The sequence below is a fragment of the Streptomyces sp. NPDC088261 genome (assembly GCF_044740805.1).
Taxonomy (GTDB): domain Bacteria; phylum Actinomycetota; class Actinomycetes; order Streptomycetales; family Streptomycetaceae; genus Streptomyces.
Genome location: NZ_JBIURL010000004.1, coordinates 402372 through 459685 on the forward strand (window position 1 = coordinate 402372; position 57314 = coordinate 459685).

General features: G+C 71.7%; 47 protein-coding genes and 5 pseudogenes (2 of these 52 cut by a window edge). 31 read left to right on the plus strand and 21 right to left on the minus strand.

Annotated features, from left to right (window positions below; translation table 11 throughout):
* The 13 genes from ACIODU_RS11455 to ACIODU_RS11515 all read left to right on the plus strand — a co-directional run.
* Positions 1 to 871: the 3' portion of a GAF domain-containing protein gene (locus tag ACIODU_RS11455; protein WP_401766577.1), read on the plus strand. 425 nt of this gene lie to the left of the window's left edge; 871 of the gene's 1296 nt are visible here — the last part of the coding sequence; the start codon falls outside the window, past its left edge; its stop codon occupies positions 869 to 871.
* 143 nt (positions 872 to 1014) lie between these two features.
* Entirely contained in the window at positions 1015 to 1581 is a 567-nt protein-coding gene (locus ACIODU_RS11460) for a GNAT family N-acetyltransferase (protein WP_401766580.1), read from the plus strand.
* 119 nt (positions 1582 to 1700) lie between these two features.
* A complete protein-coding gene (locus tag ACIODU_RS11465; RefSeq protein ID WP_356425652.1) occupies positions 1701 to 1784 on the plus strand; it encodes a putative leader peptide in 84 nt (27 codons plus the stop codon).
* A 127-nt stretch (positions 1785 to 1911) separates the two neighbouring features.
* Positions 1912 to 3609 (plus strand): nitrite/sulfite reductase, encoded by a 1698-nt coding sequence (locus tag ACIODU_RS11470; RefSeq protein ID WP_356425494.1) that lies wholly within the window; start codon positions 1912 to 1914, stop codon positions 3607 to 3609.
* Positions 3606 to 3782, plus strand: a complete 177-nt coding sequence (locus ACIODU_RS11475; RefSeq protein ID WP_202532202.1) for a hypothetical protein — start codon at positions 3606 to 3608, stop codon at positions 3780 to 3782. Before ACIODU_RS11470 ends, ACIODU_RS11475 begins: the two co-directional genes overlap by 4 nt.
* A complete protein-coding gene (locus ACIODU_RS11480; RefSeq protein ID WP_356425491.1) occupies positions 3779 to 4480 on the plus strand; it encodes a phosphoadenylyl-sulfate reductase in 702 nt (233 codons plus the stop codon). Before ACIODU_RS11475 ends, ACIODU_RS11480 begins: the two co-directional genes overlap by 4 nt.
* Before the next feature lie 56 nt (positions 4481 to 4536).
* Positions 4537 to 5118 (plus strand): adenylyl-sulfate kinase, encoded by a 582-nt coding sequence (gene cysC / locus ACIODU_RS11485; protein ID WP_401766583.1) that lies wholly within the window; start codon positions 4537 to 4539, stop codon positions 5116 to 5118.
* Entirely contained in the window at positions 5115 to 6053 is a 939-nt protein-coding gene (gene cysD, locus ACIODU_RS11490) for a sulfate adenylyltransferase subunit CysD (protein WP_356425485.1), read from the plus strand. The genes cysC and cysD overlap by 4 nt, the downstream gene beginning before the upstream one ends.
* A 2-nt stretch (positions 6054 to 6055) precedes the next feature.
* Entirely contained in the window at positions 6056 to 7411 is a 1356-nt protein-coding gene (locus ACIODU_RS11495; protein WP_401766587.1) for a sulfate adenylyltransferase subunit 1, read from the plus strand.
* A 244-nt stretch (positions 7412 to 7655) separates the two neighbouring features.
* Entirely contained in the window at positions 7656 to 8771 is a 1116-nt protein-coding gene (locus tag ACIODU_RS11500) for an aliphatic sulfonate ABC transporter substrate-binding protein (RefSeq protein WP_401766590.1), read from the plus strand.
* Positions 8772 to 8839: 68 nt separating this feature from the next.
* Positions 8840 to 9631: an ABC transporter ATP-binding protein gene (locus ACIODU_RS11505; RefSeq protein WP_401766593.1), complete on the plus strand. Its 792-nt coding sequence runs from the start codon at positions 8840 to 8842 to the stop codon at positions 9629 to 9631.
* The gene (locus ACIODU_RS11510; RefSeq protein ID WP_401766596.1) at positions 9618 to 10586 is read left to right on the plus strand and encodes an ABC transporter permease; all 969 of its coding nucleotides are present in this window, start codon (positions 9618 to 9620) and stop codon (positions 10584 to 10586) included. The genes ACIODU_RS11505 and ACIODU_RS11510 overlap by 14 nt, the downstream gene beginning before the upstream one ends.
* A 32-nt stretch (positions 10587 to 10618) precedes the next feature.
* Entirely contained in the window at positions 10619 to 11407 is a 789-nt protein-coding gene (locus tag ACIODU_RS11515; protein WP_401766598.1) for a sirohydrochlorin chelatase, read from the plus strand.
* A gap of 33 nt (positions 11408 to 11440) precedes the next feature.
* On the opposite strand, the gene ACIODU_RS11520 is transcribed toward ACIODU_RS11515, so the two are convergent.
* The 3 genes from ACIODU_RS11520 to ACIODU_RS11530 form a co-directional block, all read right to left on the minus strand.
* Positions 11441 to 12457 carry a ketopantoate reductase family protein gene (locus tag ACIODU_RS11520; protein WP_401766601.1) on the minus strand — a complete coding sequence of 339 codons (1017 nt, stop codon included), beginning with the start codon at positions 12455 to 12457 and terminating at the stop codon, positions 11441 to 11443.
* Between the two features lie 128 nt (positions 12458 to 12585).
* Entirely contained in the window at positions 12586 to 12984 is a 399-nt protein-coding gene (locus ACIODU_RS11525) for a DUF4440 domain-containing protein (RefSeq protein ID WP_401766604.1), read from the minus strand.
* Positions 12977 to 13525, minus strand: coding sequence for a DUF1697 domain-containing protein (locus tag ACIODU_RS11530; protein ID WP_401766607.1), 549 nt, complete (start codon positions 13523 to 13525; stop codon positions 12977 to 12979). Before ACIODU_RS11530 ends, ACIODU_RS11525 begins: the two co-directional genes overlap by 8 nt.
* Positions 13526 to 13798: 273 nt before the next feature.
* Between ACIODU_RS11530 and ACIODU_RS11535 the strand changes: the two genes are divergently transcribed.
* Positions 13799 to 16114 carry an MMPL family transporter gene (locus ACIODU_RS11535; protein ID WP_401766609.1) on the plus strand — a complete coding sequence of 772 codons (2316 nt, stop codon included), beginning with the start codon at positions 13799 to 13801 and terminating at the stop codon, positions 16112 to 16114.
* A 61-nt stretch (positions 16115 to 16175) separates the two neighbouring features.
* Here the strand turns inward: ACIODU_RS11535 and mgt are convergent.
* The 4 genes and pseudogenes from mgt to ACIODU_RS11555 all read right to left on the minus strand — a co-directional run bounded on the left by mgt (position 16176) and on the right by ACIODU_RS11555 (position 20603).
* A pseudogene (mgt, locus tag ACIODU_RS11540) lies at positions 16176 to 17475 on the minus strand (macrolide-inactivating glycosyltransferase).
* 22 nt (positions 17476 to 17497) lie between these two features.
* The gene (locus ACIODU_RS11545; RefSeq protein ID WP_401766772.1) at positions 17498 to 18799 is read right to left on the minus strand and encodes an ABC transporter substrate-binding protein; all 1302 of its coding nucleotides are present in this window, start codon (positions 18797 to 18799) and stop codon (positions 17498 to 17500) included.
* An 11-nt stretch (positions 18800 to 18810) separates the two neighbouring features.
* A complete protein-coding gene (locus ACIODU_RS11550) occupies positions 18811 to 19650 on the minus strand; it encodes a carbohydrate ABC transporter permease (RefSeq protein WP_401766612.1) in 840 nt (279 codons plus the stop codon).
* Entirely contained in the window at positions 19647 to 20603 is a 957-nt protein-coding gene (locus ACIODU_RS11555) for a carbohydrate ABC transporter permease (protein WP_401766615.1), read from the minus strand. The genes ACIODU_RS11550 and ACIODU_RS11555 overlap by 4 nt, the downstream gene beginning before the upstream one ends.
* A 165-nt stretch (positions 20604 to 20768) precedes the next feature.
* Here ACIODU_RS11555 and ACIODU_RS11560 point away from each other — a divergent pair, with 165 nt between their 5' ends.
* Positions 20769 to 21632 (plus strand): phosphotransferase enzyme family protein, encoded by an 864-nt coding sequence (locus ACIODU_RS11560; RefSeq protein WP_401766617.1) that lies wholly within the window; start codon positions 20769 to 20771, stop codon positions 21630 to 21632.
* A 7-nt stretch (positions 21633 to 21639) separates the two neighbouring features.
* Here ACIODU_RS11560 and ACIODU_RS11565 read toward each other — a convergent pair whose 3' ends face one another.
* Positions 21640 to 22362, minus strand: coding sequence for a 3'-5' exonuclease (locus ACIODU_RS11565; RefSeq protein ID WP_401766620.1), 723 nt, complete (start codon positions 22360 to 22362; stop codon positions 21640 to 21642).
* Positions 22363 to 22867: 505 nt separating this feature from the next.
* Between ACIODU_RS11565 and ACIODU_RS11570 the strand changes: the two genes are divergently transcribed.
* The 4 genes from ACIODU_RS11570 (at position 22868) to ACIODU_RS11585 (ending at position 28227) form a co-directional block, all read left to right on the plus strand.
* Positions 22868 to 23404, plus strand: a complete 537-nt coding sequence (locus ACIODU_RS11570) for a hypothetical protein (RefSeq protein WP_401766622.1) — start codon at positions 22868 to 22870, stop codon at positions 23402 to 23404.
* A gap of 148 nt (positions 23405 to 23552) precedes the next feature.
* Positions 23553 to 26822 carry an RHS repeat-associated core domain-containing protein gene (locus tag ACIODU_RS11575; protein WP_401766624.1) on the plus strand — a complete coding sequence of 1090 codons (3270 nt, stop codon included), beginning with the start codon at positions 23553 to 23555 and terminating at the stop codon, positions 26820 to 26822.
* A 76-nt stretch (positions 26823 to 26898) separates the two neighbouring features.
* Positions 26899 to 27108, plus strand: a complete 210-nt coding sequence (locus ACIODU_RS11580) for a hypothetical protein (protein WP_356425444.1) — start codon at positions 26899 to 26901, stop codon at positions 27106 to 27108.
* Positions 27109 to 27741: 633 nt separating this feature from the next.
* Positions 27742 to 28227: a hypothetical protein gene (locus tag ACIODU_RS11585; RefSeq protein ID WP_356425441.1), complete on the plus strand. Its 486-nt coding sequence runs from the start codon at positions 27742 to 27744 to the stop codon at positions 28225 to 28227.
* A 51-nt stretch (positions 28228 to 28278) separates the two neighbouring features.
* Here ACIODU_RS11585 and ACIODU_RS11590 read toward each other — a convergent pair whose 3' ends face one another.
* Positions 28279 to 29511, minus strand: coding sequence for an SAV2148 family HEPN domain-containing protein (locus ACIODU_RS11590; RefSeq protein WP_401766627.1), 1233 nt, complete (start codon positions 29509 to 29511; stop codon positions 28279 to 28281).
* Positions 29512 to 29876: 365 nt separating this feature from the next.
* Between ACIODU_RS11590 and glgX the strand changes: the two genes are divergently transcribed.
* The 3 genes from glgX to treY all read left to right on the plus strand — a co-directional run bounded on the left by glgX (position 29877) and on the right by treY (position 35413).
* Positions 29877 to 31997 (plus strand): glycogen debranching protein GlgX, encoded by a 2121-nt coding sequence (gene glgX, locus ACIODU_RS11595; RefSeq protein ID WP_356425437.1) that lies wholly within the window; start codon positions 29877 to 29879, stop codon positions 31995 to 31997.
* A 77-nt stretch (positions 31998 to 32074) separates the two neighbouring features.
* Entirely contained in the window at positions 32075 to 32851 is a 777-nt protein-coding gene (locus ACIODU_RS11600) for a GNAT family N-acetyltransferase (protein ID WP_401766629.1), read from the plus strand.
* 114 nt (positions 32852 to 32965) lie between these two features.
* Positions 32966 to 35413, plus strand: coding sequence for a malto-oligosyltrehalose synthase (treY, locus tag ACIODU_RS11605; protein WP_401766632.1), 2448 nt, complete (start codon positions 32966 to 32968; stop codon positions 35411 to 35413).
* Positions 35414 to 35462: 49 nt separating this feature from the next.
* Here the strand turns inward: treY and ACIODU_RS11610 are convergent.
* The 4 genes and pseudogenes from ACIODU_RS11610 to ACIODU_RS11625 form a co-directional block, all read right to left on the minus strand.
* Positions 35463 to 35853: pseudogene (locus ACIODU_RS11610) on the minus strand (SsgA family sporulation/cell division regulator).
* Positions 35854 to 36429: 576 nt separating this feature from the next.
* Positions 36430 to 36963: pseudogene (locus ACIODU_RS11615) on the minus strand (radical SAM protein); the annotation flags it as partial.
* A complete protein-coding gene (locus ACIODU_RS11620; protein ID WP_401766634.1) occupies positions 36960 to 37958 on the minus strand; it encodes a CHAT domain-containing protein in 999 nt (332 codons plus the stop codon). The pseudogene ACIODU_RS11615 and the gene ACIODU_RS11620, both read right to left, overlap by 4 nt.
* Before the next feature lie 83 nt (positions 37959 to 38041).
* Positions 38042 to 39172 carry a cytochrome P450 gene (locus ACIODU_RS11625; RefSeq protein WP_401766637.1) on the minus strand — a complete coding sequence of 377 codons (1131 nt, stop codon included), beginning with the start codon at positions 39170 to 39172 and terminating at the stop codon, positions 38042 to 38044.
* Positions 39173 to 39493: 321 nt separating this feature from the next.
* Here ACIODU_RS11625 and ACIODU_RS11630 point away from each other — a divergent pair, with 321 nt between their 5' ends.
* Entirely contained in the window at positions 39494 to 40030 is a 537-nt protein-coding gene (locus ACIODU_RS11630) for a hypothetical protein (RefSeq protein WP_401766640.1), read from the plus strand.
* Between the two features lie 23 nt (positions 40031 to 40053).
* Positions 40054 to 42954: a M48 family metalloprotease gene (locus ACIODU_RS11635; RefSeq protein WP_401766643.1), complete on the plus strand. Its 2901-nt coding sequence runs from the start codon at positions 40054 to 40056 to the stop codon at positions 42952 to 42954.
* 34 nt (positions 42955 to 42988) lie between these two features.
* Here ACIODU_RS11635 and ACIODU_RS11640 read toward each other — a convergent pair whose 3' ends face one another.
* Positions 42989 to 43552: a DUF1707 and FHA domain-containing protein gene (locus ACIODU_RS11640; protein ID WP_401766646.1), complete on the minus strand. Its 564-nt coding sequence runs from the start codon at positions 43550 to 43552 to the stop codon at positions 42989 to 42991.
* A 216-nt stretch (positions 43553 to 43768) separates the two neighbouring features.
* Here ACIODU_RS11640 and treZ point away from each other — a divergent pair, with 216 nt between their 5' ends.
* Positions 43769 to 45520 (plus strand): malto-oligosyltrehalose trehalohydrolase, encoded by a 1752-nt coding sequence (treZ, locus tag ACIODU_RS11645; protein WP_401766649.1) that lies wholly within the window; start codon positions 43769 to 43771, stop codon positions 45518 to 45520.
* 24 nt (positions 45521 to 45544) lie between these two features.
* On the opposite strand, the gene ACIODU_RS11650 is transcribed toward treZ, so the two are convergent.
* A complete protein-coding gene (locus ACIODU_RS11650; RefSeq protein WP_401766775.1) occupies positions 45545 to 46132 on the minus strand; it encodes an ATP-binding protein in 588 nt (195 codons plus the stop codon).
* The gene (locus ACIODU_RS11655) at positions 46126 to 46446 is read right to left on the minus strand and encodes a recombinase family protein (protein WP_401766652.1); all 321 of its coding nucleotides are present in this window, start codon (positions 46444 to 46446) and stop codon (positions 46126 to 46128) included. Before ACIODU_RS11655 ends, ACIODU_RS11650 begins: the two co-directional genes overlap by 7 nt.
* A gap of 222 nt (positions 46447 to 46668) precedes the next feature.
* Between ACIODU_RS11655 and ACIODU_RS11660 the strand changes: the two genes are divergently transcribed.
* Together ACIODU_RS11660 and ACIODU_RS11665 are read left to right on the plus strand one after the other, a co-directional pair.
* Entirely contained in the window at positions 46669 to 47553 is an 885-nt protein-coding gene (locus ACIODU_RS11660) for a helix-turn-helix transcriptional regulator (RefSeq protein WP_356425640.1), read from the plus strand.
* Positions 47550 to 47762, plus strand: a complete 213-nt coding sequence (locus ACIODU_RS11665; RefSeq protein ID WP_401766655.1) for a DUF397 domain-containing protein — start codon at positions 47550 to 47552, stop codon at positions 47760 to 47762. Before ACIODU_RS11660 ends, ACIODU_RS11665 begins: the two co-directional genes overlap by 4 nt.
* Positions 47763 to 47824: 62 nt before the next feature.
* Here ACIODU_RS11665 and ACIODU_RS11670 read toward each other — a convergent pair whose 3' ends face one another.
* From ACIODU_RS11670 to ACIODU_RS11680, 3 genes and pseudogenes are all read right to left on the minus strand, one after another.
* Positions 47825 to 48964: an aminopeptidase P family protein gene (locus ACIODU_RS11670; protein ID WP_401766658.1), complete on the minus strand. Its 1140-nt coding sequence runs from the start codon at positions 48962 to 48964 to the stop codon at positions 47825 to 47827.
* A 1071-nt stretch (positions 48965 to 50035) separates the two neighbouring features.
* Positions 50036 to 50428, minus strand: a pseudogene (locus ACIODU_RS11675) (lectin); the annotation flags it as partial.
* 48 nt (positions 50429 to 50476) lie between these two features.
* Positions 50477 to 50959: pseudogene (locus ACIODU_RS11680) on the minus strand (septal ring lytic transglycosylase RlpA family protein); the annotation flags it as partial.
* Positions 50960 to 51238: 279 nt separating this feature from the next.
* On the opposite strand from ACIODU_RS11680, the gene ACIODU_RS11685 reads away from it, so the two are divergent.
* Both ACIODU_RS11685 and ACIODU_RS11690 read left to right on the plus strand, forming a co-directional pair.
* Entirely contained in the window at positions 51239 to 53707 is a 2469-nt protein-coding gene (locus ACIODU_RS11685) for a hypothetical protein (RefSeq protein ID WP_401766661.1), read from the plus strand.
* Between the two features lie 50 nt (positions 53708 to 53757).
* Positions 53758 to 53964: a cold shock domain-containing protein gene (locus tag ACIODU_RS11690; protein WP_401766664.1), complete on the plus strand. Its 207-nt coding sequence runs from the start codon at positions 53758 to 53760 to the stop codon at positions 53962 to 53964.
* Positions 53965 to 54015: 51 nt separating this feature from the next.
* Here ACIODU_RS11690 and ACIODU_RS11695 read toward each other — a convergent pair whose 3' ends face one another.
* Positions 54016 to 54972 carry a hypothetical protein gene (locus ACIODU_RS11695; RefSeq protein ID WP_401766667.1) on the minus strand — a complete coding sequence of 319 codons (957 nt, stop codon included), beginning with the start codon at positions 54970 to 54972 and terminating at the stop codon, positions 54016 to 54018.
* Between the two features lie 268 nt (positions 54973 to 55240).
* A complete protein-coding gene (locus ACIODU_RS11700; protein ID WP_401766670.1) occupies positions 55241 to 55873 on the minus strand; it encodes a nucleoside/nucleotide kinase family protein in 633 nt (210 codons plus the stop codon).
* Between the two features lie 55 nt (positions 55874 to 55928).
* On the opposite strand from ACIODU_RS11700, the gene ACIODU_RS11705 reads away from it, so the two are divergent.
* Positions 55929 to 56321 carry a VOC family protein gene (locus tag ACIODU_RS11705; protein ID WP_356425392.1) on the plus strand — a complete coding sequence of 131 codons (393 nt, stop codon included), beginning with the start codon at positions 55929 to 55931 and terminating at the stop codon, positions 56319 to 56321.
* Between the two features lie 413 nt (positions 56322 to 56734).
* Positions 56735 to 57314: the 5' portion of a GTPase-associated protein 1-related protein gene (locus ACIODU_RS11710; RefSeq protein WP_401766674.1), read on the plus strand. The gene runs 1952 nt beyond the window's last position; 580 of the gene's 2532 nt are visible here — the first part of the coding sequence; its start codon is at positions 56735 to 56737; its stop codon lies off the right edge, out of view.

The following is a 57314-nucleotide window of genomic DNA, read 5'->3' on the forward strand; positions in this document are numbered from 1 at the left end:
CACCAACGCGATCGGTACGGCTCTGGCGGTGGGGCGGCCGGTACGGGTCCACTCGGCGGAGCACTTCGTCCGGACGCTGCACTCGTGGACGTGCGCCGCCGCGCCGGTGCACGATCCCCGCGACGGGCGACTGCTGGGGGTGGTCGACGTGAGCGGCCCGGCGGCCGGCTTCCATCCGGCGACCCTGGCGCTGGTCAGGTCGGTGGCCCGGCTCGCCGAGAGCGACATGCGGGAGCGGCACCGGGGGAACGTGGAGCGGCTGCGGTCGGTGGCGGCGCCGATCATGTGCCGGATCAGGGGGCGGGCGCTGGCGGTCGACAGCCACGGCTGGACGGCGGCGGTGACGGGCATGCCTCCCCTGGACCGGCTCCCGCTGCCCAAGTCGTTCGGGGCGGGCCGGGTCTGGCACCCCTCGCTCGGCCTGTGCGCGGTCGAGCCGCTGCCCGGCGGCTGGCTGATCCGGGTGGTGGACGATCCCGACACGGCCTCGGCGGGGACGGTGAGCCGCGTCGTCCTGGACCTGAGCCGGCCCCGGCGCTGGTCGGTGGCGGTGTCGGGGGCAGCGGGCGGCTGGGTGCAGGAGCTGACCCCGCGCCACGCGGAGCTGCTGTACGTGCTGGCCGTGCACCGGGACGGGCGCAGCGCGGCGGAGCTGGCGGCGGACGTGTTCGGGGACGCGACGCGGACGGTGACCGTACGGGCGGAGATGTCGCGGGTGCGGCGGCACCTGTCGGGGGTGCTGGCGCACCGGCCGTACCGCTTCCGCGAGGAGGTCGAGGTGGAGGTGGTCACGCCGGAGGACCCGGAGGAGCTGCTGCCGCACTCGACGGCCCCGGCGGTGCTGAGCACCCGGAGCCTGCCGTGTCCGTGAGGAGCGGCGTCCGGGGCGGGCTTCCCGCGAGGTGACAGGCCCCGAGGTGACAGGTCCCGAGGTCATCGGCTCCGAGGTGGCCGGTCCTGGTGTGACCGGCCCTGGTGTGACCGTACGGACCCCCGCGTGATTCTCTGGCGGGCATGACCCTCACCGTGACCACGTGGTCCCTGGAGCAGACCTCGCCGTCCGATCTGCGCCCCGCCGCCCCGCCGCCGGGCGACGTGCGGATCGTACGGGCCGAGGTGCCGTCCCCCGAGTTCAGCCGGTTCCTGTACACGGCCGTCGGCGGGGACGTCCGCTGGACGGACCGGCTGCCGTACACGTACGGGCAGTGGCGGGAGTACCTGGACCGGCCCGGTGTGGAGACCTGGGTCGCGTACGAGAAGGGCACCCCGGCCGGCTTCCTGGAGCTGGCGGCGCAGGACGGCGGCACGGTCGAGATCGTGTACTTCGGGCTGATCCCTGCCTTCCGCGGCCGCCGGATCGGCGGCCACCTGCTGTCGTACGGCACCGCCAGGGCGTGGGACCTGGCCGAGCGCCACCCCGGGCTCAAGCCGACCGGGCGGGTGTGGCTGCACACGTGCACCAAGGACGGCCAGCACGCGATGGCCAACTACCAGCGGCGCGGCTTCACCCTCTTCGACACGAAGACGTCCGAGGAGGAGGAGACGGCGACCCCGGGACCCTGGCCCGGCGCGCTGGCGTGATCGCCCGTACCGCCTCACCCAGGCGCGTACACCCCACCCCGTCTCATATAGCGAGACACTGTCGTCCACATAGTGGATAGTGGTGGACTGCCCCGAGATCCGCGTGACACGCTTCCGTCATGTCGAGAGCTGGAATTGCCTTGGTAGGTCGGCGGCACGTCGACCTCGGCCGCATGTCCAGCGCCATCTGTCCGACAAACTGAGATCTCGCGCGCCGCCGCGACTCCGCACCACCCGCCCCTGACCTCTGCACCTGCCGCGCACCGCCGCGCCTTCGCGCGGGTGTGCGGCTGAGAGCCGCCCTCACGCAGTCTCGAAGGACGTAACGCCATGGCCGCCACCCCGGACCAGCCGACTCCCGCCACCCCGCGCCGCAAGGTGAGCCGCCACCGCGGCGAGGGCCAGTGGGCCGTCGGCCACTTCACTCCGCTCAACGGCAATGAGCAGTTCAAGAAGGACGACGACGGTCTCAATGTGCGGGCGCGCATCGAGAACATCTACTCCAAGGCGGGCTTCGACTCGATCGACCCGAACGACCTGCGCGGCCGGATGCGCTGGTGGGGGCTGTACACCCAGCGCAAGCCCGGGATCGACGGCGGCAAGACCGCGATCCTGGAGCCGGAGGAGCTGGACGACAAGTACTTCATGCTGCGGGTCCGGATCGACGGCGGGCGGCTGACCACCGAGCAGCTGCGCGTGATCGGCGAGATCTCGCACGAGTTCGGCCGGGACACCGCCGACCTCACCGACCGGCAGAACATCCAGCTGCACTGGATCAGGATCGAGGACGTGCCGGAGATCTGGCGGCGTCTGGAGGCGGTCGGCCTGTCGACCACCGAGGCCTGCGGTGACACGCCCCGCGTGATCCTCGGTTCGCCGGTCGCCGGGGTCGCCGAGAACGAGATCATCGACGGCACCCCGGCCATCGACGCGATCAACGCCCGGTTCATCGGCACCAAGGAGTTCTCGAACCTCCCCCGCAAGTTCAAGACGGCGATCTCCGGGTCGCCGCTGCTGGATGTGGCGCACGAGATCAACGACATCGCCTTCGTCGGCGTCGAACACCCCGAGCACGGCCCCGGCTTCGACCTGTGGGTCGGCGGCGGCCTGTCGACCAACCCGAAGATCGGCCAGCGCCTCGGCGCCTGGGTGCCGCTGGACGAGGTGCCGGACGTGTGGGCGGGGGTCATCGGGATCTTCCGCGACTACGGCTACCGGCGGCTGCGCACCCGCGCCCGCCTGAAGTTCCTGGTCGCGGACTGGGGCGTGGAGAAGTTCCGCCAGATCCTCCAGGACGAGTACCTCAAGCGGGAGTTGACCGACGGCCCGGCGCCCGCGCAGCCCCTCCAGGCGTGGCGCGACCACGTCGGGGTGCACCGGCAGAAGGACGGCCGGTTCTACGTCGGGTTCGCGCCGCGCGTCGGCCGGGTCGACGGCCCCAAGCTCGTCCGCATCGCCGAGGTGGCGGCGGAGCACGGCTCGGGCCGGCTGCGTACCACCGTCGAGCAGAAGATGATCGTGCTCGACGTCGAGGAGGACCGGGTCGACTCGCTGGTGGCCGGGCTCGAAGCGCTGGACCTGCGGGTCAAGCCGTCGCCGTTCCGGCGCGGGACGATGGCGTGCACCGGCATCGAGTACTGCAAGCTGGCGATCGTCGAGACGAAGCAGCGCGGCGCCACGCTGATCGACGAACTGGAGCGCCGTATCCCCGAGTTCGACCAGCCGCTCACCATCAACATCAACGGCTGCCCGAACGCCTGCGCGCGCATCCAGACCGCCGACATCGGCCTCAAGGGGCAGCTGATGCTGGACAAGGACGGTCAGCAGGTCGAGGGCTTCCAGGTGCACCTGGGCGGCGCCCTGGGCCTGGAGGCCGGTTTCGGCCGCAAGGTCCGCGGCCTCAAGGTCACCTCGGACGACCTGCCCGACTACGTCGAGCGGGTGCTCGGCCGCTTCCAGAAGGAGCGCGAGGAGGGCGAGCGGTTCGCCACGTGGGCGGCCCGCGCGTCGGAGGAGGCCCTCTCATGAGCGAGCGCGCCGCCCCCTTCTACTGCCCCTACTGCGGCGACGAGGACCTGCGCCCGAACGAGCAGGGCCACGGCGCCTGGGAATGCGCGGCCTGCAACCGCGCCTTCCAGCTGAAGTTCCTCGGGCTGCTGACCCGGGGGCTCCAGGCACCCGACGGAGGGGAATCGACATGACCACGCTGGCCGGGACGGACGACCCGAAGGCCCTCGCCGAGCACGCGGGCCGCGCGCTCGAGGACGCTTCGGCGACGGAGATCCTGCGGTGGGCCGCCGACACGTTCGGCGACACGTTCTGCGTGACGTCGTCCATGGAGGACGCGGTGGTCGCCCACCTCGCCTCCGCCGTCCTTCCCGGCGTGGACGTGGTCTTCCTCGACACCGGCTACCACTTCCCCGAGACGATCGGCACCCGTGACGCCGTGGAGGCCGTGATGGACGTCCACGTCATCACGCTGACCCCGCGCCAGAGCGTCGCCGAGCAGGACGCCCAGTACGGGCCGAAGCTGCACGACCGCGACCCCGACCTGTGCTGTTCCCTGCGCAAGGTCAAGCCGCTCGAAGAGGGGCTGGCCGGCTACGCGGCCTGGGCCACCGGGCTGCGCCGCGACGAGTCCCCGACCCGGGCGAACACCCCCGTGGTCGGCTGGGACGAGCGGCGCGGCAAGGTCAAGGTCTCGCCGATCGCCCGCTGGTCGCAGGAGGACGTGGACCGGTACGTCGCCGAGCACGGCGTCCTCACCAACCCGCTCCTCATGGACGGTTACGCCTCCGTGGGCTGCGCCCCCTGCACCCGCAGGGTGCTGGGGGGCGAGGACGCCCGCGCGGGCCGCTGGGCGGGCCGGGGCAAGACCGAGTGCGGGCTGCACGGCTGACGGCGGGGCGGCGAACGGCGGGGGCGGCGAACGCCACAGAAGCAACGAGCACATCGGTGACGGGCAGTCAGGAATCTCATGAGGAGGGACAGTTGAGCATGACGGAGCAGGGCGCCACCGTCTGGCTCACCGGTCTGCCCAGCGCGGGCAAGACCACGATCGCGCGGGAGCTGGCCGAGCGGCTGCGCACGGAGGGCCACCGCGTCGAGATCCTGGACGGCGACGAGATCCGCGAATTCCTCTCCGCGGGCCTCGGGTTCAGCCGCGAGGACCGGCACACCAACGTCCAGCGCATCGGCTTCGTCGCCGAACTGCTGGCGTCCCACGGCGTCAAGGCGCTGGTGCCGGTGATCGCGCCGTACGCGGACAGCCGCGAGGCCGTGCGCAAACGCCACCAGGGCGTGGGCACCGCCTACCTGGAGGTGCACGTCGCGACCCCCGTCGAGGTGTGCTCCGTACGGGATGTGAAGGGGCTGTACGCCAAGCAGGCGGCCGGCGAGATATCCGGGCTGACCGGGGTCGACGACCCGTACGAGGCCCCGGAGGCCCCGGACCTGCGGATCGAGTCGCACACCCAGTCCGTACGGGAGTCCGCCGACGCGCTCCACGCGCTCCTCACCGAAAGGGGACTCGCGTGAGCACGACCGTCGCGTCCGTCACCGGGGGCACGGATGCCCCCTACGCCCTGAGCCACCTGGACGCCCTGGAGTCCGAGGCGGTCCACATCTTCCGTGAGGTGGCGGGGGAGTTCGAGCGGCCGGTGATCCTCTTCTCCGGCGGCAAGGACTCGATCGTGATGCTGCACCTGGCGCTCAAGGCGTTCGCGCCCGCGCCGGTGCCGTTCACCCTGCTGCACGTGGATACCGGGCACAACTTCCCCGAGGTGCTGGACTACCGGGACCGTACGGTCGCCGCGCACGGCCTGCGCCTGCACGTCGCCTCCGTACAGGAGTACATCGACGCGGGGAAGCTGCGCGAGCGCCCCGACGGGACCCGCAACCCCCTCCAGACCGTCCCGCTCACCGAGAAGATCCAGGCCGAGCGGTTCGACGCGGTCTTCGGCGGCGGGCGGCGGGACGAGGAGAAGGCCCGGGCCAAGGAGCGGGTGTTCTCGCTGCGGGACGAGTTCTCCCAGTGGGACCCGCGCCGCCAGCGGCCCGAGCTGTGGAACCTGTACAACGGCCGGCACGCCCCCGGGGAGCACGTCCGGGTCTTCCCGCTCTCCAACTGGACGGAGCTGGACGTCTGGCAGTACATCGCCCGCGAGGGCATCGAGCTGCCGGGCATCTACTTCGCCCACGAGCGCGAGGTGTTCCCGCGGGCCGGGATGTGGCTGACGGCGGGCGACTGGGGCGGCCCCAAGGAGAACGAGCGCGTCGAGAAGCGCCTGGTGCGCTACCGCACGGTCGGCGACATGTCCTGCACCGGCGCCGTCGACTCCGACGCCACCACGCTCGACGCGGTGATCGCCGAGATCGCCGCCTCCCGGCTCACCGAGCGCGGCGCGACCCGCGCCGACGACAAGATGTCCGAGGCCGCGATGGAAGACCGCAAGCGCGAAGGGTACTTCTAGCCATGACGAGCGCCACCGAGCCGTACGCCGAGTTCGCCGAGCGGCTGGCCACCACCACCCTGCTGCGCTTCGCGACCGCCGGTTCCGTCGACGACGGCAAGTCCACCCTGGTGGGGCGGCTGCTGCACGACTCGAAGTCGGTGCTCACCGACCAGCTGGAGGCCGTGGAGCGGGTCTCGCTGAGCCGGGGCCAGGACACCCCCGACCTGGCGCTGCTCACCGACGGGCTGCGCGCCGAGCGCGAGCAGGGCATCACCATCGACGTCGCCTACCGCTACTTCGCCACGCCCCGGCGGCGGTTCATCCTCGCCGACACCCCCGGGCACGTGCAGTACACCCGGAACATGGTCACCGGCGCCTCCACCGCCGAGCTGGCGGTCGTCCTGGTCGACGCGCGCAACGGCGTGGTCGAGCAGACCCGCCGCCATGCCGCCGTCGCCGCCCTGCTGCGGGTCCCGCACGTGGTGCTGGCCGTCAACAAGATGGACCTCGTCGCGTACGCGGAGCCCGTATTCGCGGCCATAGCCGAGGAGTTCACGTCGTACGCGGCCTCCCTCGGCGTCCCGGAGATCACCGCGATCCCGATCTCGGCCCTCGCCGGGGACAACGTCGTGGAGCCGTCCGCGCACATGGACTGGTACGGCGGCCCGACGGTGCTGGAGCACCTGGAGACGGTGCCGTCCAGCCACGACCTGGCGCACTGCCCGGCGCGTTTCCCCGTGCAGTACGTGATCCGCCCGCAGTCGGCGAGCCACCCGGACTACCGCGGCTACGCCGGGCAGATCTCGTCCGGTGTGCTGCGGGTCGGCGACGCCGTGACGGTCCTGCCGTCCGGCCGTACGAGCACGATCGAGGGCATCGACGCGCTCGGCGAGAGCGTGGACATCGCCTGGGCCCCGCAGTCCGTGACGCTGCGCCTCGCGGACGACATCGACGTCTCGCGCGGCGACCTGATCGCCCCCAGCGCGCAGCTGCCCGCCTCGACGCAGGACGTGGAGGCGACCGTCTGCCATGTCGCGGACCGGCCGCTGACCGTCGGTCAGCGGGTGCTGCTCAAGCACACGACCCGTACGGTCAAGGCGATCGTGAAGGACATCCCGTCCCGGCTCACCCTGGACGACCTGTCCCAGCACCCGGCCCCCGGGCAGCTCGTCGCCAACGACATCGGACGCGTGAGGATCCGTACGGCCGAACCGCTCGCGCTCGACCCGTACGCCGAGTCCCGCAGGACCGGATCGTTTCTGCTGATCGACCCCGCCGACGGTACGACGCTGAGCGCCGGCATGGCGGGCGACGCCTTCGCCGAGGGCGCGGGCGCGCCGGCCGTACCCGCGCACGAAGAGGGCTGGGACTTCTGATGGCCATCGACATGTACGCGACCTTCGCGAAGGAGGGCGGCCGCGTCGGCAGCGGCCTCCTCGGCGCGGGAACGGGCGGGGTGGCGCGATGTGCGTGATGACGTACGCGCACTGCCTGCGCGCCCGCACCCCCCACCTCCCGCACCACCCGCCCCACCCGCACCGTCGAAGACCTGCCGATCTCCCGGTCACGCCCGCGTTCCCGTAGGGCGTGCGCACCGGGCCGACGAGAGGAACCCCTCCCGTGCCTGCCACGCGCATCCTGTCGCGCCGCCGTATCACCACGCTCGCCGCAGTGCCCCTTCTCGCCGTCGTCGTCACCTCCTGCGGGTACGGCTCCGACGCGAAGAAGGACGACGACAAGAAGCCGGCGGTCGCCGCCGGAGCGAAGAAGCTGTCGGCCGACACCGTGAAGATCGGCTACTTCCCGAACCTCACGCACGCCACGGCCCTGGTGGGTATCCAGGACGGTCTGTTCCAGAAGGAGCTGGGCGGCACGAAGGTCGCCGCCGCCACCTTCAACGCCGGGCCCTCCGAGATCGAGGCGCTCAACGCGGGCAGCATCGACATCGGCTTCATCGGCCCCTCCCCCGCGATCAACGGCTACGTCCAGACCAAGGGCAAGAGCCTGCGGATCATCGGCGGTTCCGCCTCCGGCGGCGTGAAGCTGGTGGTCAACCCGAAGAAGATCAAGACCCTGGACGACCTCAAGGGCAAGAAGATAGCCACCCCGCAGCTGGGCAACACGCAGGACGTGGCGTTCCTCAACTGGATCTCGGAGAAGGGCTGGAAGGTCGACGCCCAGTCCGGCAAGGGTGACGTCTCCGTCGTCCGTACGGACAACAAGATCACCCCCGACGCCTACAAGGCCGGCTCGATCGACGGCGCCTGGGTGCCGGAGCCGACCGCGTCCAAGCTGGTGGCCGAGGGCGCGAAGGTGCTGCTCAACGAGTCGGACCTGTGGCCGGACAAGCAGTTCGTGATCACGAACATCATCGTGTCGCAGAAGTTCCTCTCCGCGCACCCGGACGTCGTCGAGGCCGTGCTGCGCGGCTCGGTGAAGACGAACGCCTGGATCAACGCCAACGAGGACCAGGCGAAGGCGTCGGCCAACGAGGCGCTCAAGACCCTGTCGGGCAAGGCGCTGCCGCCCGAGGTCCTGGACCCGGCGTGGGAGTCCATCAAGGTCACCAACGACCCGCTGGCCTCCACGCTCCAGTCCGAGGCCGACCACGCGGTGAAGGCCGGTCTGCTGGAGAAGCCCGACCTGGCCGGCATCTACGACCTGGGGCCGCTGAACAAGGTGCTCAAGGCCGCCGGTGAGCCCGAGGTCGCCGACGCCGGTCTCGGCGTCAAGTAACCAGCCGCCACGACCGATCTGTTCGCGTCTGTTCGCAGGATTCGCAGGATTCCCAGGAGGTGACGACCATGGCATCGACGCTCACCAAGGCCGCCGACGGCACCACGTCGGTGGACCACGCCGCGCGCATCGCGCACGTCTCCAAGACCTTCGCGACCCCGGCGGGGCGGCAGCTCGTGCTGGACGACATCACGCTCGATGTCGCTCCGGGTGAGTTCGTCACCCTCCTGGGAGCCTCGGGCTGCGGCAAGTCCACCCTGCTCAACCTGGTGGCCGGGCTCGACCGCCCGACCGCCGGGTCCATCGAGACCCCGGGCGGGCGCCCGGCCCTGATGTTCCAGGAGCACGCGCTGTTCCCGTGGCTGACCGCGGGCAAGAACATCGAACTGGCCCTGCGGCTGCGCGGGGTGCCCAAGCAGGACCGCCGGGGCGAGGCGGAGCGGCTGCTCGGGCTCGTACGGCTCGAAGGGGCGTACGGGAAGCGGGTGCACGAGCTGTCCGGCGGGATGCGGCAGCGGGTCGCGCTGGCGCGCGCGCTCGCCCAGGACAGCCAACTGCTGTTGATGGACGAGCCGTTCGCGGCGCTCGACGCCATCACCCGTGACGTGCTGCACGACGAGCTGACGCGGATCTGGCGCGAGACGAGCCTGTCGGTGCTGTTCGTCACCCACAACGTCCGGGAGGCGGTACGGCTCGCCGAGCGTGTCGTCCTGCTGTCCTCGCGCCCCGGCCGGATCGCCCGCGAGTGGCGGGTGGACATCCCGCAGCCGCGCCGGATCGAGGACGCCGAGGTGGCGGAGCTGTCCGTCGAGATCACCGAAGAACTGCGTGGGGAGATCCGCCGACATGGCCAGCACTGACACGACCCCGCAGAAGGACCCGGCGCCGGGGAACGCGGCGGCGGACGGCTCCCTCCGGTCCGAGGGCCCGGACGCGCGGCCCGCGTCCGGCGGCGGTCACGGTGACCTGGCCGGTCTGGAGGCCGGGCTCGACGCCCTGGACTCCGTACCGACGGGCCGGACGCCCCTGCGCCAGACCCTGGTCCAGAAGGTGCTGCCGCCCACGGTCGCCGTCCTCCTCGTGCTCTTCGTGTGGCAGATCCTCATCTGGGCGAAGGTCACCGACGAGTACAAGCTGCCCTCGCCGGGCGCGGTGTGGGACGAGCTGTCCGACGCCTGGTCGCAGGGCACCCTGCTCGGCTACATCTGGACCAGCGTCTCGCGCGGCCTGCTGGGCTTCCTGCTGGCGCTGCTGATCGGCACCCCGCTGGGCCTGCTGGTGGCGCGGGTGAAGTTCGTACGGGCGGCGATCGGGCCGATCCTGTCGGGGCTCCAGTCGCTCCCGTCGGTGGCGTGGGTGCCGCCGGCCGTGATCTGGCTCGGGCTCAACGACACGATGATGTACGCGGTGATCCTGCTGGGCGCGGTCCCCTCGATCGCCAACGGGCTGGTGTCCGGGGTCGACCAGGTACCGCCGCTCTTCCTGCGGGCCGGGCGCACGCTGGGCGCGACCGGGCTGAGGAACACCTGGCACATCATCATGCCGGCCGCGCTGCCCGGGTACCTGGCGGGGCTGAAGCAGGGGTGGGCGTTCTCCTGGCGCTCCCTGATGGCCGCCGAGATCATCGCGTCGTCGCCCGATCTCGGCGTGGGGCTGGGCCAGCTGCTGGAGAACGGGCGTACGGTCGGCAGCATGCCCATGGTGTTCCTCGCCATCCTCCTGATCCTGATCGTCGGCATCGCGATCGACCTGCTGATCTTCAGTCCGCTGGAGCGGTGGGTCCTGCGCAACCGCGGTCTCCTCGTGAAGAGCTGATTCCCGTGCGCCCCCTCCACCGCTCCCCGCTCATGCCTCCTCCCGTGTCCCCGGTCCTGCTCGTGGTCGCGCACGGCAGCCGGGACCCCCGGCACGCGGCGACCGTGCACGCCCTCGCCCGGCGGGTGCGGGCGCTGCGGCCCGGGCTGCGGGTGGAGACCGGCTTCCTGGACTTCAACACGCCTTCCGTACCGGAGGTGTTGGGCCAGTTGGCCCGGGAGGGTGCGCCGCACGTGGTGGAGGTGGTGGCCCAACCGCTGCTGCTCACCCGGGCGTTCCACGCGAAGGCCGACATCCCGGCCGTCCTGCGGGAGGCGTCGGAGCGCCTGCCGGGTCTGCGGATCCGCCAGGCCGGCGTCCTCGGCCCTTCGCCGCTGCTCGTGGAAGCGCTGGAGCGGCGCCTGTACGAGGCGGGTCTGGCGCGCGCCGACCGGCCGTCGACGGGTGTGGTGCTGGCCTCGGCGGGCTCCTCCGACCCGGAGGCGGTGGCGGTGATCGCCGGGATCGCCGCGGAGTGGGAGCGCCGGGCGGGCTGGTACGCGGTACGGCCCGCGTTCGCGTCGGCGTCCCCGCCCCGCACCGAGGACGCGGTACGCGCGCTGCGCGCGGAGGGCGTACGCCGCGTCGCGGTCGCCCCGTACGTGATCGCCCCGGGCCGTCTGCCGGACCGCATCGCGGCGGGCGCGGCGGAGGCGGGAGCCGACGTCCTGGCGGAGGTGCTGGGCCCGGCGCCGGAACTGGCCAGGCTGCTGCTGGCGCGCTACGACGAGGAGCCCGCGATACCGTCCCCCGCACCGGCCCTGCACGGCCGGGCACGTTGAGGCCGGGCGCCGTCCCGGGGGGCCACTTCGCCGCTACTCGGCGGTCGCGCCCGACGCCGCTTCGATGAGCGCGGTCAGTTCGGCGACGGGCATCGAGCCCGGCCGGCGGTGTTCGCGGGCGAAGGTGTTGGCCACGCGTGCCAGGGTCTCGTTGACCGGGGTCGGGACGGCGTGCAGCCGCCCCAACAGGACGATCTCGCCGTTGAGATGGTCCGCCTCGATCGAGCCGGTGCCCCGGCTGAGGCTCTGCCAGGACGAACTCCCGTCGCGCCCGGAAGCCAGGTGGGGATCGAGGCCGAGGTGGTCGCCCCGTACCTCTGCCGCCTTCTCCGGGCTCACCGAGTCGATCCCGGCGGCCGCGAGGACCGCCCGCCCCTCGTCGTACGCGCGCCGCTGGATCAGCCGCGCCTCCTCCGTGTCGAGCGGCCCGGTGACGGCCCCGAGGGAGTTGGAGAGATTGGCGAGGAGCTTGGTGTACTTCCAGCGCATCACGTCCGGGACGAGCGGCGCGAGGAGCGCGCCCTTCTCCAGGCTCGCGGAGATCCGGCGGGCGGTGGCGTCGATTCCGGAGGGGTACCGGCCGACGTGCAGCATGCCGGTGTACGGCGCGCAGGGCGCCACGACCTCGCCGGGGTCGACGTGCGACGAGGGCAGCCAGACGCACATCCCGTAGACGTGCCGGAAGCGCCGCAGGGCGAGCCGTTCGTTCTCCACGCCGTTCTGCGCGCAGACCAGGGGCAGCAGGTCGCCCGCCGTACCGCCGCCCTCGACCGGCCGGCCGGACCAGGCGTCCAGGGCCGCCGCGCTGTCCTGGGTCTTCACGGAGAGCAGCAGCACGTCGTCGGGGCGCAGAGCGAGCGCCTCGGGGCGGTCGACGACCGGGAGCCGGTGGACGCGGGTGCCGTCGGGGGTGGTGAGCCGCAGGCCGTGGGTGCGCAGCGCCTCGTAGTGGGCGCCCCGGGCGACGAGGACCACGTCCTGCCCGGTCTCGGCGAGCCGTCCGCCGATGCTGCCACCGACCGCTCCCGACCCGATGACGATGTGGCGCATCCTGACTCCGTTCGGTGGTGCCGCGGGTCGGAACCGCACCGACCCGAGAGGTCCCCCGCGCGTCGAGCATAGGCGAGGCCCCCGTCCCCGTGTGCGCCTGCTCGCCCTCACTCTGGGGGCGTGCGCCCTCAGCGTGGGGGCGTGCCCCAGGGGGCGTCGTCCTCCGTCTCGTGGCCGAAGACCGTGCCCTGGTGGAAGTAGAGCTTCCAGGTGCCGTCGGTCAGCCGCCACAGGGAGCTGCGGTGGGCGAGACGGCCGTTGGAGTCGGTGTCGAAGGTCAGGTGCACCAGGTCGGGGGCGAGTTGGGTGCCGCGCATCGCGGAGGCGGTGACCGGGCGGACCGGGCTGCGGGTGCGCAGGACGTCGATGAACGAGTCCCGGTCCCAGATCCGCCCCGAGGAGCCGAAGGCCCTGAAGTCGGGGTGGAGCAGTTCCGCGAGCAGTTCGGGGGACGAATTCACCGCCGGGTCGAGGAAGCGCAGTTCGGCCTCGACGGCGCCGGTGACGGCGGACGTCAGCTCAGTCACGGGTCAGCTCCACCAGTTTGACGACGGTGTTCCAGTTGCGGCTGGTGGCGGTGACGCCCTTGGAGAGGGCCGGTCTGCCGAGGGCCTCGGCGAGTTTGGAGCGGCCGAGCCCGTGGGGGGCGTACAGGTAGAGCGCCCGGTCGCCGAGCCGGAACTCCTCCGGGAGGTAGGCGGACCGGTCCACGGACGAGAAGCGTTCCGGGTCCACCCGCTCGGAGAAGAAGGTGACATGGAGCTGCTTGCCCTCCAGCGTGTCGGCGGGGAAGGGGCAGGCGTCGGCGACGGCACGGAGGTATCCGCCGTCGCGCACCACGCAGTCCACGGTGAATCCGAAGCGGTCCTCGATGGCCTGTTCCAGCTCGCGGGCGACGGCGTTCTCGTCGTCGGAGGCGCTGGTGAAGACGGCGTTGCCGCTCTGGAGATGGGTGACCACGTGGTCGTGGCCGAGCCTCGAGAGCAGGGTGCGCAGGTCGGCCATGGGGACGCGCTTGTGGCCGCTCACGTTGATGCCGCGCAGGAGAGCCGCGTACGTCGTGGTCATCAGGCCACGATAGAGGCGGCCGGGGCGCCCGGCGGGGCAACGTGCCCGGCGGGGCCCGACACCAGGTGCGGGAGGGGGCGCGCGGGGTGTTGCGGAGGTCGGTGTAAGGGGCCCGTATCACGCGGGTCAGGGGTGAAGCCCGTGCGCAGGGAGGAGACCGCCCCCGCCCCGCTCACCGGAGAGCAGGAGGAGACGGCCGGAACGCGCCCCTAGCGTGGAAACGAGAGGACGGCGGCGCTGTGCCGCCTTCCCGCACGAGGGGGCTGGCCCGTCATGGCGAGAAGTGGGGAGGGTCCGCGCGGCATCGCCGCCCGGGCCGGGAGTTGGAGCGCACGCCACCGCTGGGCGGCGGTGGGCATCTGGGTGCTGTTCGTGGTGATCGCCATGGGGCTGGGCTCGGCGGCGGGCCGGGTGGACGTCAAGGAGAGCGAGCAGCTCTCGGGCGAGGTCGGGCAGGCGCAGCGGATCATCGAGGACGCGGGACTCAAGGAGCCGGTGGGCGAGTCGGTGCTCGTCCGGGCCACTGACAGGTCAACGACCTCGAAGGCGCCGGAGTTCCGCGAGGCCGTCGCCGCGGTGGTCGACGCGGTGGGCCGTACCGGCCGGGTGGCCGAGGTGACCTCGCCGTACGACTCCGGGACGATATCCAAGGACGGCCGCAGCGCCCTGGTGCGCTTCGACATCCGCGGGGACCCGGACACGGCGAGCGAGCGGGTCGAGCCGGTCGTCGAGGCGGTCGCGGGGGTCCAGGAGAAGTACGAGGACCACCTGCTGATCGCCGAGATCGGCGGGGCCAGCATGGGCAAGACCTTCGACGACGCGTTCGGGGACGACTTCAAGCAGGCGGAGTTGTCGGCGGTGCCGGTGGCGCTGGGCATCCTGCTGATCGCGTTCGGCGCGCTCGTCGCGGCGCTGCTGCCGGTGGCGCTGGCGCTGACGGCGATCCTGGCGACGACGGGGCTGATGGCGATCGTCAGCCACTACCAGCCGATGAGCGACACCGCGGACTCGGTGATGCTGCTGGTGGGGCTGGCGGTCGGGGTCGACTACTGCCTGTTCTACCTGCGGCGCGAGCGCGAGGAGCGGGAGGCGGGGCGCGACCCGGAGACGGCGCTGCGGATCGCGGCGGCGACGAGCGGGCGCGCGATCGTGGTGTCCGGGGTGACGGTGTGCGTCGCGATGGCGGGGATGCTCTTCACGGGTCTCGCGGAGTTCCAGGCGATGGGCCTGGCCTCGCTCATGGTCGTCGCGGTCGCGATGGTCGGGTCCGTGACGGTCCTTCCGGCGCTGCTGTCGCTGCTCGGGCACCGGGTGGAGCGGGGCAGGGTGCCGTTCCTGAACCGCGCGAAGCGGCGGGGCGGTCACGCGGGTGGGTCGCGTGGCGCTGATGGCTCCGGCGGCTCCGGGGAGAGCCGCTTCTGGCGGGCGGTCCTGGACCGGGTGCTGCGCAGGCCGAAGGTCTCGCTGGTGATCGCGGCCGGCGCGCTCGCGGCGATCGCGCTGCCCGCCGTGGGCATGAACACCCAGAACCTCACGCTGGACCAGGAGTTCGGCGACCGGCTGCCCATCGTCCGTACGTACGAGCTGGTCAACGAGGCGTTCCCCGGGGGCGCCGAGCCGGCGGAGGTGGTGGTCGAGGCCACCGACATCAACGCGGAGCCGGTCCGCAGGGCCATCGCGGACTTCCGCTCCCGGGCGGTGAGTTCCGGCGCGTCGCGGGGGCCCGTGGAGGTCGTGACGCACGACGCGCAGAACGTCGCGATCATCACCGTGCCGCTGGTCGGCGGGTCCGACCAGGACCGGGCGGAGAAGAGCCTGGCGCTGCTGCGGGACACGGTCCGCCCCGACACGTTCGGCGAGGTGTCGGGCGTCTCGGCGCCGGTGACCGGTCAGGTCGCGGGCTCGAAGGACTTCAACGACCAGATCGTGGGGGCGGTCACCCCGGTGTTCGCCTTCGTGGTGGTCTTCGCGTTCCTGCTGATGCTGCTCTGCTTCCGGTCGCTGACGATCGCGGTGACGTCGATCGTGCTCAACCTGCTGTCGGTGGGGGCCGCGTACGGGATCCTGACGATCGTCTTCCAGCACGGCTGGGGGGCCTCGCTGGTGGGCGCCGAGGGGGTGGGCGCGATCATCTCGTGGCTGCCGCTGTTCCTTTTCGTGATCCTGTTCGGGCTCTCGATGGACTACCACGTCTTCGTGGTCTCCCGGATCCGCGAAGCCCGCATGCAGGGCCGTACGACCCGGGACGCCATCACGCACGGCGTGGTGACGACGGCGGGGGTGGTGACCAGCGCGGCGGTCATCATGGTGGCGGTCTTCGCGATCTTCGGCACGCTGTCGATGCAGTCCATGAAGCAGATGGGCGTGGGCCTGGCGGCGGCGGTCCTGATCGACGCGACGATCATCCGCGGGGTGCTGCTGCCGGCGGTGATGGCGCTGCTGGACGACCGGAACTGGTACTTCCCCCGGTGGCTGTCCTGGCTCCCCGACCTGACGCACGACGAGGTCGCGGCGCCGGAGGGCCCGGCACGGGAGGAGACGGGGACGGGCCCGCGGGGCACGGACACCCAGGTCCCGGCCCGGACCTGACGGACCGTTCGTACGGCGGGGGCGGGGACGCGTCCCCGCCCCCGCCGTGACCGTACACGCGTCACACCTCCCCGCCGCCGGGCGCGCCCTCGGGCCCGCCCGGCGGCAGCATGTCCTCGATCAGGTCGGCGGCCCGGCGCGCGCCGCCCTCCGCCGCCATCTCCGCCGCGATCTCCCCCAGCCTGCGCGCCACTTCCGGGTCCGAGGCCACGGCGAGGACCGCCTCCCGCAGCGCCTCCGGCGTCACGTCCGCCGTGTCGAGGCGCCGGGCCACCCCCAGGGCGACCAGCGTGTCGGCGTTGCCGAACTGGTCCACCGCCTGCGGGACCGCGACCATCGGCGTGCCCGTCGCCAGCCCCTCCTGGCTGCCCCCCGCGCCCGCGTGTGTCACGAACGCGTCGGCCTGCCGCAGCACGGACAGCTGCGGCACCCAGCGGTGCACCTCGACGTTCGCCGGTACGTCACCCAGCTCGGCCTCGTCCACGAACGCGCCGATCTGGAGGACGACGTGCCACTCCGGAAGTCCCCCGAACGCCTCCGCACACGCCCGGTAGAAGGCCGGCTGCTTGGTGAACGCCGAGCCGAGCGACACCAGAAGCACCTTCCCGGCCCCCTCGGGCCGCCGCCACTCCCCCTGGTCCGTACGGTCCCCCTGGCAGGCGCCGACGAAGGTGAAGACGGACGCGTCCACCTTCTCCGCGTACGGCTGGAGCACCCGGGGGATCAGGACGAGGGAGCGGGCGGGCCGGGCGACCAGCCGGTCCCGGTCGGTGTGGTCCATGTGGTGCGCGTCGAGCCACGCCGTGAACCGGGCCAGGTACGCCCGCCCCCGTTCCGTCGACTCCAGCTCGGCGGTCATGGGCGCGGCGACCTCCTCGTACCCGTCCCAGGCCACCATGTTCGGCGAGAGCTGGACGTACGGCACGCCCCAGCGGTGCGCGAGGACCGGCGCGGGGTAGGACGTGATGTCGCTCAGGACCAGGTCGGGGCGGTCGTCCTCGAACGCCTCGGCCAGCTGCGGCAGCGCCTGGATCGCGTCGTCCAGGAACGGTTCGACGTGGTCGATCAGTTCCGTGCCCCAGGCCCCGGGGTCCGCGTCGGGCGGGGGCAGGAGGGACGTGTAGATCACCGGCCGGGCACCGGTCGCGGCGACCTTGCCGGCGAAGACGGCGGGGATCGCGTAACTGACCCGGTGTCCCCGGGCGACCAGCTCACGGATCACCTCCAGACTCGGGTTCACGTGTCCGTGGGCGGCGATGGAGAACATGGCGATGTGGGCGGGCCTGGGTGCGGTCACGGGTGCGGTCATGGCCCGGACCCTAGGCGAGACGAGACGTCTCGTACAACTCAATTCCGCGCACTCGCCCCACCTCTGGCGGTGTCTCACCTCTGATAGCGCGCCAGCACCAGATTCCCGTCCTCCACCAGCCGCTTCTCCAGCTCCTCCCGGTCGATCGCCCCGCTGTAGTACTCCTGGAGCGCCGGCGTCGCCACCTTGTCCTTCCACTCCGGATACCCGCGCACCGACTGGGCCGGGGCGGACCGCAGACCGCGCGCCAGCGCCGCGCCCGTCGCCCAGCCGTCCTTCGCGGTGTGCAGCGAGGGGTCCGCGAGCGCGCGGGTCCCCGTCGGCAGCATCCAGTCGCCCTTCGCCAGCCGCACCATGTTCGGCGGCTGGAGCAGGAAGTCGATGAACCGCACCGCCTCCTTCTTGTACGGGCTGTCCTCGGCGACCGAGAGCGTCTGCGGGCTCACCCCCTGGGCCAGGCCCCCGCTGTCCCCCGCCGGGGCGGGCAGCACCGTCCACTCGAAGCCCTCGGGCGCCTGCTGGATGATCTGCTGACGGTACGAGAACCCCAGCGGGACCATCGCGTAGACACCGCCGAACAGCCCCGGCAGGGTGTCGGACCCGCCCATCCCGAGCGTCGCCCCCGACGCGCTGCCGTCGGTGTTCACCTGGGCGCGGACGGTCTCGGGGACCACCGCGTCGCCGTCGGTGAAACGGACCGTCACCTTCCCGTCCGCGCCCCGGTGGAAGAGCCGGCCCCCGGTCGACAGCCCCAGGTTGAGCGTCGCGGACACCGGGTCCTTGAGCGGCCACGCCACGGCGTACTTCCCCGGGCCCATCCGCGCGGTCAGCTCCTTGCCGATCCGCCGGAACTCGGGCCAGCTCCACGGCTTCTCCGGCGTCGGCACCCGCACCCCGGACGCGTCGAGGACCTTCTTGTCGGCGATCAGGACCCGTGGCTCCTGGAGGAACGGCACGCCGTACACCCCGTCCCCGAACGTCGTCGTGTCCCAGCTGCTCCCGGGGATGTCCTCCCGCAGCCGCGCGGGCAGCAGCTCGCCCAGATCGGCGAGATAGCCGCCGTACGCGAAGTCCGCGAGGTCGTCCGAGGCGTCATGGATGATGTCCGGCGCCTCCCCGCCCTCGAAGGAGGTGAGGAGCTGGTCGTGGACGCTGTCCCAGCTGCCCTGCACGTACTCGACCCGGATGTCCGGGTGGGCGGCGTTCCACTCCGCCACCAGCTCCTTGTTGACCTGGACCGACTCGTCCTGCCAGGCCAGGGACTGGAAGCGCAGGGTGATCCGGCCGTCGCGGGAGCCGTCCCCGCCGGAACAGCCGGTGAGGAGCAGGATCAGGACCATGACGGCGACCGCCGCTCTGCGCATCGGCGTCGGCATCGGCGTCGGCATCAGCTCTTCACCGCCCCGGCGAGCATGCCGCCCGTGATCCGCCGCTGGATGACGGCGAAGATGACGAGCGAGGGGAGGGTCGCGAGGAACGCGGCGGCGGCGAGCGGGCCGAGATCGGCCACCCCTTCCGCGCCCAGGAAGTGGGTCAGGACCACCGGGAGGGTCTGTTTCTCCGGGGACTTGAGCAGGACGAGCGCGAAGAAGAACTCGTTCCACGCGGTGATGAACGCGAACAGTGCCGTGGCGACGATGCCGGGGAGCAGCAGGGGCGCGGTGACCGAGACGAGCGTACGGAGGCGGCCCGCGCCGTCCACCGACGCGGCCTCCTCCAGCTCGGCCGGTACGGCCCTGACGTACCCGACCAGCATCCAGAGGGCGAACGGCAGCGACCACACGACGTACACCATGACGAGGCCGGGCACGGAGTTGATCAGGTGCAGGTTCTTGAGGACCAGGAACAGCGGGATGATCAGCAGGACGAACGGGAACGCCTGGCTGACGACCACCCAGCCCGTCGCCGCCGCCGCGAGCCTGCCGCGGGTGCGGGCCATCACGTACGCCATCGGGGTCGCGACCACCACGGCGATCACGGCGGCGGACAGCGCGGCGACCAGGCTGTTGCCTGCGGCCCGGACGAGCGGCTGTTCGTCGAAGGCCTGGCGGAAGTTGTCGAGGGTCGGGTGCTCGGGGATCCAGGTGGGGTGGAGACTCGCCAGCTCCCGGGCCGGTTTGAACGCGGTGGAGATCAGCCAGAGGAACGGGAAGGCGAGAAAGACGAGATAGCAGAGGAGCGCGGCGTACTGCCCGGCGCGCGCGGGCCCACGGGTGCGGACGTTCATCCGTTCTCCCCTTCCCGGAGCCGGCCGACCAGGTGGAACGCGAGGATCACCGAGATCACAGCGACCATGACGCAGCCCATGGCGGCGGCGTAGCCGAACTGGCCGTAGCGGAACGCCTCCTCGTACGCGAAGAGCATCGGCAGCCGGGTGCGACCGCCGGGTCCGCCGCTGGTGAGCACGTACACCAGGGCGAAGGAATTGAAGTTCCAAATAAAATTGAGCGCGGTGATGGCCAGCGCCACCGGGCGCAGGGCGGGCCAGGTGACGGTACGGAACCGGCGCCACGCGCCCGCGCCGTCGAGCGCGGCGGCCTCGTGCAGTTCGTGCGGAGTGTTCTGGAGTCCGGCGATCAGCGCGACCGTGGTCTGGGGCATCCCGGCCCAGATCCCGACGACGATCACGGCGGGCAGGGCGGTGGCCAGGCCGGTCAGCCAGTCCCGGCCGTCGCCCAGGCCGGTGTCGCGGAGGGTCTCGTTGAGGATGCCCGCGTCGGCGTTGTAGACGAGCCGCCACATGATGCCGACGACGACCTCGGGCATGGCCCAGGGGATGATCGCGAGGGCGCGGGCCAGCCAGCGGAAGCGGAGGTTCTGGTTGAGCAGCAGGGCCAGCCCGAGGGCGAGCACGAACTGCGGCACGGTGACGCCGACCGCCCATAACAGCCCGATCCGGAACGAGTCCCAGAACAGCGTGTCGTGCAGGAGGTCCTGGAAGTTCAGCGTCCCGATCCACTGGGTGGGTGCGGTGCGGCCGGACTGCGCGTCGGTGAAGGCGAGCGCGATCCCGTACAGGAGCGGTCCCACGCTCAGCACCAGGATCGGGATCAGCGCGGGCAGGACCAGGAACCAGGCTCCGTGGTCGACTCGGGGGTCGGCTCCGGGCGCGGGGCTCTTCCTGCCGGTCTTCTTACCGTTCCTCTTGCCGGACCGCGCCGTCGCGGTCGCCGTTGTCACGGATTCGACTCCTTCGGGCGGCTCGGGAGTGCGGTGGGGGGTGCCCCGGCAGCCCTCGTCATCGTGCTGACGGGCCTTCCGTTCGTCAAGGTGGCCTGCGCGGATGCGAGACTTGCCGGTCGGACGGACCGTAACGGCGGCCGGAGCGAGGAGATCGAAGGATTCATGGACGAGGCACGGGCACGGGACCTCCTGGCCGCGGCGGGGCTGCCCCGCGACGCGGAGCTGCTGGCCTTCGGCGAGAACGCGGTGTTCGCGACCGGTGACCTGGTCGTCAAGGTCGGCCGGGACGCCGCGCGCGAGCCCGAACTCCTGGACCGGGCGCGGCGGGAGGTCTCTCTCGCGTCCTGGCTCGCGGAGTCCGGCATTCCGGCGGTACGGGCGGCGGAGCCGGAGGCCCGTACCGTCGACGGCCACCCCGTGACCCTCTGGCACCGGCTGCCCGACGCCGTACGACCGGCGGGCCCCGCCGATCTGGCGTCCCTGTTGCGCGCGGTCCACGCTCTGCCCGCGCCCGCCTTCGCCCTTCCCCGCCGGGAGTTGCTCGGCGGGGTGGAGCGGTGGCTGCGGCTCGCGGGCGACGCCGTCGACCCGGCCGACGCCGCCTTCCTGCGGGAGCGCAGGGACGGCTTCGCCGGCGCGGCGGCGGCTCTCGTCCCGCGTCTCCCGCCGGGCCCGATCCACGGCGACGCGCTGCCGCGCAACGTCCATGTCGGCCCGGAAGGCCCTGTCCTGGTCGACCTGGAGACCTTCTCGGCGGACCTGCGGGAGCACGACCTGGTGGTCATGGCCCTGTCCAGGGACCGGTACGGGCTGGCGCCCGACGCATACGACACCTTCACCTCCACGTACGGCTGGGACGTGCGCGACTGGCCGGGCTGGACGGTCCTGCGCGGTGCCCGCGAGACCGCCAGCTGCGCGTGGGTGGCCCAGCACGCCCCGGCCAACCCCAAGGCGGCACTGGAGTTCCGCCGCCGGGTCGCCTCGCTGCGGGACGGGGACTCCGAGGTCCGCTGGTACCCCTTCTGACGGCAGGTCAGCCCACGCGCGCGCCGTGCGGGACGAGGGGCCAGGCCGGCTCGATGTACGCCGACGGGTTCGACGTACGCCGCAGATAGCTCTGGAGCGAGGCGGACTGCTCGGCCGCCGCGCGCACCTGGAGCGCGTGCAGGTCCGCGAGCGGAACGCTTCCTATGGAGGGGTGCCGCTCGCCCATGCGGCGGGCCGCGCGCGCCGCCGCCACGGCGTCCGCCCGGGCGTCGTGCGCGTCCGCCAACTCCACGCCGTAGTGCGCGCAGAGCGCCTGGAGCGTGCGCCTGCCCTTGCGGTACTGGTCCGCGTGCTTGTCGAGCACCAGCGGGTCGATGACCGGCGAGGGGTCCACGCCCAGCCGCGCCACGAGCGGCTCGATCCCGTACCTCCGGCACTCCCGGTCCAGCAGCGACAGGTCGTACCGCGCGTTCATCACCACCAGCGGCACGCCCGAGCGGAACACCCGCGCCAGCGCCTCCGTGATCTCCTCGACCGCCGGCGCCGCCGGCACCCCGTGCGTACGCGCCCGGTCCGTGGAGATGCCGTGGATCGCCGACGCCTGCTCGGGGATGGAGACCCCCGGGTCGAGCAGCCACGTCCGCTCCTCGCCGACGCGCCCGTCCGTCTCCAGCCTCACCAGCGCGGCGGTGACAATGCGATCACTCTCGATGTCCGTGCCGGTGGTCTCCAGGTCGAACGCGACCAGCGGCTCCCCATGCCAAGTCATCGTGATCCCTCCCTCGTCAAGCGGTGGCGCTTCCCCCATGTCGGCGCTTTCCCCGTCGAACCACCACCCTGCCACCCGCCACTGACAACGTCCCACCGGCCGGGCCGCGTACGACCGGTGACGCCTCTCAGGTGCGGGCCATCACCGTTGCCCAGGCCGGGCAAACCTCTGCGCATGCCCGTGTGGGGGAGCGTCATGCGTGTCGTGTACATCACGCCTGACAGCCCCTCCTGCACACATGCCGTCCCGGCGCCGATCAGGCTGGGGATACGAGGCCGGGCCGGGCCGTTACCGTCGAAATGAAGGAGGGCGCTCTGGGAATCCGTCGGGTGATCGTGCGTCAAAATGCTTGCGGGGCGTAGCGGTTGCAATGGAATGTGCCGTTCCGGTGGGGCGTGTGGTGAGGATGAGAAGGCGCGCCGGTTGGTGCGCCTTCACATGTGCGCACACCTGGATACCCGTTCGGGCTGTCGGGGTTGCGCGCTTCTTCAAGGGGGTTGTGCACGTGAGACGTGTGCATAGGACGCTGATGGCGACGGTCGCGGGGGCGGCGTTGTCGTTGCTGGGTACGGGGGTGGCTTCGGCGGGCACCGGTCCGGGGGCGACTGCCGAGCAGCAGGCCGCGAACGCCGCGGCGGGTGCGGCGGGTACGGAGGCCGGTAATCCCCGCAGTGCGGTGGCGACGGCGGCGGGGGTGTGCGCGGACGCCGCGCAGATCGGCACGACGGAGTACATCTACCGGGGTACGGAGACGATCGCCTCGGTCAAGCAGTTCTACTCGCCCGGCTGCGACGAGAACTACGGCTACGTCTGGGCGTGGAAGTCCTTCCTGGACCAGAACATCAACTTCAACCTGACGGTCGGTGTGTGGGCCTACGACCGCGGCACCCTGGTCGGTAAGCGGGTGGAGTTCAACACCCACGCACAGGAGTTCTGGAGCAACGCGGCCGACACGGCCGACGAGTGCACCTCGGCCGACGGAGCGATCAGCGTCCCCGGCGACCCGGAGCCGTTCAGCACCCGCACGTCCAAGCGCTGCTGACGAGAGCTCACCCCGCGTCCCGTACCACTTCTCCCACCTCATTTCCCGCGGCGAACAGGGCGGGGCGGCATCCGTGCAGGGATGCCGCCCCAGCAGGTTCTGTTCCTCCGCCATCTGACGCATCGGAGAGACCTTCGTGAATCCTCGCATGCCCGCAACGCGCCGGCGCAGACACTGGTGGCCGTTGTCCGTCCTGGCCGTGGCCACCGCGACGGCCACCATGACCGCCGCCCTCCCGGCGAACGCCCAGCCCCACCCGGCCGCCCGTCCTGGCGGAGCGCCGGCCTCCGCGGCGGAGCCGAAGCCTTCGCCGCTGGGGGTGACGAAGGCGCCGGCGAGCACCCCGCTGAAGACGGCGGGCACCGCCGGGCGGCCGCTGGTGGAGTCCGCCGCGGCCGATCCGGGTTTCTACGCCTTCGGTATCGGCCAGGTCCCGTGGTCGGAGTTCTTCTCCGCCCAGCTCTCGGACGGGGTCAGCGCCCAGGTGAACTACGGCAACGGCAACCTGCTGCTGACCGTGGAAGGGTTCGACATCGCCGACGCCGGCCCGGGCCTGTCGTACGGCGACACCTTCAACAGCCTCAACAGCGTGGGCTGGAGTGCCACGTCCGGCGCCGACTACGTCGTCGAGGAGACCACCCCCTTCGGCGTCTCGGTCGAGGGCCCGTCGCGCACCGTCGCGATCTTCGCCCGGGACGGCTCGGGGTTCACCCCGGCCAAGGGGTACAAGCAGGACCTGACCGAGGCCTCGGACAAGAAGTCCTTCACTCTCACGAGCCGTCGTACCGGGGAGAAGACCACCTTCACCCGCCCGGGCACCACCGGGCTGGCGCGGGTGTCGAAGGTGGAGGACAAGAACGGCAACGCCACCACGATCACGTACTCCGGCGACTTCACGTCCAAGATCACCTCGGCGTCGGGCCGCACGCTGACCTTCACCAACGACGGTACGCACGTCACGAAGGTCACCGACAACACCGGCCGGTCGACCGGCTACACGTACTCCGGTGACCTCATCAAGACCTTCACCGACACCGAGGGCAGGACCACCACCTTCGACTACGACACCTCCGGCCGCCTGGCCAAGGTCACGACGGCGGAAGGGCGGCAGACGAAGTTCACCTGGGACAGCGCCAAGGTCGCCTCCCTCACCCGGGTGGTCGACAACGCGACCGGAGCGGGCAACACCACCGTCTTCAACTGGGCGCTGGGCCAGGAGAACACCAACAGCGAGGGCTTCGTCCAGATCACCGACCCACGGGGGAAGAACACCCTCAAGACGGTCGACGGATTCTGGCGCACCAAGGAGACCGAGGACCCGCTCGGGCACACGCGCTCGAAGTCCTGGGGCCCGGACAACAACATCGCGACGGCCACCGACGCGATGGGCGCCTCCCCCCAGGACGGCAACGTCACCAGCTATGCGTACGACTCGGCCTTCAACCCCACCTCGGCCACCATCCCGACCGGCGCCTCCGCCACGGCGACGTGGGTGAAGAAGGGCAGCGGCTACTTCCCCGAGACGGCCACCTCCGCCTCGGCGGAGAAGACCACCCACGGCTACGACACCTCCGGCAACCTGCTGACCTCCGAGGACTCCACCTCCGGCGGCACCGCCGCGAAGTGGACGTACACCTACAACCCCAAGACCGGGACGATGACCTGCGGCGGCCTGCCCGGCCAGCGCTGCACGGCCACCGACCCGAGGGAGAAGAAGACCAGCTACACGTACGACGCGGACGGCAACCTGACCAAGGTCACCCCGCCGGGCCCGCTCAACCCGATCACCTACACCTACGACGACCTCGGCCGCCAGAGGACGACGACCGACGGCCGCGGCATCACCACGACCTACACGTACGACAACCGCGACCGGATCAAGACGCAGACCGCCGGCAGCTCCACCGTCACGTACACCTATGACGCGGACGGCAACCTCAAGACCCGTACCACCCCGAGCGGCACCTCGACGTTCACCTACGACGAGCAGAACCGCGAACGCACCCGCACCCTGCCCGGCACCCCGGCCACCTCGATCACCTACGACGCCACCGGCAACCTGGCCACCGCGACCGACTCCGGCGGAACGGTGACCTACGGCTACGACGACGCCAACCAGCTGACCTCCGTCACCGAGCCGGGCGGCGCGAAGACCACCTACAGCTACAACAACAACGGCGAGCGGACCAAGACCACCTTCCCCGGCGGCACCACCCAGACCGTCACCCCCGACAACTCCGGCCGGCCCACGAAGATCGAAGCCAAGTCGGGTACGACGACCCTGTCCTCGATCTCCTACGACTACGCGAACGCGGGCAACGACACCGACAAGATCCGCAAGCGCACCGCGGACGGTGCCGCCACCGCCTACACCTACGACACCGCGGGCCGCCCCACCAAGGCCGTGGAGACCAAGAGCGGGGCCACCACCGCGGGTTGGGCCTACTGCTACGACAAGGCCGGCAACCGTACCGGCCGCTCCTCGGGTACGTCACTCCCGGGCAGCTGCGACGACGCCACCCAGAAGGCCACCTACAACGACGCCGGCGAGCTGACCGCCTTCAACGGCAACACCGGCTTCTCCTACGACGGCGCCGGCAACGAGACGAGCGCCGCCAGTCCCACCGGCACCCGCACCGGCGGAACGTGGACCCCCCTCACCCAGCTCAGCGCCTACACCCAGGCCGGTGCCACCACCCAGCAGACCTACGCCGGCACCGACAACACCCAGCGCCTGACCCGCGACACCACCACCTTCACCAACGCGGCAGTCGGCCTGAGCAACCAGAACGCCGCAGGCACCACCACCGGTTTCGTCCGCGAACCCTCGGGCACCCTGGTGTCCATGAGGACCGGGGGGAGCAGCCAGTACTACCTCAGCGACGCCCAGGGCTCGGTCATCGGCCTGGTCAACGCCACAGGTACGCGCACCGCCACCTACTCCTACGGCCCCTACGGCGAACCGCGCACCACCACCGGCACCGCCCAGCCCTACCGCTACACCGGCACCTATCTCGACCCCACGGGCCTGTACAAGATGGGCGCCCGCTACTACGACCCCAACCTCGGCCGCTTCACCCAGCCCGACCCCTCCGGCAAAGAAAACAACACCTACTTCTACGCGGCAGGCGACCCCATCAACCACGTCGACCCCTCAGGCCTTGCGGCATGGGATGCGCTGGGAATGGTGGGTGATGTGGTTCAGGGAACGACACACCTGCTGGAGGGAGATACCAAAGCTCTGTGGGGTGACGTCGCAGGCTTCGTCGCAGGCGCCGTGATTGGGGGGGCCTGCGAGGCAATCATGCTCGGAGGTTCAATTCCTACAGCAGGGGCCTCTCTCGTAGGGGGACAAGCCGTCTGCTTCGCAGGAGCCTGGGGGGCAAGGCAGGTCGCTTCCAATCTCGTAGGCGGATAACCGAATGAGGTGGGACGGCTGCGCGCGTCGCCCGCAGCCGTCCCACCTCATTCCCGACAAAAGAGAGTGATTGTTCATGAACCGCTTGGGATGGACGCTCGAACAAAAGGCGGGCGTGAAGCGCTACTTTGCCTTCACATCCTTTTTCGCCATTATCGGCGTGATATTTTCTGCCTTTCTGATCGCTACGGGAAACCAAGGAGGTTGGGGCCTTCTCGCGATTGTCGTCATTGGCTGGGGAGGAATGTACGCCTTCCTGAGGAACGTTCGCAGAAGCCAGCCTTAGTCCACCGTCCGATCGCCGCGTAATGCTGATCTGAAAGCAGGTGGGCGATGCCTATCCCCCACCCGGGGCGCCGACCTCCTCGTCCTCCGGCCGCCGGACGGTGAGAAACGCTTGGGCGGGCAGGCTCCACAACGAGCCTGCCCGGGGGCGGAACTACGACCCCAACCTCGGCCGCGTCACCAACCCGACCCCTCCGGTAAGGCAAACAACGCCTACCTCTACGCCGGAGGCGATCCCGTCAACCGGATCGATCCTTCCGGACTCAGCTGGCTGAGCACCATAGCTGACGGTGCGAGCGATGCGACCGAGGCTGTCTCCAGCGATCTGCAAGGTGATACGGACGCCCTTCTTGGGGAGGTGGCCGGTCTAGCAACCGGCATTGCAATCGACTCTGCCTGTGCCTTCGTCGCGGGATTCACCGCGTTGTCCTATTCGTTGTGGCGCTCGTCGTTGTCCTGAGCATCTTCACGTACTACGGAATGAAAAACAAGCGAAGGGGATCGTCCAACGGGGATGAGTAGGCAGTCGGCTGATCGCCGAGTTCCCGGAAGAAATCCCGGCATCGCCCGGACGGTGGGCGGCGAGTCGGCCGCCCACTTTCCGCGTCGAGAACTACGGGAGGGTGGCTCCACCATGGGTCGTCTTGGACGGTCAGTTGAACAGCAGGCGAAAGTCCGCATGTATTACGTCATGGCCTCCGTCGCTTCTGTCGTCCTTCTCATATCCGGTGTCGCGATCGGAATCATGGGAAACCCTGCGGGGTGGGTCCTGTGCGTGGTCGCCCCAGCCCTGTACGGCCGGGGCGCTTCGAAACGCAACTTCATTCTGCTGGTGGCCTCGTCCGGGTTTCTCTACGCGCTTGCTGTCGTTCTCGGCCACGCTTCCCGGCGCCGCCGGACTGCGCGGCCCGAGACCAGGGTGACCCTTCGGGAACACTTGCGCGGTGGCTTTCATCGCCCCGGGCATGACTGCCCGTCCGGGCGCCTGTCCTCTCGCCTCAAGACACTGGACGTCCCGCACGCCCGGGAGATCATGGACTGGAAAGTCAAGGCTTTCCGGGAAATCCTCGGTGCCGCCGGGTTCGCCATCACCGACGCGGTCGCCGTGAGGGCGGCGTGACGCCCCGGAGGCCCGGGGGCCGGGGGGGGCCGGGGCGCCGGCGGCCCGGGCTCAGGACACCGGGCGGGAGTCCGTCCAGACCGACTCGAACTCCTCGCGGTACGTCTGGAAGAGGCCGTGTTCCTGTTCCTGGCCCGCGCGGACCACCTCGCGGCCGCCGCCCCGCAGGACCAGGACCGGGGCCTCCATGCCGCGGGCGCGGCGCAGGTACGACTGGACCACGGCGAGCCCGTCGGGGCCGTCGCCGTCGACCAGATAGGCGGTGAAGCGCGGGGTCTCGTCGAAGACGTGGATCTCGAAGGCGCCCGGGTCGCGGAGCTTGGAGCGCACCCGCCGCATGTGCAGGATGTTCATCTCGACCGTGCGGCTCAGCTCGCCCTTCCGCAGGCCCAGTTCGCGCTCGCGCCGCTTGACCGCGCTGCTCGCCGGGTTGAGGAAGACCAGCCGTATCCGGCAGCCCGACTCGGCGAGCCGGATCAGCCGGCGCCCGGAGAAGTTCTGCACCAGCAGGTTCAGGCCTATACCGATGGCGTCGACGCGCCGGGCCCCGCCGAACAGGTCCTCCGCCGGGATCTGGCGCTGGAGCCGCACCCGGTCGGGATGGACGGAGACGACGTCCGCGTACCGGTCGCCGACCAGGTCCTCCACCGCGTCGACCCGCAGCCGCGCCGTCGAGGGGATCCCGGCGCCCCCGCCGAGGATCTCCAGCAGCCGGGCCGAGGCCCGCTCCGCCTGCGCGAGGACCGTCTCGGAGAGCGCCCGGTTGCGCGAGACGACGTTCCGCGCGACCTCCAGCTCGTCCAGGGCCAGTTCCACGTCGCGCCGGTCGTCGAAGTACGGCCCGAAGCAGGGCCAGTGCTGGACCATCAGCTCCCGCAGCTGCGGAAGCGTCAGGAAGCTCAGCACGTTGTCGTCGGCCGGGTCCAGGAGATAGCCCTTGCGCCGCGACACCTCCCGTACCGCCACGGCCCGCTGCACCCACTCCTGCCCGGCGGGTCCGGCGGCGGCGACCACCCACTCCTCGCCGTGCACCGGTTCGTAGATGGGTCTCAGCACGGCGGCCACGACGGACCGCAGCCGCTGCTCGACCAGGTTCAGCCAGATGTAGGCGCGCCCCGCCCGCTGCGCGCGGGTGCGGACCTCACTCCAGGCCTCCGCGCCCCAGTCCAGCTCCGCCCCGATCTCCATCGGTCTCGCGAGGGAGACCGCCCCGGGCGGGATGTCGCCGGACTCCCCCTCGTGACTCGCGTCACCGGGGGGTAGCTCCAGGCCTCCCGAGCTCACCCGCGCACCCGCCTTCATCTCCCCTTCAACGATCAAGGAAGGTTACTCCGCCGATGGGAGCCGGTGCAGCCCGATGGACAGGCCGGTTTGCCAACTCCCTTGATCAGGTGGGCCGTTCCCACCGGCAAGATCGGACGGAGTGAGATGATTCATAGGCATTGCGCCCGGTGCGCACCTCCCCCGTCCCCGCCCCGGCGGGACGGCGGCGGCCCGGAACCGGGGTCCGCGATCCGGGCGACGGCGCGGAACGTCACGTTGACTCGGGCAAGAATCCACCCGGTTCCTAGGTGGTAACGCGAGTTTCGGGGAAGATCTGTCTTCAAGTGACCCGCAGCACCCGGATCAGAAATGGAAGAGTCGTATCTATGCAGGTCTGGCCGGGACAGACGTATCCCCTCGGCGCCACGTACGACGGCGCCGGCACCAACTTCGCGGTCTACTCCGAGGCCGCCGACCGGATCGAGTTGTGCCTGCTGCACGACGACGGTTCAGAAACGGCGGTGGAACTGCGCGAGAGCGACGCCTTCGTCCGGCACGCCTACCTGCCGGGCATCATGCCCGGCCAGCGGTACGGCTTCCGGGTGCACGGACCGTACGAACCGGAGCGGGGGCAGCGCTGCAACTCCGCCAAGCTGCTCCTCGATCCGTACGCCCGTGCGATCAGCGGGGCCGTCGAGTGGGACGAGTCGGTGTACGGCTACCACTTCGGCAAGCCCGACTCGCGCAACGACATGGACTCCGCGCCCCACACGATGACCTCCGTCGTCGTCAACCCGTACTTCGACTGGGGCGACGACCGGCTCCCGAGGACCGAGTACCACAAGACGGTCCTGTACGAGGCCCACGTCAAGGGCCTCACGATGCTCCACCCGGAGCTGCCCGAGGAACTGCGCGGCACGTACGCGGGGCTCGCCCACCCGGCGGTGATCAAGCACCTGACGGACCTGGGGGTGACGGCGCTGGAGCTGATGCCGGTCCACCAGTTCGTCAACGACCACCGTCTCGTGGACGCCGGTCTCGCGAACTACTGGGGCTACAACACGATCGGCTTCTTCGCCCCGCACAACACCTATGCCTCCTGGGGCGACCGGGGCGAACAGGTCCTGGAGTTCAAGCAGGCGGTCAAGGCGCTGCACCAGGCGGGCATCGAGGTCATCCTCGACGTCGTCTACAACCACACGGCGGAAGGCAACCACCTCGGCCCGACGCTCTCCTTCCGGGGCCTGGACAACGCGCAGTACTACCGGCTCGCCGAGGACCAGCGCTACTACACGGACACCACGGGGACCGGTAACTCCCTGCTGATGCGCAGTCCGCACGTGCTCCAGCTGATCATGGACTCGCTGCGGTACTGGGTGACCGAGATGCACGTCGACGGGTTCCGCTTCGACCTGGCGGCGACCCTGGCCCGCCAGTTCCACGAGGTGGACCGGCTGTCGTCGTTCTTCGACCTGGTGCAGCAGGACCCGGTGGTGAGCCAGGTGAAGCTGATCGCCGAGCCCTGGGACGTCGGCGAGGGCGGCTACCAGGTGGGGAACTTCCCGCCGCTGTGGACGGAGTGGAACGGCAAGTACCGCGACACCGTACGGGACCTGTGGCGGGGCGAGCCGAGGACGCTGGCGGAGTTCGCCGGCCGGCTCACCGGTTCGTCGGACCTCTACCAGGACGACGGGCGCCGGCCGCTCGCCTCGATCAACTTCACCACCTGCCACGACGGCTTCACCCTGCACGACATGGTCTCGTACAACGACAAGCACAACGAGGCCAACGGTGAGGACAACCGGGACGGCGAGAGCCACAACCGGTCGTGGAACTGCGGGGTGGAGGGCGAGACCGACGACCCGGAGATCATCGAGCTGCGCAACCGCCAGATGCGCAACTTCATCGCGACCCTGATGCTGTCGCAGGGCGTGCCGATGCTGAGCCACGGTGACGAGTTCTCGCGGACGCAGGGCGGCAACAACAACGCGTACTGCCAGGACAACGAGGTCTCCTGGGTCCGCTGGCCGGAGCCGGGCGCGGAGACCGACCGGACGATGCTCGAATTCACCCAGGCCATGGTGTGGCTGCGGCGCGACCATCCGGTCTTCCGGCGGCGGCGCTTCTTCCACGGCCGTCCGGTGGAGGGCACGCACGACGACCTCTCCGACATCTCGTGGTTCACGCCGGAGGGCGGCGAGATGACGCAGGAGGACTGGCAGGCGGCCCACGCCAAGGCCATGACGGTCTTCCTGAACGGGCACGCGATCTCCGAGCCGGGGCCGCGCGGTGAGCGGATCTCGGACGACTCGTTCCTGCTGATGTTCAACGCGAGCGCGGAGGAGCTGGAGTTCGTGGTTCCGGTGAACCACGGGCGGCAGTGGCAGGTCATGGTCGACACCGGCCGGCCGGAGGGTGTGCCTCCGGGGCAGGGCGAGAAGGTCGACGGCGGTGAGCGGATCACGATGATCGGCCGCAGCCTGACGGTCCTGATGCGCCCGGCGTGAGGGTGGCCGGGCGGTGAGCGGGGCGGTGGGGGCGAAATGCGGTTGCCCCCACCGCCCCGCGGTGTTCTCGTGGCCGGATGAATCACGACGACGTCCTCACCCTGTTCGACCGGCGCATGCGCCGGGACGCGGCGCCCGACCACTCCGGCGCCGTCGTCGAGCACACCGGAGGGGTGGTACGGCAGAGCGGCGGCCCGCACGACTGGAACGGGATCCTCTGGTCGGACCTGGACGAGGAGTCGGCCCCGGCGGCCGTCGCCGCGCAGGTGGCGCACTTCGGCGCGCTGGGGCGCGAGTTCGAGTGGAAGCACTACCGCCACGACCGCCCGGCCACGCTCCCCGGCCTTCTCCTGGCGGCCGGTTTTGTCCCCGAGCCCGCCGAGGCCCTGATGGTGGCGGAGACGGCGGCTCTGACCGCCCCGGTGGAGCTGCCCGAAGGCGTACGGCTCGTCCCCGTGACCGACGCGGCCGGGGTGGAGCTGATGGCGGCCGTCCACGAGCGGGCGTTCGGCTCGGACGGTGGGTGGCTCAGGCAACGGCTCCTCACCCAGCTCACCGAGACCCCCGACGAGGTGGTCGCGGTGGTCGCCCTGGCGGGGGACGTACCGGTCAGCGCGGCGCGCATGGAGCTGCCGCCCGGCAAGGAGTTCGCCGGGCTGTGGGGCGGCGGGACGGTGAAGGAGTGGCGCGGAAAGGGCGTCTACCGGGCGCTGGTGGCCCACCGGGCCCGGATCGCCGCCGCGCGCGGCTACCCCTTCCTCCAGGTCGACGCCTCCGACGACAGCCGCCCGATCCTCCACAGGTTGGGATTCGTACAGCTGAGCATCACCACGCCGTACGTCCACAAGCCGTAGGCTCTACGGCGGCCGGGTGATCGCGGAGACCCCACCGGGCCCGTCGTCCGGCCGTACGCATGAGCCGGTGGCGGTGATGACACAGAAGCCCAGAACCGGGGTACGTACGACCGTATGACGCCCACCGCGACCTACCGGCTCCAGCTCCAGCCGGACTTCCCCTTCTCGGCGGCGGCCAAAGCCGTGCCCTACCTCGCCGCGCTCGGCGTCTCGCACCTGCATCTCTCGCCGGTGCTGGAGGCCGTACCCGGCTCGGGGCACGGCTACGACGTCGTCGACCACTCGACCGTACGCGCGGAGCTGGGCGGTGAGGACGGTCTGCGGAGGCTGGCCGACCGGGCCCACGAGTACGGCCTGGGGATCGTCCTCGACATCGTCCCCAACCACATGGCGACCGCGCCCCGCCACAACAAGGCCCTGTGGGAGGTGTTGCGCGAGGGCCGCGACTCGCCGTACGCCCGCTGGTTCGACATCGACTGGGACGCCGGCGACGGCAAGGTATTGATGCCCGTCCTGCCGGGCCCGGTCGGCGACGAGCTGGCCGCCGGCGAGCTGCGCGTCGAGGACGGGCAGCTGTGCCACGGCGAGCAGCGCTTCCCGCTGGCGGCGGGCACCGAGGGGCTGCCGCTGCCCGAGCTGCTGGACCGCCAGCACTACCGGCTCGCGTGGTGGCGGCTGGCCCGTACGGAACTCAACTACCGGCGGTTCTTCACCATCTCCGACCTGATCGGGGTACGGGTCGAGGATCCGGAGGTGTTCGACGCGACCCACGCGAAGATCCTGGAGCTGGTACGGGACGGCGTCGTGGACGGGCTGCGGATCGACCACCCGGACGGGCTCGCCGACCCGGAGGAGTACCTGCGCCGGCTGGACGAGGCGACGGGCGGCGACTGCTGGACGGTCGTGGAGAAGATCCTCACCGGCGAGGAACCGCTCCCCGCGAGCTGGCCGGTCGCCGGGACCACCGGCTACGACGCGCTGCACCGCATCGACGGCGTCTTCACCGACCCGGTGGGCGCGCGGGCGCTGGAGGACCTGTACCGCACGGTCGCCGCGCCGGCCGGGGACCGGGGCGGGTACTGGGAAGGCACGGTGCGCCGGGCCGCGTACAAGGTGGTCATCCATGAACTGGCCGCCGAGACCGCGTTCCTGAGCCGGGCGGCGGAACGAATCTGCGCCGCCGACCCCGCCCTGCGCGACCACGCGCCGTGGGCGCTGCGCACCGCGATCCGCGAGCTGCTCGTCCGGGTGCCGGTCTACCGCCCGTACACGACGGCGGGCGGCCCGAGCCCCGACGCGGCGGAGGCGGCGGTCTCCGACGAGGCGGTACGGCAGGTGAAGGCCGCCTTCGTCGTGCCGAGGGAGTCGTCGGCGGTGGACGTGGTACGGGAGCTGGCGCTCGGCCGGCTCGGTACGGGCCCCGACCACGTGGCGTTCTGCGCGCGCTTCGCCCAGACGTCGTCGGCGCTGCGCGCCAAGTCCGTGGAGGACACGGCGTTCTACCGCTATGTGCCGCTGATCTCGGCGAACGAGGTGGGTGGCGACCCGGGTGATCCGGCGGTGAGCCCGGAGCGGTTCCACGCGTACTGCGCCCGGCTGGCGCGGGACTGGCCGACGACCGGGACCGTACTGACCACGCACGACACCAAGCGCAGCGCGGACGTGCGGGCCGGGATCGCGGTCCTGTCCGAGTGCCCGGAGCGGTGGGGCGACCTGCTGGAGCGGGTGACGGGCGTGGCGGCGCCGGACCCGCAGATGGCGTGGCAGGCGTGGCAGACGGCGGTGGGGTTCACACCGGCGGGCGAGATCCTGGAGGAGGGCGACGGGGCCGGGCGCGGCTTCGGCACCGATCCGGAGACGGCGGCGGCGGGCGACGTGGAGGCGGCGGAGGCGTCCTGGCCGGACGGCTCGCGGATGGTCCCCGCGCTGCTCAAGTCCGTACGGGAGGCGGGGCTGCACACCAACTGGACGGAGGGCGACCCGCTGTACGAGCGGGCGGTGACGGACTTCGTGGAGGCGGGGCCCGCCGGCCCGGCGCGGCGGACGGTCGCGGCGTTCACCCGGACGCTCGGCCCGTACGTACGGGCGAGCGCGCTGGGCGCGGCGCTGGTGCACCTGACGATGCCGGGCGTCCCCGACCTGTACCAGGGCACGGAGCGGGAGTACGTGGCCCTGGTGGACCCGGACAACCGGGCGCCGTTCAGGACCGGGCCGCCCGACGAGAAGACGGTGGTCACGACGGCGGCCCTCGGCCTGCGCCGGGAGCGCCCGGAGGTCTTCGGCGCCTCGGGGACGTACGTACCGCTGGAGGCGACCGGCCGGGCCGCCGGTCACTGCCTGGCGTTCTGCCGATCGGGCGAGGTGGTCACGGCGGTGACCCGGCTGCCGCTGCGGCTGGCGGAGGCGGGCGGCTGGTCCGACACGGAGCTGGTCCTGCCGCCCGGCCGCTGGGCGGACGCGCTGGCGTCCCCGGGCCGGGAGTTCGAGGGCGGTGTGCCGGTGCTGGTGTCGGAGCTGTTCGCGGACCGTCCGGTGGCGTTGCTGAGGACCGTACGGGCGTAGGGGGGTTACGTCCGGAGGTGCTGTCGTGGCCGTCCGGTCATCCCTCCGGTCATCCCTCCGCGAGGATGTGCGACAGCTCCGTGTCGAGGTCGAAGTGGCGGTGCTCGGTGCCGGGCCGTACCAGCGCGTCGGTACGGTCCAGGAACGCTCCGAGCGCCCCCTTCGGGGCTTCGAGAAGCGCCTCTCCCTCCGGGGAACTCAGCATGACGCACACGATGTCCCGGCCGTGACGGCGGGACGGGTGGACACGGACCTCGCCGGTGCCGGCGGGCCGGGACAGCCCCTCGGCGAGCAGGTCGCGCGGGAACACCCACTCGACGGTCTCCCCTCCCCCGACGTGGAAGGTGGCGTGGACGGCGAAGGGGTCGGCCGCGTCGTAGCCGAGGGATCGTCGCCACGGGCTGCCGGTCCTCGGCCGACACCGCCAGGTGCAGAAGCAACTCGCAGGTGACGCGGGTGCCGCTGTCCCCGGCCGCCCGGTCGCGCCCCGGTGACCTCGTTCCGCCGAAGACGGAACATCGCGCCCGGGCCGCCGCCACGTGCTGGGGGGCCTGGGGGAAGAGCCGGAGGTAGGGGAGTTGCAGGCCGTCGCAGTCGTCGGTGAAGGGGCAGCCCCCGCACGCCTGGAGTTTGGCGGCGACCTCTCCGCGCGGGGTGGCGGAACGCGCGAACGGGGACACGTCCGGCATCGTCCGCCGCGACGAGAGGGTGTCGGTGGGCGGCAGACCGACCGCCGACGCCATGCACGGGGGTACGTTCGCCACGGCGACCGGGACGGCCCCCGCCGCCTTCTCCACCGCCGCCGACACACGGTCCACAAAGGTGGTGAGGCTGGGCAGCACCGTCTCCACGTGGTCGTACGCGGCCCCTTCCACGATCGGGAAGGAATAGCGGACGGACGCACGCGGCGCGATACGGCGGACCAGGTCGGGGAAGTCCCCGGCCTCTTCCAGGTTCCGCGCGCAGACCATGAAGTTGACCTCGGTGGCGACCCGGTCGTCGGAGGCCAGGGCGGTCAGGGCGCGCAGCGCGAGGTCGAAGCTGTTCGCGGGTCCGGCGATGCCGTCGTGGGTCTCCCGGCGCGCCCCGTGCAGGGACAGCAGGACGTGCGTCACCCCGGACTCGACCAGATCGTTCAGGTACGCCGGATCGGCGATCCGATGCCCGTTCGTCTGGAGCCCGACGGACGTGAATCCCCTCGCGGAGGCATCCCGTACGAGGCCGGGCAGGTCCGTGCGGAGCGTCGCTTCGCCCCCGGTGAGGACCAGCCCCGCCCTGGTGGGGAGGAGACCGGAGGCGGGTCGCGGCCCGGTCACCGCGAACCGGGTCAGCGCCGCCGACACCTCGTCGTCGGGCAGCAGGTGGGGGGCGATCTCGTCACGCTTCACGTGGACGACCTGGCCGGACGGCAGGGCCGTACACGCCACCGTCGCCCGGTCGGGGTCGTCGTCCCCGGCGGCGGACAGGAGGACGGACCGGAGCGCGGGGAGCGGCACCAGGTGGAGGCGCCGGTCGTCGTGGGTCAGCAGCAGCAGTTCGGTCATGGTCATCGCTCGCGCGGTGCCCACTGCGGCGTGCGGTGATCGCCGACCAATTTCACGTGATCCCCGGAGGCCAGACCGGCCAGGGTCAGGGTGAGATGGCCCATGAGCGGCTTGCCGTCGGCGACCAGCGTCCAGTCGTACGCGTGGGTGTCGTCCGGAATCAGTCGTTCGGCCAGGAGGCGCGCCACCGTCCCGACCGGCGAGAAACGGTTCGCCTCGACCACGAAGACGGCGTCCGACTGGCGCATCCCGAGTTCGAGGAAGAGGTGGTTCTCCTCCTTGGCCTGGCGGTCCCGAAAGCGCGTCGTCCCGTCGGACAGCAGAAGGAACTCGCAGCCGTCCTTGAGCCGTTTCCGGAGTTCCTCCGGGACGCGCGGGTCCTCCGCCCTCCGGAGCGAGAGCGCCGCGTCGGACGGACCCGCCAGAACCAGCTGGGCCGGATCGACGCCCGTACGGTGGATCAGCTTCGGCACCGCCGCGTCGGGCAGACCGTGGACCGTCACCATCGACACGCCCTGGGAGAAAGCGTCTTCGACGGAACGGCCGAAGGCGAGGGCGCGGTAGAAACCGGCCGCGAATTCGATCGCCGAGGCGTCACCGACCGGATCGGTCATGCCGATCACCGCGTCGGCGTGTTCGGCCAGCGTTTCCGCCTGGCTCGCCGAGTAGCACGCGTTCAGTACGACCACCTGGAGCCACTGGCGGAAGTGGGAGAAGATCGCGCTCAGCGCTTCCCGGCTCACCTCCCGGCTCGCACCCGACGCCGTCTCAAGGACGATCGCGCCGGCCGTACCGTGGCCGATGAAGTGCACCACGTTCGGCTCGAAGGAGTTGAGCTGGTACAGGAGTTCGTCCACCGTGACGGCCCAGGCGGACCGGACGAGGAACCGATCGGCGGTGTCGCCCTCCCGGATCCTCTCCTCGATCCTGCGGGTCTCCTCGCCGAGCCGCAGCGGATGGGTGTCACGCGGATTGGCGGCCAGGATCAGTAACTTGATCATTTCCCCTTCTCCCCCCGACGGTCGCCGACGGCCGGGCCCATCGACGGACGCCGCTCTCTGTCAACGACCGACGGGACGTCCGGTCACATGATCGGGCGAACAATCTGGCCGCCTGGGCTGACGAGCAGGGTCCGCGGGGCTCTGACGATCAGTCCGGCCGGGACGGGCCGGAAGCCGTCCGCCCAGCGCAGGGCGGGCATCGCCGCCAGCAGGGCCCGCAGGCCGTGTTCCGCCTCCAGGCCCGCGAGCAGGACGGCGGGGCAGGAGCCGGTGCCGAAGGTGAGCTGGCCGGGGTCGGTCCGTGCCAGGTCGAAGCGGTCGGGGTCGCGGAACCGGGCGGGGTCCCGGCCGGCCGCGCCGATGAGGCACGCGACCTGGGCGCCGGGCGGGAGGGTGCCGCCGGTCAGCTCGACCTCGGCGGAGGTACGGCGCAGCACGACCTGGACGGGCGGGTCGCGCCGCAGGGACTCGGCCCAGGCCTGCGGGATCAGCGCGGGCCGTTCGCGCAGGAGCGCGGAGAGGCCCGGCTCCCCCAGGACGTTGGCGAGGAACGACGCGAGGGCCGTCTCGCGGACGGCGGTGCGGGAGGCGCACGGTCCCGCGGGGGCGGTCTCGGCGCGGCGCCGTACCAGCCGGGACAGGTCGCGGCCGTCCCGGCAGGCGCCGCCGACGGCGGTCGCGAGCGCCCCGGCGGGCAGCCACCGGCAGAACTCCTCGACCAGGTCGGCCCGCCCCCGCCCGGCGATGCGGCGCGCGAGCACGTACGCGGTGCGCTCGACCACCTCCCCGAGCCCGCGCTCCGGCAGGACGGGATGGGCGGCGCAGTCCGGGTCGCCGGGGCGGTGCCCCTGGGTGAAGCGGGGGTCGGTGAGCGCGAGGGAGACGTCGTCGTACCGGCTGACGAGCCAGACCCCGAGGACGGGCTCGTAGGCGAGGGGGGAACGCTCGCGGAGGGTGCGGTAGAAGGGGTACGGGTCGGGCACGGCTCCCCGCAGCAGCACCCGGGGCACGCGGGGCGCCCCACCGCCGGTCCGCGCCCCCGCCGCACCACCCCCGCTGGGACCCCCGCCGGGCCCTCCACCGTGACCTCCGCCGGGCAGCGCGACACGCGAGGCCCCCGCGCACTCGGCGGCGACGCCCCCGGACCCCACCCTGCCGGCGCCCGGCTCCACCCCGGTCGTCGCGCTCACGCTGGCGGACGGGTCGACCGGCATGTGGGCTCCCTGACCGGGCGGGCGCGCCTGCGGACGGGCGCGGTCACCCCCAGCCGACCACCGTCCACGCCCGCCCGCAGTCGGCGCGGGGCCGTACGGGTGGCGGAGGGGGCCGATCGGCCGTACGGGGAGGAGGGCGCGGACCGGCGCCGCCACGGCGAGGCGCGGTGCCGTATCACACCCGCGTCACATGACCGGCCCGGACCGGTATCGGCGCGGAAATTCCGCCCCACGACCGGCGTCCGCGTGCTGAGATGTCCCAACATGCTTGAGTCTCGGGGGAGTTGGAGAAGGTTGAAGCCGTCGTGGCGAGTACGTGACGTGGTACGCGATGTGGTGGCCGAGCGCGCGGCGCACGAGCTGCCGCTCGTGGACGGGCTGCGGGAGCTGAGCGACGAGCGGGTCGTCCAGGTCCTGTCCGGCGGGGGCCGTCGAAGGGAAGCGCTGGGGTTCGGTTACGCCGAGGCGGCCACGATGATCACCCCGGTGGTGTGGCTGGTCCTCGACCAGGTGGCCCGCCGGGGCGTCGACGCGGTCACCGACACTGCCGTACGGAGAAGCCGGTGGGGGCTGCGCAGGCTCCTGCGCAGGGACTCCGGGGGCGGGGAGCCCCGTACCCTCACCGAGCTGGACCGCGCCCAACTGGCCGCCGTACGGGCCCGCGTGGTGGAGCGGGCGACCGCGCAGGGGATCTCCGGGGAGCAGGCCGAGGCGCTGGCGGACAGTGTGGTGGCACGGCTGGCGACGGGCGACCCGGAGGCACCCGTACCGCCGACGGCACCCCCCGCATCCCCAGCCGCGCCGGACGCCACACCCGCCCCGGATCCCTCCACCCCCGACGCGCCGACCGCCCCGTAGTGGGTACGGCCACCGAGCACCCCGTGGAACCCGCCGGTCCCGGCGGCGACCGAGCCGACACCGCGGCGCCCGGAACCGGCCCCGCCGGCGGCGGGCGCGCCGAGACCGGCCTCCGCTTCGCGCTGCTGATGACGGTCGTGACGGCGGCCAGCATCACCATGCTCGACAACGCGCTGGCACCCACGCCCAACGACACCCCCGGGGACGCGCTCGGCTGTCTGCTCGCCGCCGGCATCGACCCCGACGGCAAGAACCTCACCAACACCCTGGTCGGCACGTCCCGTCCGGAAGCGCTGCGGGAGTGCCTGTCCGGCGCACCTGAGGTGGCGTACTGGAAGGGCATGGTCGCGACAGCGGTCCTGCTCGCCGTCGCCGCGCTCGTGTTCTGGTGGCTGCCGCGCTGGCGCGAGCGGTGGCACCGGACGCTGCCGATCGCGACCGTGGACCGGGACGGCGGGCTGGCCGCCGAACTCGCCGAGCTGCGCGAGATCGCGGGGATCGACCCGCGCGTACGGTTCCGTGTCGATCCGGCGCGGACCACCGCGGGCGCCGTCGTCTACGGACGCGCCGGGTTGTACACCGTATGCCTGCACAACGGGCTGCTCGTCAGGCGCGGCACCGACCCCGAGGGCTTCCGCGCCGTCGTCCTCCACGAACTCGCCCACCTGCGCAACCGGGACGTGGATGTCGCGTGGTCCAGTACGGCGCTGTGGCGCGTCTTCGTCCTCCTCGCGCTGCTTCCCTTTCTCTTCTCCACCGGCCGGATCCTCGTCACCGGCCTGTCGGGCAGGAGCACGTCGCCGTTCTGGCCCGGCGCCGCGTCGCTGCTCACGTACTCCTTGCTGAGCGGGCTCGTCCTGGTCGCGCTGGTCCACCTGACCCGTGCCGACCTGCTGCGACGGCGCGAACTGCACGCCGATGCCCAGGCCGTCGCGTGGGGCGCCCTGCCCGCGGGCTGGAATCAGCCGGAGGGGCCGCGCGCCCGGCTCAGGCGCGTCGGCCACCTGCTGCGGACGCACCCGGGGTGGGCCGAGCGCAGGGCCGCGCTCGGCGACCCGGACCGGCTGTCCGCCGTCGGGGCGCCGCAGATGTTCCTCACCGGCGTCGCCGGATCCCTGCTGGTCAACGCATTGGAAGTGATCCCCCGGCCGGCCGAGCTCGGCGGCAACGCCTGGCTGACGGCCGCGCTCGTGGCGCCGGTGCTCTGGCTCGTCCTGAGGCGTTCGGTCCTGCGCGCGACCCGCGAGGAGTCGGGGCTGCGGGCGGGCCTGTGGCTCGGATGCGGGCTGATGGTCGGCGAGTGGGTGAGCGGCGGCTCCAGCGGCAACGAGTGGGTGACCGCGGAACCGGCGTACCTGCTCGCGCTTCCGCTCGTCGGAGCCGTACCGGCCGTGTGGTCGGCCCAGAGCAGCCGGCTGGAGGCCGCCGCCCTGCGCGGGCGGGTGCCGCGCGCGCTCGCCGCACTGCTGAACGGCCTGGTGACCCTGGTCCTGCTGTGGGGCGGACTGCGGTGGTGGCAGGCGTCGGGCCGGTTCCAGGCGATGGGCATGACGACCGAGCTGGACGGCGTGCGTACGTTCGTGACGCAGAAGTACCCGGGGCCGTGGCAGGACTACGCCTGGGAACTGTCGACCGCCACCGCCGCGCTCCCCACCCTCGTGGAACTGAACAAAAGTACGCTGCTCAGTGTCGCGGCGGTCCTGATGGTGCTCCTCCCGCTGTGTCTGCACGCGCGCCACCCCGGGTCGGGGCTGCGCGTCCGCCGTACGCTGGCGGCCGGGGCCGCGGGCGGACTGCTGTGCTGGGCCGCCTTCGCCGTCGCCTCGTACGCGCTGCACTCCGGCCGCCCCGGCACTCTGGAGGAGCGCACGGGGGCGTTCCAGTACGTGCAGCTGTGGTGGTTGCTCCTGACCGTCACGGCCGCGTGCGCGACGACCGCCGCGTGCGTCGCGGGCGCGTCGAGACAACACTGGCTCCTGCGGGCCCTGTTGGCCTCCCAGGTGGTCCAACTCCTCGGATACGCGGGGATCTTCCTCGCGGTCTCGGCGGACGGCTGCCTGGGCCCGATGGATGTGTACGGCTCCCACTGCCACTGGCTGCCGGCCAACGGCACCATCATCGTGAAGCTGGTCCTCTCCGATTCGGTCACGACCATCACCCTCTTCTCGGCGTGCGGAGCGCTGGTGGGCGCGGGGGTGGTGCGCGGGGTACGGCGGTGGTACGGGAAGCCGGGCATCTCGCGAGCTCGCACACCGCGCGCCCTCGCCCCGCGAGCCCTCACGCCGGTCGCCGCCCCCGGAGTCGTACCGGCCACCCGCTGGTGGCCCGCGCTGATGAGCGGCGGCCTGGCCCTCGCCGTGAGCCTGACCCTCCTGGCCTCCACCGCCGTCCTCCACGCGGACGGCCGCCCGGACACGTCGTCCGCCCCCTCCGCGGAGACCCGGAAGTTCCTGGAGCTGATGGACACCCCACCGACGGCCCGGGCGGCGAAGGTACGGGAGTGGCAGGCGCTCGCCTGGCTCACCAAGGGCGGCCTGACCCGGATCGAGCGCATCTCCGGCGCCTTCCTCGCGCTCGGGGACGCTCTGCGCGAGGCGGGCGACCAGAAGCCGGGCGCCAACGGGAAGATCCGGCTGGACTCGAAGAAGTTCAGCCGTCTCTGCTCCGACGTGGCCAAGGAGGCCAGGGCCGCGCAGGCGTACTTCCGCGTCCCCGACACGGACCTCCAGAAGAAGTGGTCCGGCGCGCTTCAGCGCCTCGACCGGTCCGGCCGGTCGTGTGTCTCCGCTCTGGCGGACGACACGGCCGCGGCCGGCGAGAAAGGCGGCGACGTCTTCCTGCTGTCGATCGACGGCATGGCCGCCGCGGTGGGGGAACTGACCTTGGTCCTCCAGGAGTTGTACGCGAGGACCGCGCCTTCGTGACCCCGTTCGTCTCCCCGTACCGGCAGAGGATCCCTCAGCCGCGAGGCCGCTCCGCCGACGCCAGGCGGAAGTCCATCCGGCCGAAGCCCACCATGTCGCCGTCGCGCACCACGACCGTTTCCGTGACGCGGCGGCCGTTGACCGTCGTGCCGTTCGTCGAGCCCAGGTCGCGCAGGATCCACACCCCGCCCTGCATGCTCAGCTCGGCGTGGACGCGCGAGACCGTCTCGTGGCTCAGCCGCAGTCCGTTCATCGGATCGCGGCCTATCCGCAGGGGATACGGCCCCGGCTCCGGCAGCAGCAGCTTCGGCAGGCGTTCGACCTGCCACGCCCTGCGCAGCCGTATCGAGAACGCCGAGACCCGGCTCACCGTCCCGAAGAGCTTCCGCGACCACGGACTCTCGGTCTCCAAGTCGGCCGTGAGCGCCTTCAGTTCGTCGGCGCGCCGGGCCGCGAGGGCCAGATCCGTCCGGCGCAGGAACGTGTCGTGCGACAGCCGGCCCAGCGCCGCGCCTTCCCTGAGCACCGCGAGTACACGGTCGCGCTCGGCGTCGGACAGCCGCGCGGGATACGTCTGGAACTCGAAGGAGGACGTCACCCCGTGATTGTCGGTCCGACGCCCCCGGGGTGTCCAGACGGTACCGGCGACACACCGCGTCCGGCCCACCGCTGACCTGCACCGGAGGGAACCCGTACCCGATTCGGCGCGATCACCCGCCCTCCGGCCGTCTGGGTTGTCACCATGTGGGGACAGTAGTGATGACAGGCGGGTACAAGCAGTACTGGCCGGTACGGCGACAAGGGGGAACAGCCCGTGCAGTTCGAGGTGTGGGCACCGCAGGCGCAGGACCGGGTGGTCCTCCGCGTCGCGGACGACGACGTCCCGATGGAGCGCGACCCGGAGCGCGAGGGCTGGTGGATCGCCCAGGCACCCGCCGCCGACGGGAGCCGCTACGGCTTCGCGCTCGACGGCGGCCCCGTCCTGCCCGACCCCCGCTCGCGCCGCCAGCCCGACGGCCCGGACGGGCTGAGCGCGGTCGTGGACCAGGCCGCGTACGCGTGGCGGACCGACTGGCCGGGCGTGGCGCTGCCGGGGGCCGTCCTGTACGAGATGCACGTGGGGACGTTCACCGGCGAGGGCACCTTCGACGCGGCGGCGGAGCAGCTCGCCCCGCTGGCCGAACTGGGCGTGACACACGTCGAGTTGATGCCGGTCTGCCCGTTTCCGGGGGTGCACGGGTGGGGGTACGAGGGGGTGTCGCTGTGGGCGGTGCACGAGCCGTACGGCGGCCCCGAGGGGCTCAAGCGTTTTGTGGACGCCGCGCACGCTCTCGGCCTCGGCGTCGTCCTGGACGTGGTGCACAACCACCTGGGCCCGGCGGGCAACTACCTGCCCCAGTTCGGCCCGTACTTCACGGACACCCATCACACCCCGTGGGGCGCGGCGGTCAACCTGGACGCTCCCGGTTCCGACGAGGTCCGCGCGTACCTGCTGGAGAGTGCCCTGGCCTGGCTGCGGGACTTCCGGCTGGACGGGCTGCGCCTCGACGCGGTGCACGCGCTGGCCGACCACCGCGCGCTGACGTTCCTGGAGGAGCTGTCCACGGCCGTCGACGGGCTCTCCGGGGGCCTCGGCCGCCCGCTGTTCCTGATCGCGGAGTCCGACCTGGCGGATCCCCGTACCACCACCCCCCGTACGCAGGGCGGACTGGGCCTGCACGCCCAGTGGAACGACGACTTCCACCACGCGCTGCACACCGCGCTCACCGGTGAGGGCCAGGGCTACTACGCCGACTTCGCCCGCGCGCCGCTCGCCGCGATCGCCAAGACGCTGACGCGGGTCTTCTTCCACGACGGTACGTATTCGAGCTTCCGGGGCCGTGCGCACGGCCGTCCCGTCGACGTGACGCGGACCCCGGCCCACCGCTTCCTCGGGTACGCGCAGACCCACGACCAGATCGGCAACCGCGCCCTCGGCGACCGGCTCTCCGCGACGCTCTCCCCCGGACTGCTGGCGTGCGCGGCCGCGTTGGTGCTGACGGGCCCGCACACGCCCATGCTCTTCATGGGCGAGGAGTGGGGGGCGAGCACGCCGTGGCAGTTCTTCACGGACCACCCGGACCCGGTCCTGGCCGAGGCCGTACGCAACGGCAGGCGGCGGGAGTTCGGGGCGCACGGCTGGGCGGAGGAGGACATCCCCGACCCGCAGGACCCGGCCACCTGGGCCCGTTCCGTCCTGGACCGCACGGAGTGGACCAAGGAACCGCACGCCCGTCTCCTGACCTGGCACCGCGACCTGATCGCCCTGCGCCGCGGCCAGCCGGACCTCGCGGACCCGAACCTGGCGTCGGTGAAAGTCGCGTACGACGAGGAGGCCCGCTGGCTCGCGTACCGCCGGGGCGATCTGCGTATCGCGGTCAACCTCTCCTGCGAGGCTGCGGAGATCCCCCTGGGCGGCACGGGCCCGTCCCGGGTCCTGGCGTCCTGGACCCCGGTCGACCCGCCGGGCGCGGACGGCGTGCTGCACCTGCCCGCGGAGTCGTGCGTGATCCTGGCGGGCGGCTGACCCCTCCGCCCTCCCGGGGTGGGGCTACAACTTCGCGTGCAGTCCGGCAAGCAGAAGCCGAAGAAGCCCTACGTCCGCCGCCGTCGCCGGCACCACGGGCGCCCGTTCCGACCGCTGCTGCTGCCGCCGCTGTCGCTTCGGCAGCGGCGGCGGCACCGGCCGAACCACCAGTTCGGCCCACACGACCTTGCCGCCCGTGACGCGGTAGACACCCCAGCGCTTCGCGCACCGGTGGACGAGGAAGAGCCCCCGCCCGCTCTCGTCTTCGTGAGCGGGGTCGTACTGGACGGTGGGCTGCTTCTCAGACACGTCCCACACCTCAATCACCACACTGTCCGGCAGACCGACCAGCCGTACGGTGACCAGGCCGAGCCCCTTCATCCCCTCCCATGTCGGTTGCCCACCCAACACGCCCGTCGCGGCAACGGCATTGGTCACCAACTCCGAGGCGACGAGAAACGCGTCGTCCTCAAGGCAGCCCGCCTGCCACTTGGCGAGAGAAAGCCGCAGAAAGCGACGCGCCGTGGCAGCGGCCGAATTCACGGGAACCAGGGACAGTTGATCGACGAAGCACACACTCTGCGAGTGGTACGGCGGCGCCTGGCTCACCATGAGCACTCGTCCAGGCTGATGACGTCCGCGCCGGTCACGCAGAACAGGTGCGTCAGCATGACGTCCTGTAACGACTTGTTGAGGGCCAACTCCCGGTAGGACGGCACAATCACGTGCTTGGCCTCGGCACGCTTGACTGCCGCGATCAACTCCGTGAAAGCCGATTGCCCCCCGGGGACGTACTCGTGGAAGACCGTCGCTAACTGAAAGCCGTTGGTCTCGGCGTAGGCGTCCAGGTCGTCCTGTGTCCGCTTCGCCTCCTCGTCGGTCATATCGTCAGGCACCCGCATGTAGCCAAAGATCAGCGGATTCATCGCGCTTCGCTCTCCCTCGCCGTGCCGGCGATCACGTGGCGTGTTCGCGGCGGTTCCCCGGGGTGACCGAGTGAAGCACTAAAGGACCCATTAATGCAAGACTTCATTTCGCAACCACAAACCACAGCACCCGAATTATCTTTCGATATTGCGTAACTGAACATCAGGGGCTTACATTTCGGATGCGAGAGTCATTCACAGCGAAGGAAAGGTGGGGTGCCTGTGCCCGCGGCAAACTCAGGCTCGACCGTCCCGCGACGGCAGTTAGGACGGCACTTGCGCGATCTGCGCAACGCGGCCCGGCTGACCGTGCGGGCCGCTGCCAAGCAGTTGGAGTGGTCGGAGCCGAAGATCTGGCGCATCGAGACCGGGCAGACGTCGCTGCGCAGTCTGGACGTCGAGGCCATGTGCCGGACGTACGGCGCGGATGACCAGCTGACACAAGGCCTGATGGGCCTGGCCAAGGAGACGAAGAACCGGGGCTGGTGGCACGCGTACGACGATGTGATCCCCGACAGTTTCGACCTGTACATCGGGCTGGAAGAAGCCGCCGAGCGTCTGTCCTGGTACGAGGCGGAATTGATCCCGGGTCTGTTCCAAACCCCGGACTACGCCCGTGTGCTCATCAAGCGGTCGGACCCCAGCCGTGACGACGCCGAGGTGGAACGGCGCGTTCATGTCCGCATCACGCGGCAAGCGCTGCTCACCCGGGTGACAGCGCCGCCCAAGGTGGACGTGGTGCTCAACGAGGCGATCCTGCGTCGCCCCGTGGGCGGCAACAAGGTCATGGCCGAGCAGCTCGAACACCTGGTTCACTTGAACGAGCTGAACAATGTTTCCATCCGCGTGGTGCCGTACGGCGCCGGTCTGCACGACGGAATCATGACGGGCCCCTTTGTCATGATGCAGTTCCCCACATACGGGGACAGCCCGTCCACAGAACCGCCCACGGTCTACGCGGAGGGCTTCACGGGAGCGCTCTACCTCGACAAGCCCAACGAGATCGACCGTTACGACGATGCGTTCAAATCCATCTGGGGCTCGGCACTTGACGAAGCAGGTAGCACGAGCCTCCTCAAGCAAGCAGCGAGGGAGCTGAGCAAGTGAACAGTGCCGACCTGACAGGTGCGATCTGGCGCAAGAGCAGCCGCAGCAACGGTGACGCCAACTGCGTCGAGGTCGCGTTCCTGGACAACGGGCGGGTCGCTCTGCGCGACTCCAAGGACCAGGGCAACGGCCAAGCTTTCACCGTCACTTCCGGGAAGTGGGCCACGTTCACGGGCAGCCTGACAGACGCCGGATTCGCCGGGCTTTAGGCCGACCGCACACGCAGCGCCAATAGGAGCGCCCAGCCGAACCGCTGGCCGGGCGCTCCGCGCTACTCCACCAACGCCATTTCTCTCGAGGTGTTGTTGAAGCGGCGGGCGCCGTCCTCCGTCACCGTGACGATGTCCTCGATACGGACACCGAAGCGGCCCGGGAGGTAGACGCCCGGCTCGATGGAGAAGCACATGCCGGGGACCATCGGGCGTTCCTCGCCCTCGATCATGTACGGCGGCTCGTGGGTGGTGACGCCGATGCCGTGGCCGGTGCGGTGGATGAAGTACGGGCCGTACCCCGCCGCGTCGATCACCGCGCGGGCGGCCCGGTCGACCTCCTGGCAGGCGACCCCCGGGCGCACCGCTTCGAACCCGGCCTGCTGCGCCTCGCGGACCAGGTCGTGGACGGCCCGCTCCTCGGCGGTCGGCTCGCCGACGTGGACGGTACGGGTGGTGTCGGAGCCGTAACCGTGCTTGAGCCCGCCGAAGTCGAGGACCACCATGTCGCCCCGCTCAATGACGCGGGTGCCGGCCTCGTGGTGCGGGTTCGCGCCGTTGGGGCCCGAGCCGACCACCGTGAAGTCGACCTGCGAGTGACCGTGGCGCAGGAGCAGCGCGGCCAGGTCGGCGGCCACGTCCGTCTCCCGGCGCCCGGCGAACCGTACGCCGAGGATGTCCCCGTACGCCGCGTCGGCGGCGGCGCCCGCCGCTTCCGCCCTGGCCAGTTCCCGGGCGTCCTTGACGGCCCGCAGCATCGGCAGCGCGTCGGTCAGCGCCACGTACGACGTGCCGGGAAGGGCGCGCTGGAACGCGAGCAGGTGCATGGCCCAGGCGTTGTCGCTGACGCCGAACCGCCCGGCGGGGTCGAGCAGGGGCGCGGTGAGCGCGTACGGGTCCCTGCTGTCCGTCCAGTCGCGCAAGGTGAGCGCGTCCGCGCCTGGCGCACGCTCCGCATCCCCCGCCTCCAGAGCCGGCACGACGAGCACGGGGTCCTGCCCGGCGGCGAGAACGAGCAGCGTCAGGCGCTCGGTGTCGGCGCTGGGGCGGTAGCCGGTGAGGTACGTGAGGTCGGGCCCCGGGGCGACGAGCAGCCCCGCCAGCCCTTCATCGACGGCGGACGAGACGGCACGGGCCATCCGGGCGCGGTAGTCGTCGGCGGTGAAGGGTTCGAGAGCGGGGTCTTCGGTGGGGATGGCCATGCCCTCATCCTGCCGGGCGGGGAGGCCGGGCGCGAGCCCCGGGTGGGGAGCGGGCCGGGGGGTCTAGGGTTCCGGGTTCCGGGTCCGGGGGTCCGGGGGGGGCGGGGGGCCGGAGGGGAGTCTCGTCAGGTCTGTCCTGGCGGGGCTTCTGTGTGTGTGGGGGGGGGCGGCTGGGGCCGGTGGGGTGTTCGGGTTGGGACGGTAGAGATTGCTTGGCTGGTGTGGGTGCGGGGTTGAGCGAGGCATACGTGGCGGGTGATCTGTCGGCTCAGCCGCCGTTGTGGCTGGCTTTCTGTGGTTGCTGCTAACAGGGGCGAGGGGTTGTGCCAGGGGGGTCGGGAGCCGGGCCGGTGGACGGGAGGCTTGTAGCCGGGTTGCGGGGAGGCGGTGGCCTGGGGGCGAATGGAGGACTGTCCCGGAGTCCGGATGCGGGGAGGGGAGGGCCGGGGATCCGGGCATGGAAAGGCGGGAGTCTCGGCGACAGGGACGCGTGGAGTTGGGGGCCGGGAGTTGGCCCGGGGGCCTGTCCCAGGGCGCGGATTAGGGGCTGGGGATCCAGAGCCCCTGGTCGGGAAGCCGGGAGTCCCGGCGATTCCGACGCCCGGAGCCGGGGCGTGGGAGCAGCCCCGGGGGCCTGTGCCCGGCCCCAGGATGGGGGGTGAGCAACCAGAGCCCCGGGGCGGGAAGCCTGGAGTCTCAGCGATCCGCACGCCACCCGCCGGGGCGCGGGAGCCAGCCCCGGCGGCCCGTGTCCAAGGTCCGGATGGAGAAGCGGGGTTCCACAGCCGAGGTCGGGAAGCCGGGAGTCTCGGCGGTCCGGACGCCCGGAAGCCGGGATCCGGGCGTTCTGGAAGCCCGGCTGCCCTGGGCCCCGGGCGTGTCCCGAACCCACCTGCGGAGGCCGGGAGGCCGGGAGGTCCGTCCCCCGCCCAATGGCGTCCCGGGTTGGGGGCCGCGCCGGTGTGCGGTCGGCGGGCGATGGCGTCGCGTGGGGCCCGTGAGGTCCCAGGGGCACCGTGGCGGCCGCTCCGAGTCCGGGGTGCCGGGTCGGGGCGGCCGCTCGGTCGTGTGTCAGCTCGGCAGCGTCCACTGCTGGTTCGGTGCGCCGAAGCAGTCCCAGATCTGGAGGCGGGTCAGGTTCGCCGAGCTGTTGCCCGTGGCGTCCAGGCACTTGCCGGACTGGGGGTTCACCAGCTGGCCGTTGCCCTGTCGCTGCCACTTCTGCGCACCGCTGCCGTTGCAGGTCCACAGCTGGACCTGGGCGCCGTTCGCCGTGGAGCCCGCCGAGACGTCCAGGCACTTCCCGAGCGCGCGCAGGGTGCCGTCCGTCGCGACGGTCCAGGTCTGGGCGGTGGTGCCGTTGCAGTCGTAGAGCTGTACGGCGGTGCCGTCGGCCGTACTCGCCGCGTTGACGTCCACGCACTTGCCGCCGAACCCGCGGATCGGTCCCGTCGCTCCGGTGGGGGTCCCGCCGCCGCCCCCGGACAGCACCTCCAGGGTCACGTTGAAGTGCCCCGGGTCGGGCGAGATCGCGCCGATCCTCCGGAACGCTCCGTCCGACAGGTCGATGCAGAACGGCGCGCCCACCGTGGACGCGAACGAACCCCGGTCGTTGATCCGGACCGTCACGGAGGCGTTGTTGGCGACGTTGGTGACCTTGACCATCGTGCCGAAGGGCAGCTGGGGGTTGAGCGTCAGCGACGTGGCGGCCGTCAGGGCGTTCATGTCGAAGATCTCGCCGCTCGCGGTGAACGAGCCGGGAGGTATCTCCGCGCCGTAGTGCGTGGCCCAGCAGGTCGCGGCGGCGGCCGCCGTACCGGATGTCGAGCCCGCCTTCGTGGGCGCTGCCACGGCCGGCGCGCCGGTGGCGGCGACCACCGTTCCGCACACCACCAACAAGGACGCGAGCGCTCCCGCGACGCGGCGGACCGTACGGCCAAGGCCCTTACCGCCGGGGCCGGTTCTCCTGCCACGGGCGACTCTGGACATGCGCATGCCAATCACTGCCTCTCGCTCGACTCCGGAACCGTGGGGGTGGAGTCACGTTCTGGGACACGTGGTGCGTGCCGAGTTGATCTTGCACACATGACATGCCCACGAAACACGGCGCGAGGTAAACGCTTGAGAATTCATGCACCCGCCGCCACTCCGACCAGACCCCCTACCTCCGCCCGCACTTGACCTGCGGCAACGCACCGCATCCGCAACCAGGCCTAACCCAGGGGCCGTTGGGCATGCCTGAGGAGGCATGGCGGGCGACGGGCGGGAGTTGTGGTGGACAGGCCGTGGGTGGAAGTCGGCGCCGAGCAGGTACGGGAGGGGGTCGCCGGCACCGGCGAGTACGTGGGGCACACGCGGTTCGCGAACCTGGTGTGGCAGCGGGTGTCCGAGGACGGCCTGTACGTCGTACGGACGGGGCCGGAGCCCCGGATGGAGTGGGAGGCGCGGTCGGCCTCGTTCCAGGAGCCCGACGGCGTGCCGCTCCCCAACCCGGCGCCGTACCTGCTGGAACTGGGCTCGCTGGACCTCAGCGCGGTGACGTCGCTGACCTTGGGCTCCGTGCTGGACGAGCGGGCCTGGGACGTCACGGGCCTGGGCCACGTGGTGCACGGGCGGCCCGCGACCGCCGTGGGGGCGGACGGTCTGGTGTCGGTGTACGCGTGCGAGGAGGACGGTTTGCTCCACCTCCACCGGCAGGGCCCCGCCCCCGGCCGGTGGGCCGGCCGGGTCGCCCTGGGCTGGCCCGCCGACGGCGGACTCGTGGCGCTCTCCCGGCCGGGCGCCGACGCGGTGGTCGTCTGCGCGAACCGGGAGGGCACGCTGTGGGCGACCGTCGCGCTGCCGGACGGCCGGTTCGACGAGGAGGCGGTCCCCGAGATCGCGGCCAACGCCGCCCCGGACGCGCTGCCCGCCGTGGCCGTACACGCCGGTGGGGACCTGGAAGTCCTCTACCACGGGCAGGACGGCGGGGTCTGGCACGTCCGCCACCGCGCGGCGGACGGTGTGTGGGAGCAGCCGGAGTTCTTATGGGGCGGCGCACCGGTCTCCCTGGCTTCGGCCGCGCGGGCGGACGGACGGCTGGCGGGCGTCGTCGCGACCCGCGACGGGGAGATCTGGATGGCGGAGCAGAGCGCTCCGGACGGTGCCTGGGGTGAGTTCACCCGGCTGCCGGGAACCACGAACGGCGCGGTGACGGTGGTCGCCGACAGTGCGGACGGTCTCCGCCTGTTCTACCGGGGCCCGGACGGCCGCCCCCGCACGCGGAGCTACGCCGGGCGGGACGGCCAGGATGAGGAGACCGTCCTGGGGGACGACGCCGTAGGGGCGGCGCCCGCGCCGGTCGTCGCCGGTGACGGCCGTCTGGTCACCGTCGTCGCCGGGGAGGACGGGACCGTTCTCGTGAATCGGCAGACGAAACTCAGCGGGCCCGGCTGGGACGACTACGAGTCGATCGGCGTGCCGATGACAGGCTCGCCCGACGCCGTACGGGACGGACGGGGCCGGATCCATCTCGCCTTCGCCGACGGCGCCGACGGACACCTGTCGGTGGCCTCGCAACAACCCCTTCGCCGCGACCGGGCCCTCACCGAGGTGTACCCGACGCCGGACTTTCCCGGCGGTCAGTCGCGGGTCCTGGGTACGGGCGCCCAGGCCAACGCTGCCCGTTCGGGCTGGGCCGGATCCCGGCGTACGGACGTCCTGGACGTGCGATTCACCGGCCTCCCGGGAACGGCACAGGACCGTCACGGACAGGTCGTCGTCTTCGTCCACGACACCGTCACTGACACGCTCCGCTGGACCCGGCGCACCCAGGAGGGCGGCTGGACCCTCTTCGACGACCTGGCCGGGGCGCCGGAACCGATCGCGGGCAGTCCCGTCGCCTCCCGGGCCCGCGACGGCCGTATCGGGGTGTTCTTCCGGGCCCCGGGCGGCGAACTCCGGTACGCCACCGAGCGCCGCGATGGCGGATCGGGCTGGCGGTCCTCGCGGTCCACGGGACTGCGGATCCTGGGGGATCCGGTGGTGGGACACGACGCGGACGGCCTGATGACCGTGCACGCGATCGGCGAGGACACCACCGTGTGGCAGCTGCGGACGGACGCTCCGGGCCCGGAGGGCTTCACCGCCGAACCGTCGGGCGACAGTGCCGCCGCCCTGGCCGTGGCCCGCCTCCATGTCGGCCAAGGGCAGGCGGGCGGCGGAGGACGTGTGCCGTTCGTCCTCCGTACCGCTCCTGACGGCCAGGTCACCGAGCACCTCGGGACCGGACCCGGCCGGAGCCCGGGCGTGCGGGTGGCCGGCGGGGTGACGGCGCCGCCCGCACTGGCGGCGGGGGTCCACTCCGGGGCCGGCCACCTGCTGTCCCACACCGACGGACGACTGGCCGCCTGGACGCGCGGATCCGGCGGCACGTGGAGCGCCGCCCCGCAGCTCGGCACCGCGTGCGTGGACCGCCCCGCCCCGGTCCTGCTGGCCCACGGCAGGCTCGCCGCGTTCTGCCGTGCGCCCGGCGGGCAGGTCCGCGCGGTGTTCGAGAACTGGAACACCGACGGCGGGAGCTGGTACGGCGCCGGCGTCGAGGTCCACGAGGTCGCGGACGGGGCGGTGACAGCCGTGTGTGCCCAGCCCGACGACTTCGGCCGAATCGTTCTGGCCTACGGCACCGGCACCGGCGGCGACCCCGGCGCGACCGGCCTGGCACTCACCGTCCTGGGCGACCCCGAACCCGACCCGCCCGCCTGACGCCCCCCACACAACCGCAACCCCGACCACCCCCGACCAAGGAGCACGGCATGGCCAAGCACACCGGCACAGTCGAATCGTTCGACGACAAGGGATCGGGCTTCATCGCCCCGGACGACGGCGGGGCACGGGTATTCGTCCACTTCTCCGCCATCACCGCCACCGGCTTCAAGACTCTTGAGGCCGGAGACCGCGTCAGTTACGACCTCCAGACCGGCGGCAACGGCCCCTCCGCCGCCAACGTCGTGAAGATCTGACCCGTCCCCCGCCCCCGGCACACCCACCGGTGGCGGTGTGAGCCCGGCACCTCAGCGCGGCGGGTCCTGCGCCACCAACCGCTCCAGCAGCGCCTCGAAATCGTCGCCCACGACGATCCGCAGGCCCTCGCCGTCCTCGTCCTCCTCGCTGAGCTGGGTAAGCGTGCCGCCGCGCCACCAGTAGACGTACGGACTGATGGCACCCGGCGTGTCCTCGAACCCCGACGCGGCGAAGGACGCCATCGCGTTGAGGGTCGGGATCATCGTCGTGTCGCGGATGACGTGGAAGGCGAGCTGGTGGCGGAAGGGCATCGCGACCAGCGCGCCGTCCAGGCCGATCTGCCGCCCGGTGACCCGCTGGACGACCGAGTCCAGCGCGAGGACGCGGCTGGCGGTGTAGAACGAGTCGCCGAGGACCACCTCGAAGCGCATCCCGTCCGCGTCCTTGACCGTCTCGCGCTTCTCCACCGGCAGCTCGCGCAGATTCCGCAGCGCCCGCTCCCGCAGCCGCGCGACCTCCCCCAGCGGCTCCAGCGCCTCGTCCGTGAGCATCATGACGCTTTCGGGCAGGTCCAGGGCCAGCACCTCGTACAGCCCGGGAGCGACGGAGCGCGCGTACGCGAACGTCTGCGGGTCCAGGCCCTCGGCGCTGATGACCCGGGGGTAGAGCTGGGCGCGGATCTGGTCGGGCGGCAGGGTGTCGAGGGCGGACGGGCCGTCCATCGTACGGAGCACCATCCCGGCGTGCTGGCGGGCCAGTTCGCCCCAGACTCGCGGGCCCCGGTCGTCGTTGTGACACACGGCGGCGAGGTTGCCGAGGCCGAACTGGCGGCCGGAACTGTCCGTCACGACGTCCACATAGACCGTCACCTCCAGGCCGTGCTCCGCGAAGGCCTCACGCACCTGGCCACGGAACAGCGCCCCCTCGTCGACCGAGAAGAAGGAGAACGCCGGATCGCGCGGCGTGTCCCGTCCGTCGCGCCTAGGCCCTCGTCGGAAGAACCCCACACCATCGCCTCCACCCGTGTCGGCCATGCCCGGCATGACCGCCATGACCGCCGTACCGCCCGCCGCCGGGCGGGATCGCCGTCCCGCAGATCATCGGCGTTCCGGCGATCGTCCAAACTACGAGCCTAGGCCCTGTCTGGCCGAACTCCGAGGACGGGCCCCGGACGCCCCGTACCGCACCGGCGCGGGCGCCGTGCCGCGCCGGCGCCCGCGCGATCCCGGCGGCACCAGCAGTCCTGACGGGCTCGATTCCCACACCGGTACGGCACTACCGACCCGAGCCCTCATCCAGGCCGACGACCAGATCCGCGCGCCCCCGGCCCCGCGCCACCAGACGCGCGTTGGCCTCGTCGGAGTCCCTGACCCAGCGCTCCGCGTACCCGCGCTCCTTGCCGAAGCGGACGTGCCGGTCCACCAGCCGCCGTACGCGCACCTCGGGGTCCAGGTCCAGGAACCACACCTCGTCCAGAAGCGGGCGCACCGCCGCCCACGGGCCTTCGTCGTGCAGCAGATAGTTGCCCTCCGTGACGACAAGCGGAATCTCCGGCGGTACGGGGAGGCTCCCCGCGATCGGCTCCTCCAGGGACCGGTCGAAGGCGGGCGCGTACACGACGGCGCCGGGTTCCGGGGTACGCAGCCGGGCGAGCAGGGCCGCGTAACCGGTGGCGTCGAAGGTGTCGGGGGCACCCTTGCGGTCCGCGCGGCCGAGGCGGTCGAGTTCCGCGCCCGCCAGGTGGAAGCCGTCCATGGGGACGAGGACGGCGAGCCCGCCGAGACGCTCGACCAGGAGGGCGGCGAGGGTGGACTTGCCGACGCCGGGCGGGCCGGCGATCCCGAGGACGCGCCGCTGGCCGGGGACGGCGAGGCGGCGGGCGCGGGCGGTGAGGTCGGGCACGTCCATGGAGGCATTCTCCCACCCTTGCCGCGCCCGCATCATACGTATAACGTACCCACGCATGTCACACATCGCCCTGGTCACCCTGGTCGTCGCCGATTACGACGAGGCCCTCGCCTTCTACACGGACAAGCTCGGCTTCGAACTGGTCGAGGACACCGACCGGGGCGACGGCTCCCGCTGGGTCGTGGTCCGCCCGCCCGGCGCGGGGGCGGGCGCGGCCTCGCTTCTCCTGGCCCGCGCGGCCGGCGACACACAGCGCGCGAGCGTCGGCGCCCAGACCGGCGGCCGGGTCGGCTTCTTCCTCCACACGGAGGACTTCGCCCGCGACCACGCGACGATGCTGGCGGCGGGCGTCCGCTTCCTGGAGGAACCCCGCCACGAACCGTACGGCTCGGTGGCGGTCTTCGAGGACCTGTACGGCAACCGCTGGGACCTGCTCCAGCCCGCGTAAACCGTACGGGTGGAGCGACGGCCTGCGGACGTCACCCCACCCGCACCAGAACACGCGAAGCCACATCCCGCTCACCCCCCACAGCACAAACTCTCACTCCACACCGCCCGCCCCCACGGCCAAGGGGTTTCTGGCCGCAACCACAGAAAGCCGGCCACAACGGCGGTCGCGCCGACCGACCACCCGCCACGTATGCCTCGCTCAGCCCCGCACCCACACCGGCCCAGATATCTCTGTCACGGCCCGCGCCGGACACCAAACACCAGCCACCAACATCCAGCCCTCGACCGGCCCCCCGCCCAACCCTGAGTCGGGGTCTTCTCCCCGTAGCGCTCTCCTCCCGCCGTGAATTGAAGTAGACATTGGCGAGCACACAGCACGCGCACGCACAGCAGACACAGGAGAGCCGGCGCATGAGCCTGGCACAGCTGCACTACACCTCCGTTCCGCCGGAGTCCGGTGGCTCGGGCGTCCGGTTCACGGCCGTCACCGGCGGGATAGGCCGGGGGCTTCTCGAAGAGGCCGGGAGACTGCTCGGGTACGAGCCTCCGCAGGACGCTCCCGCCCGCCCCTCGGACGCCCAACTCGCCGACTTCCCGCAGGCGTTCAGCCACAGCGCGCTCTCCGGCGGCGGCCGGCTGCTGGCCCGTGCCGTCTGCGTCGGAGCCGAACCAGGAGGGCGCAGAAGCGCGTTCCATGCCCACGCCGTGCTCCTGCCGCCCGGCGAGGGGCTGCCCGGCGGCGCGCTGCCCATCACCGCCTGGAACTCGCCGCACTGGGCCGCCACCACCCCGGACAGCGGGGTGCCGGATCCGCTGGACACCCTGGCCGCCTCGGGCCTCTTCTACCGTGAGGGGCTGATCGGATTCGCCGCCTCCCGCGCGCCCTGGCTGGCCGGGTACGTCGCCGGCCTCCGCGCCATCGCCGAGGACAAGGAGGGCGAGGAGAGCGACACACCCCACCAGATCGTGCTCGTCGAGCGCCGCAGCGCCG

Coding starts and splice junctions, on each gene's coding strand:
- ACIODU_RS11460 (WP_401766580.1), top strand. CDS start 1,015: ATGACCCTCACCGTGACCACGTGGTCCCTGGAGCAGACCTCGCCGTCC.
- ACIODU_RS11465 (WP_356425652.1), top strand. CDS start 1,701: ATGTCGAGAGCTGGAATTGCCTTGGTAGGTCGGCGGCACGTCGACCTC.
- ACIODU_RS11470 (WP_356425494.1), top strand. CDS start 1,912: ATGGCCGCCACCCCGGACCAGCCGACTCCCGCCACCCCGCGCCGCAAG.
- ACIODU_RS11475 (WP_202532202.1), top strand. CDS start 3,606: ATGAGCGAGCGCGCCGCCCCCTTCTACTGCCCCTACTGCGGCGACGAG.
- ACIODU_RS11480 (WP_356425491.1), top strand. CDS start 3,779: ATGACCACGCTGGCCGGGACGGACGACCCGAAGGCCCTCGCCGAGCAC.
- ACIODU_RS11495 (WP_401766587.1), top strand. CDS start 6,056: ATGACGAGCGCCACCGAGCCGTACGCCGAGTTCGCCGAGCGGCTGGCC.
- ACIODU_RS11505 (WP_401766593.1), top strand. CDS start 8,840: ATGGCATCGACGCTCACCAAGGCCGCCGACGGCACCACGTCGGTGGAC.
- ACIODU_RS11510 (WP_401766596.1), top strand. CDS start 9,618: ATGGCCAGCACTGACACGACCCCGCAGAAGGACCCGGCGCCGGGGAAC.
- ACIODU_RS11515 (WP_401766598.1), top strand. CDS start 10,619: ATGCCTCCTCCCGTGTCCCCGGTCCTGCTCGTGGTCGCGCACGGCAGC.
- ACIODU_RS11520 (WP_401766601.1), bottom strand. CDS start 12,457: ATGCGCCACATCGTCATCGGGTCGGGAGCGGTCGGTGGCAGCATCGGC.
- ACIODU_RS11530 (WP_401766607.1), bottom strand. CDS start 13,525: ATGACCACGACGTACGCGGCTCTCCTGCGCGGCATCAACGTGAGCGGC.
- ACIODU_RS11535 (WP_401766609.1), top strand. CDS start 13,799: ATGGCGAGAAGTGGGGAGGGTCCGCGCGGCATCGCCGCCCGGGCCGGG.
- ACIODU_RS11545 (WP_401766772.1), bottom strand. CDS start 18,799: ATGCCGACGCCGATGCGCAGAGCGGCGGTCGCCGTCATGGTCCTGATC.
- ACIODU_RS11550 (WP_401766612.1), bottom strand. CDS start 19,650: ATGAACGTCCGCACCCGTGGGCCCGCGCGCGCCGGGCAGTACGCCGCG.
- ACIODU_RS11560 (WP_401766617.1), top strand. CDS start 20,769: ATGGACGAGGCACGGGCACGGGACCTCCTGGCCGCGGCGGGGCTGCCC.
- ACIODU_RS11565 (WP_401766620.1), bottom strand. CDS start 22,362: ATGACTTGGCATGGGGAGCCGCTGGTCGCGTTCGACCTGGAGACCACC.
- ACIODU_RS11575 (WP_401766624.1), top strand. CDS start 23,553: ATGCCCGCAACGCGCCGGCGCAGACACTGGTGGCCGTTGTCCGTCCTG.
- ACIODU_RS11580 (WP_356425444.1), top strand. CDS start 26,899: ATGAACCGCTTGGGATGGACGCTCGAACAAAAGGCGGGCGTGAAGCGC.
- ACIODU_RS11585 (WP_356425441.1), top strand. CDS start 27,742: ATGGGTCGTCTTGGACGGTCAGTTGAACAGCAGGCGAAAGTCCGCATG.
- glgX (WP_356425437.1), top strand. CDS start 29,877: ATGCAGGTCTGGCCGGGACAGACGTATCCCCTCGGCGCCACGTACGAC.
- ACIODU_RS11600 (WP_401766629.1), top strand. CDS start 32,075: ATGAATCACGACGACGTCCTCACCCTGTTCGACCGGCGCATGCGCCGG.
- treY (WP_401766632.1), top strand. CDS start 32,966: ATGACGCCCACCGCGACCTACCGGCTCCAGCTCCAGCCGGACTTCCCC.
- ACIODU_RS11620 (WP_401766634.1), bottom strand. CDS start 37,958: ATGATCAAGTTACTGATCCTGGCCGCCAATCCGCGTGACACCCATCCG.
- ACIODU_RS11625 (WP_401766637.1), bottom strand. CDS start 39,172: ATGCCGGTCGACCCGTCCGCCAGCGTGAGCGCGACGACCGGGGTGGAG.
- ACIODU_RS11650 (WP_401766775.1), bottom strand. CDS start 46,132: ATGGTGAGCCAGGCGCCGCCGTACCACTCGCAGAGTGTGTGCTTCGTC.
- ACIODU_RS11655 (WP_401766652.1), bottom strand. CDS start 46,446: ATGAATCCGCTGATCTTTGGCTACATGCGGGTGCCTGACGATATGACC.
- ACIODU_RS11670 (WP_401766658.1), bottom strand. CDS start 48,964: ATGGCCATCCCCACCGAAGACCCCGCTCTCGAACCCTTCACCGCCGAC.
- ACIODU_RS11690 (WP_401766664.1), top strand. CDS start 53,758: ATGGCCAAGCACACCGGCACAGTCGAATCGTTCGACGACAAGGGATCG.
- ACIODU_RS11700 (WP_401766670.1), bottom strand. CDS start 55,873: ATGGACGTGCCCGACCTCACCGCCCGCGCCCGCCGCCTCGCCGTCCCC.
- ACIODU_RS11705 (WP_356425392.1), top strand. CDS start 55,929: ATGTCACACATCGCCCTGGTCACCCTGGTCGTCGCCGATTACGACGAG.